The sequence below is a fragment of the Paenibacillus ginsengarvi genome, assembly GCF_003626695.1.
Lineage (GTDB): Bacteria > Bacillota > Bacilli > Paenibacillales > NBRC-103111 > Paenibacillus_AB > Paenibacillus_AB ginsengarvi.
On record NZ_RBAH01000014.1, the window covers coordinates 57,672 to 115,342 of the forward strand.

At 56.0% G+C, this 57,671-nt stretch carries 48 protein-coding genes (2 of these 48 cut by a window edge); 11 read left to right on the forward strand and 37 right to left on the reverse strand.

The features are described from left to right. The 10 genes from D7M11_RS19210 to D7M11_RS19255 form a co-directional block, all read right to left on the reverse strand. Nucleotides 1-548 carry the 5' portion of an acyltransferase gene (locus D7M11_RS19210; protein WP_120748870.1) on the reverse strand. 505 nt of this gene lie to the left of the window's left edge, so only the first 548 of its 1,053 coding nucleotides appear in the window; the start codon lies at nt 546-548; its stop codon lies off the left edge, out of view. Nucleotides 549-695: 147 nt separating this feature from the next. Then, nucleotides 696-1,256, reverse strand: coding sequence for an NUDIX hydrolase (locus D7M11_RS38125; RefSeq protein ID WP_120748997.1), 561 nt, complete (start codon nt 1,254-1,256; stop codon nt 696-698). Continuing rightward, complete coding sequence (locus tag D7M11_RS19220; protein ID WP_120748871.1) at nt 1,231-1,758, reverse strand: NUDIX domain-containing protein; 528 nt, start codon at nt 1,756-1,758, stop codon at nt 1,231-1,233. Before D7M11_RS19220 ends, D7M11_RS38125 begins: the two co-directional genes overlap by 26 nt. 45 nt (nt 1,759-1,803) lie before the next feature. Next, nucleotides 1,804-2,271, reverse strand: coding sequence for a hypothetical protein (locus tag D7M11_RS19225; protein WP_120748872.1), 468 nt, complete (start codon nt 2,269-2,271; stop codon nt 1,804-1,806). After that, complete coding sequence (locus D7M11_RS19230) at nt 2,268-2,579, reverse strand: PadR family transcriptional regulator (RefSeq protein WP_120748873.1); 312 nt, start codon at nt 2,577-2,579, stop codon at nt 2,268-2,270. Before D7M11_RS19230 ends, D7M11_RS19225 begins: the two co-directional genes overlap by 4 nt. Nucleotides 2,580-2,740: 161 nt before the next feature. Then, nucleotides 2,741-3,331, reverse strand: coding sequence for a DUF975 family protein (locus tag D7M11_RS19235; protein ID WP_120748874.1), 591 nt, complete (start codon nt 3,329-3,331; stop codon nt 2,741-2,743). 311 nt (nt 3,332-3,642) lie between these two features. Continuing rightward, on the reverse strand, nt 3,643-4,353 hold the full coding sequence (locus tag D7M11_RS19240; RefSeq protein ID WP_120748875.1) for a PIG-L deacetylase family protein: 711 nt from the start codon (nt 4,351-4,353) through the stop codon (nt 3,643-3,645). A 28-nt stretch (nt 4,354-4,381) separates the two neighbouring features. Beyond that, nucleotides 4,382-5,335 (reverse strand): GNAT family N-acetyltransferase, encoded by a 954-nt coding sequence (locus tag D7M11_RS19245; protein ID WP_120748876.1) that lies wholly within the window; start codon nt 5,333-5,335, stop codon nt 4,382-4,384. Nucleotides 5,336-5,356: 21 nt separating this feature from the next. Next, on the reverse strand, nt 5,357-6,538 hold the full coding sequence (locus D7M11_RS19250) for an exo-beta-N-acetylmuramidase NamZ family protein (RefSeq protein ID WP_120748877.1): 1,182 nt from the start codon (nt 6,536-6,538) through the stop codon (nt 5,357-5,359). A 238-nt stretch (nt 6,539-6,776) separates the two neighbouring features. After that, nucleotides 6,777-8,987, reverse strand: coding sequence for an AraC family transcriptional regulator (locus D7M11_RS19255; protein ID WP_193556232.1), 2,211 nt, complete (start codon nt 8,985-8,987; stop codon nt 6,777-6,779). Between the two features lie 350 nt (nt 8,988-9,337). Between D7M11_RS19255 and D7M11_RS19260 the strand changes: the two genes are divergently transcribed. From D7M11_RS19260 to D7M11_RS19280, 5 genes are all read left to right on the forward strand, one after another. Further along, nucleotides 9,338-10,213, forward strand: coding sequence for an ABC transporter permease (locus D7M11_RS19260; protein ID WP_240041218.1), 876 nt, complete (start codon nt 9,338-9,340; stop codon nt 10,211-10,213). Nucleotides 10,214-10,234: 21 nt separating this feature from the next. Then, on the forward strand, nt 10,235-11,128 hold the full coding sequence (locus tag D7M11_RS19265) for a carbohydrate ABC transporter permease (RefSeq protein WP_120748880.1): 894 nt from the start codon (nt 10,235-10,237) through the stop codon (nt 11,126-11,128). A gap of 82 nt (nt 11,129-11,210) precedes the next feature. Continuing rightward, complete coding sequence (locus D7M11_RS19270) at nt 11,211-12,746, forward strand: extracellular solute-binding protein (RefSeq protein WP_120748881.1); 1,536 nt, start codon at nt 11,211-11,213, stop codon at nt 12,744-12,746. A 75-nt stretch (nt 12,747-12,821) separates the two neighbouring features. Further along, nucleotides 12,822-14,132 (forward strand): ABC transporter substrate-binding protein, encoded by a 1,311-nt coding sequence (locus D7M11_RS19275; protein WP_205127082.1) that lies wholly within the window; start codon nt 12,822-12,824, stop codon nt 14,130-14,132. A 254-nt stretch (nt 14,133-14,386) separates the two neighbouring features. Continuing rightward, on the forward strand, nt 14,387-15,703 hold the full coding sequence (locus tag D7M11_RS19280; RefSeq protein WP_158606723.1) for an ABC transporter substrate-binding protein: 1,317 nt from the start codon (nt 14,387-14,389) through the stop codon (nt 15,701-15,703). Between the two features lie 162 nt (nt 15,704-15,865). Here the strand turns inward: D7M11_RS19280 and D7M11_RS19285 are convergent, their stop codons facing one another. From D7M11_RS19285 to D7M11_RS19345, 13 genes are all read right to left on the reverse strand, one after another. Further along, nucleotides 15,866-17,260, reverse strand: a complete 1,395-nt coding sequence (locus D7M11_RS19285) for a serine hydrolase (protein WP_240041219.1) — start codon at nt 17,258-17,260, stop codon at nt 15,866-15,868. 59 nt (nt 17,261-17,319) lie between these two features. Continuing rightward, nucleotides 17,320-17,853: a histidine phosphatase family protein gene (locus D7M11_RS19290; RefSeq protein WP_120748885.1), complete on the reverse strand. Its 534-nt coding sequence runs from the start codon at nt 17,851-17,853 to the stop codon at nt 17,320-17,322. Nucleotides 17,854-17,909: 56 nt separating this feature from the next. Further along, nucleotides 17,910-18,947, reverse strand: coding sequence for a serine hydrolase domain-containing protein (locus D7M11_RS19295; RefSeq protein WP_120748886.1), 1,038 nt, complete (start codon nt 18,945-18,947; stop codon nt 17,910-17,912). 443 nt (nt 18,948-19,390) lie between these two features. Then, the gene (locus tag D7M11_RS19300; protein ID WP_120748887.1) at nt 19,391-19,858 is read right to left on the reverse strand and encodes an SRPBCC family protein; all 468 of its coding nucleotides are present in this window, start codon (nt 19,856-19,858) and stop codon (nt 19,391-19,393) included. A 113-nt stretch (nt 19,859-19,971) separates the two neighbouring features. Next, nucleotides 19,972-20,430, reverse strand: a complete 459-nt coding sequence (locus D7M11_RS19305) for a DUF3995 domain-containing protein (protein ID WP_120748888.1) — start codon at nt 20,428-20,430, stop codon at nt 19,972-19,974. Nucleotides 20,431-20,536: 106 nt separating this feature from the next. Beyond that, nucleotides 20,537-21,805, reverse strand: coding sequence for an alpha-L-fucosidase (locus tag D7M11_RS19310; protein WP_240041208.1), 1,269 nt, complete (start codon nt 21,803-21,805; stop codon nt 20,537-20,539). A 378-nt stretch (nt 21,806-22,183) separates the two neighbouring features. Further along, complete coding sequence (locus D7M11_RS19315) at nt 22,184-27,586, reverse strand: carboxypeptidase regulatory-like domain-containing protein (RefSeq protein WP_120748890.1); 5,403 nt, start codon at nt 27,584-27,586, stop codon at nt 22,184-22,186. A gap of 98 nt (nt 27,587-27,684) precedes the next feature. Further along, nucleotides 27,685-28,692 (reverse strand): zinc-dependent alcohol dehydrogenase, encoded by a 1,008-nt coding sequence (locus D7M11_RS19320; protein WP_240041209.1) that lies wholly within the window; start codon nt 28,690-28,692, stop codon nt 27,685-27,687. 51 nt (nt 28,693-28,743) lie between these two features. Continuing rightward, entirely contained in the window at nt 28,744-30,075 is a 1,332-nt protein-coding gene (locus tag D7M11_RS19325; protein ID WP_158606725.1) for an ABC transporter substrate-binding protein, read from the reverse strand. Further along, nucleotides 30,059-31,468, reverse strand: coding sequence for an extracellular solute-binding protein (locus D7M11_RS19330; RefSeq protein ID WP_120748892.1), 1,410 nt, complete (start codon nt 31,466-31,468; stop codon nt 30,059-30,061). The genes D7M11_RS19325 and D7M11_RS19330 overlap by 17 nt, the downstream gene beginning before the upstream one ends. A gap of 342 nt (nt 31,469-31,810) precedes the next feature. Beyond that, complete coding sequence (locus D7M11_RS19335; RefSeq protein WP_120748893.1) at nt 31,811-34,114, reverse strand: glycoside hydrolase family 95 protein; 2,304 nt, start codon at nt 34,112-34,114, stop codon at nt 31,811-31,813. A 159-nt stretch (nt 34,115-34,273) separates the two neighbouring features. Beyond that, complete coding sequence (locus tag D7M11_RS19340; protein ID WP_120748894.1) at nt 34,274-34,525, reverse strand: hypothetical protein; 252 nt, start codon at nt 34,523-34,525, stop codon at nt 34,274-34,276. 34 nt (nt 34,526-34,559) lie between these two features. Continuing rightward, nucleotides 34,560-35,750 (reverse strand): NAD(P)/FAD-dependent oxidoreductase, encoded by a 1,191-nt coding sequence (locus D7M11_RS19345; protein WP_120748895.1) that lies wholly within the window; start codon nt 35,748-35,750, stop codon nt 34,560-34,562. Nucleotides 35,751-36,036: 286 nt separating this feature from the next. On the opposite strand from D7M11_RS19345, the gene D7M11_RS19350 reads away from it, so the two are divergent. Then, nucleotides 36,037-37,041, forward strand: a complete 1,005-nt coding sequence (locus D7M11_RS19350; RefSeq protein WP_120748896.1) for an NAD(P)/FAD-dependent oxidoreductase — start codon at nt 36,037-36,039, stop codon at nt 37,039-37,041. 150 nt (nt 37,042-37,191) lie between these two features. Further along, a complete protein-coding gene (locus D7M11_RS19355) occupies nt 37,192-37,443 on the forward strand; it encodes a hypothetical protein (protein WP_120748897.1) in 252 nt (83 codons plus the stop codon). Between the two features lie 15 nt (nt 37,444-37,458). Here D7M11_RS19355 and D7M11_RS19360 read toward each other — a convergent pair whose 3' ends face one another. Genes D7M11_RS19360 through D7M11_RS19380 form a run of 5 tightly spaced genes read right to left on the reverse strand, consistent with a single transcriptional unit; the run spans nt 37,459 to nt 41,526 of the window. Further along, complete coding sequence (locus tag D7M11_RS19360; protein ID WP_120748898.1) at nt 37,459-38,601, reverse strand: ABC transporter permease; 1,143 nt, start codon at nt 38,599-38,601, stop codon at nt 37,459-37,461. A gap of 35 nt (nt 38,602-38,636) precedes the next feature. Further along, nucleotides 38,637-39,602: an ABC transporter ATP-binding protein gene (locus D7M11_RS19365; protein ID WP_240041221.1), complete on the reverse strand. Its 966-nt coding sequence runs from the start codon at nt 39,600-39,602 to the stop codon at nt 38,637-38,639. 33 nt (nt 39,603-39,635) lie between these two features. Then, the gene (locus D7M11_RS19370) at nt 39,636-40,415 is read right to left on the reverse strand and encodes an ABC transporter permease subunit (protein ID WP_120748899.1); all 780 of its coding nucleotides are present in this window, start codon (nt 40,413-40,415) and stop codon (nt 39,636-39,638) included. Further along, nucleotides 40,412-41,125: an ATP-binding cassette domain-containing protein gene (locus D7M11_RS19375; protein ID WP_120748900.1), complete on the reverse strand. Its 714-nt coding sequence runs from the start codon at nt 41,123-41,125 to the stop codon at nt 40,412-40,414. Before D7M11_RS19375 ends, D7M11_RS19370 begins: the two co-directional genes overlap by 4 nt. Continuing rightward, nucleotides 41,122-41,526 carry a GntR family transcriptional regulator gene (locus tag D7M11_RS19380; protein ID WP_120748901.1) on the reverse strand — a complete coding sequence of 135 codons (405 nt, stop codon included), beginning with the start codon at nt 41,524-41,526 and terminating at the stop codon, nt 41,122-41,124. The genes D7M11_RS19375 and D7M11_RS19380 overlap by 4 nt, the downstream gene beginning before the upstream one ends. A gap of 217 nt (nt 41,527-41,743) precedes the next feature. Here D7M11_RS19380 and D7M11_RS19385 point away from each other — a divergent pair, with 217 nt between their 5' ends. Further along, a complete protein-coding gene (locus D7M11_RS19385; protein ID WP_120748902.1) occupies nt 41,744-42,454 on the forward strand; it encodes a queuosine precursor transporter in 711 nt (236 codons plus the stop codon). Nucleotides 42,455-42,532: 78 nt separating this feature from the next. Here D7M11_RS19385 and D7M11_RS19390 read toward each other — a convergent pair whose 3' ends face one another. From D7M11_RS19390 to D7M11_RS19415, 6 genes are all read right to left on the reverse strand, one after another. Then, a complete protein-coding gene (locus D7M11_RS19390; protein ID WP_120748903.1) occupies nt 42,533-43,645 on the reverse strand; it encodes a response regulator in 1,113 nt (370 codons plus the stop codon). 26 nt (nt 43,646-43,671) lie between these two features. Then, nucleotides 43,672-46,743 carry a hybrid sensor histidine kinase/response regulator gene (locus D7M11_RS19395; protein WP_240041210.1) on the reverse strand — a complete coding sequence of 1,024 codons (3,072 nt, stop codon included), beginning with the start codon at nt 46,741-46,743 and terminating at the stop codon, nt 43,672-43,674. A 169-nt stretch (nt 46,744-46,912) separates the two neighbouring features. Then, nucleotides 46,913-47,608, reverse strand: coding sequence for a class I SAM-dependent methyltransferase (locus D7M11_RS19400; RefSeq protein WP_120748905.1), 696 nt, complete (start codon nt 47,606-47,608; stop codon nt 46,913-46,915). A 146-nt stretch (nt 47,609-47,754) separates the two neighbouring features. Next, the gene (locus D7M11_RS19405) at nt 47,755-48,777 is read right to left on the reverse strand and encodes a MerR family transcriptional regulator (RefSeq protein ID WP_120748906.1); all 1,023 of its coding nucleotides are present in this window, start codon (nt 48,775-48,777) and stop codon (nt 47,755-47,757) included. Between the two features lie 68 nt (nt 48,778-48,845). Continuing rightward, the gene (sda, locus tag D7M11_RS19410) at nt 48,846-48,992 is read right to left on the reverse strand and encodes a sporulation histidine kinase inhibitor Sda (protein ID WP_120748907.1); all 147 of its coding nucleotides are present in this window, start codon (nt 48,990-48,992) and stop codon (nt 48,846-48,848) included. Between the two features lie 337 nt (nt 48,993-49,329). Continuing rightward, nucleotides 49,330-49,512 (reverse strand): hypothetical protein, encoded by a 183-nt coding sequence (locus D7M11_RS19415; protein WP_120748908.1) that lies wholly within the window; start codon nt 49,510-49,512, stop codon nt 49,330-49,332. Between the two features lie 114 nt (nt 49,513-49,626). On the opposite strand from D7M11_RS19415, the gene D7M11_RS19420 reads away from it, so the two are divergent. Beyond that, on the forward strand, nt 49,627-50,568 hold the full coding sequence (locus D7M11_RS19420; protein WP_120748909.1) for a dienelactone hydrolase family protein: 942 nt from the start codon (nt 49,627-49,629) through the stop codon (nt 50,566-50,568). 87 nt (nt 50,569-50,655) lie between these two features. Here D7M11_RS19420 and D7M11_RS19425 read toward each other — a convergent pair whose 3' ends face one another. The 3 genes from D7M11_RS19425 to D7M11_RS19435 form a co-directional block, all read right to left on the reverse strand. After that, nucleotides 50,656-51,993, reverse strand: coding sequence for a DUF4179 domain-containing protein (locus D7M11_RS19425; RefSeq protein WP_120748910.1), 1,338 nt, complete (start codon nt 51,991-51,993; stop codon nt 50,656-50,658). Continuing rightward, nucleotides 51,990-52,520, reverse strand: coding sequence for a sigma-70 family RNA polymerase sigma factor (locus tag D7M11_RS19430; RefSeq protein ID WP_120748911.1), 531 nt, complete (start codon nt 52,518-52,520; stop codon nt 51,990-51,992). Before D7M11_RS19430 ends, D7M11_RS19425 begins: the two co-directional genes overlap by 4 nt. A gap of 164 nt (nt 52,521-52,684) precedes the next feature. Then, nucleotides 52,685-53,659: an acetylxylan esterase gene (locus D7M11_RS19435; RefSeq protein WP_240041211.1), complete on the reverse strand. Its 975-nt coding sequence runs from the start codon at nt 53,657-53,659 to the stop codon at nt 52,685-52,687. Between the two features lie 235 nt (nt 53,660-53,894). On the opposite strand from D7M11_RS19435, the gene D7M11_RS19440 reads away from it, so the two are divergent. Together D7M11_RS19440 and D7M11_RS19445 are read left to right on the forward strand one after the other, a co-directional pair. Then, nucleotides 53,895-56,048 carry a YhgE/Pip domain-containing protein gene (locus tag D7M11_RS19440; protein ID WP_120748913.1) on the forward strand — a complete coding sequence of 718 codons (2,154 nt, stop codon included), beginning with the start codon at nt 53,895-53,897 and terminating at the stop codon, nt 56,046-56,048. Nucleotides 56,049-56,868: 820 nt separating this feature from the next. Beyond that, on the forward strand, nt 56,869-57,671 hold the 5' portion of the coding sequence (locus tag D7M11_RS19445; RefSeq protein ID WP_193556234.1) for a hypothetical protein. It continues 154 nt past the right edge of the window; 803 of the gene's 957 nt are visible here — the first part of the coding sequence; the start codon lies at nt 56,869-56,871; its stop codon lies off the right edge, out of view.

Here is a 57,671-nt window from a genome sequence, read left to right on the forward strand (position 1 = left end):
AGCCCGAAGTATGTATCGCTCAAAAAGCTCATGGATGCTTGGACAAGCACAGCAAAGCCCAATACAAACATACTATTTCTCCGGCCGGCACCCGCAACGCTCAGGAGGATCGGTGTAAGCAAGTAATACTGAATGATCAGTACCGCAAAATACAAATGATAGAACGTTTTGCCGAGTGCCAGCTGCTCCATAAGGCCGATAAAGGTAATCGAATTGTAATCCCCGTATACAGCATAATAGAAGAAATAATATATAACGGCCCAAATGATATAAGGGATCAGTACATACTTGGCTCTCCGCAAGTAAAAAGGGAGCCACTGATTTCGTTTCCACCCGTCCGCATACTTATAAAAAAGAACGACTCCGCTGAGAAATAGAAAAGCCGGCACGGAGAAACAAGCCAGTTTGTTTACGAGCAAGAAAATAGGATATAGAGCGGAATGGGATGAAATGTCGACAAGGGAGCTGGAAGTGCTATGAATTAATATGACACAACCCATACATATGCCCCGGCTGAGCTCAATCTCAGTTAATCGGTCTTTGTTCATTCGTTCAGCTCGATTCCTTTTTTTATCCTCTTTTATTTATCCTATTTCGGCTATCGTTCCTTTTATTCTTGATAAAAAAATAGCCAACCGCAGATACCGGTTGGCTTGATGCTTGCGTATGATAAAACTATACAGCCGGCCGGCGGCTCAGCGCTTTTCGGTCCAATAAGGCAGTATGTCCTTGCTATTGATATGCCTCACTTCACTCAGATGCTCTGCTTTCCCATCGCCGATCAACATTTCGTACAAACCGTCCGGGACAAGCCGGCAAGATGCGTTATTTTTAAAATCCCCAAGACGCTTCCAGACCGCCGTAAACGTACGATCTCCTTCTACACCGTATACAATCTCTTGTTCATAGACACTTGCATCCAGCAGGCTTGCTTCATATATAAAATCGAACTCATGACCGATCTGCCCGTCATGCGGAAATATGTTCTCAACGATTCCAAGCAGCCTGACGCCGGTAATCTCCTGATCGATTTCTTCCTTAACTTCGCGAATAACGGCCGATCTGCTGTCCTCGCCGTACTCAATCGTTCCCCCGACCGGCCGAAACGTAGTGACCCCGTTTTCTTCCGCAAATTGTTCCAGCAGGATGGAATCGTCTTTGCGAATGATGCAAAGCGAAGAAGCTCTGTACCTTCGAACCTGAACCTGGCTAATCGGAATCAGTCCTTCCCTACGTAATGATTCGCTTTTCCTTATTACCGCTTACGGCTCTCCTGAGCGCCTCCTCATAGAGCGCCCGATTTTGCCGAATCCAGGAAAGGTCAGCAGCCTCTTCCGGTTTGAACAAGGCTCTGCCTCTCGTTTCTTCCGTACTTTCAAACTCATCCAGCCTAGCTATTCGGGCCGAGTAAAACACCATGTAGCTGTCGGGATACGGATACTTGTAGCGTTCGGGTTTATGGTGCAGCCGGATTAGCTCGTATCCCAGCATCTCTGGCGTTTCGACCGAAGCTCCGGTTTCTTCGCACAGCTCCCTCAGCGCCGCTTCAACCGGCGTTTCCCCGGGCTCCACATGCCCTCCGGGAATATCCCAGCCTCTTTCCTTCAAATCCGTCAGCAGCAGTTCATTACCCCGAAAGGCAAGCACAAAGCAGCCCGTAATCAATTCCTGAGGAGGAAGTTCGCCCGACAAAACCAAGCGCGTTTCGTTAGGCAGCGGCAGACCTCTCACGTTTTTCTCTTCCCTGATGATTTGCATCGCTTCGTTTCTCACCTCCCTTTGATGGTCAGAGGCCATCCGGCCTTACGGAACGATCTTCTCCATCGGATCGAGAACGTTCGGATTGAGGCCCGTTACGAGTATGGCCTCTTCTTTGAGAGCGGTTTTGCATGTTTTGCATATATACAGCTTGGATGGCCCGCTTTTCATTTTGCCGTAGTCGGGGTCTCCGGGCTGTAATACGCTCGTTTTGGTGCATGTCAAACATCGCGCGCTAATGCCGCCGCTTGGGGCGGGAACGGCTGGAGCCGCAGATGGAGCGGCAGCCGGAACAAGGTTCAACTTAGTGGACTGTTTCATACCGGACTGAAGCCGATTGCTGCCGTCCTGTAATTTCATCTGGATATGGGCGTCGACTGCGCCAAGCAGCATATCGAAAACATCCGTCCACCGGTGTCTCGGACACATCTCCAGCATCGCTACGAATTCTTCCTCATATCGCTCGCGCCAGGAACGGGGATAGAGGTGCAGCAGCCATTTGAGCCTATTCATATCGCCCCCAGCCTGTGCAGACCGAGAGTAGCGACTTTATGGATACTGGTGAGGTAATCCCTCAGCGCCATCTCCCCAGCCGAAGTAATGCGGTAGGGGCGGCGCCGGTCGTCCGTCTCCAAGGCCTGGATCAGCCCGCTCTTTTCCAGCCGAGATATGGCGCCGTACAGCGTGCCCGGGCCCAATTTCACACTCGCTATCTCGGCTATATCCTCCATCATCGCGTAGCCGTGCTTCTCTCCGCCCGCGAGGCTCGCGAGTATGAGGATGCTCGGGTCGGAGTAACGCCCGAAAACATCGTTTCCCATCTATTGCTCCTCCTTTACTATTACACTTCACGATATATCGTCACACGTAATAATAATCCAATTCGTGGAAAACGTCAATCGGCACGCAAAAAAAAGCTTGCCCGTCGGAGGGCAAGCGTCAAAAGTTTCGGTATGGAGAGGCCGCGCTGCGAAACCGCCCGTTACGATGCGGAGCCGCTGCGCCCCTTCAGATCCTCATAAAACGCCGCCTGGGTCGTCATGATGTACGGCTGCAGCCAGATGAAGCCCAACCCGAACGGAATGGCCGCAAGAATCGCCCAGCCGATAAAGGTCAAATACAGCACAAACAGCCTGCCTTTGTGCCCGACCATCATTTCCTTGCTCTGCCGGATCGCCTCCATCGGCTCTATATTCGGATTTTCCTGCAAAATGTAAAACGATTGCGAATACCGCAGCGCCGCAATAATGCCCGGCACGATCAGCAGAAGCGACCAAAGGAAGACAAATATTTGCACGAGCAAATAAACGAGAAATGCCGGAGCGAAACGGTCGAACGAGCCGAAGAGCAGCTCTACCCCCGGCTTCCCGCCGCGAACGAGCTTCAAATAGTAGGTGACGAGCCCCAGCGTCAGCGGCCCGCCTACGATAAGCACGGCGATCCCGCCGATGTACGGGATGTACGACAGCACTCCGATGATGATCGCAAACAACAGCGTAATGCCAATCGCGGGCAGCCAATTCCCGCTTAGGCTCTTCCTTGCGGTCGCCCGCAGTTCGCTACTTGTCGGCATCGGTACGATTCCTCCGTTCGGTTATTGTTGCGGCTAGCTTATCCGGCTGCCGGGAGGCGGCCTGGACGTCCCGCAACTTTCAATTGGAGTATATTCGTAACGGCTTGTCCGCTAGACTAAAATAACCCTACAAAGTGGAGCCCCTAAACTTAGAGAAAGGGAAACGCCTTCTCATGGCGTAAAGGCGGCCGCTCCGCTGAATCGTCGCTTTACTCTTATAAGTAAATATCTATCAGCCGCAAAAAGCAAAAAAGGGCCGCCACCTGCGCGCTTGCGCAGATAACGACCCTTGTCTAACAGCCGGAGCCGGCTTACTCGAACCACTGAAGCCGCTTGTTCAGCGCGCCTCTCGGCACCATAAAGCCTTGCGCCCGTTTGAAGTATACCGGAGCGCCGCGGACGACCGTTAACGATTTGTAATAATCGATATACGGGAATCCGTACGTTTCCCCGCGCGCGAACGCATAAACGCTCAGCGCCCGAATCCAGGCGTCGAACGCCTCCTCCGGAATGTCGACGAATACCTCCGGCACGAACTCGTGCATATCCTCCCAGTTTTCGGAGAAATATATTTTTTTCGCGTAATGGGAGGGAAGGTCCCGCTCGATCGTTTTTAATGCCGCGTAGAAATGAGCATCCTCTACAATTGCGTGCGTGTTCGCATGGTCCTTATGAATGCTATGTTTCCAGTGTGTAATAATAATATCCGGCTTCACTTCGCGAATTACATCCGCTACTTCGTACTTGATCTGGTCGTTCACCGGAATTTCCGCATCCTTGTACTGCAAATAACGGACATCGGCGCCGAGAATTTCAGCCGCTTTGTACGATTCTTCGATTTTCTGCTTGGCATAGTCGTCCGGGCTCAGGCGCGGATGGCCTTTCTCGCCCGGGGACAGATGCAGAAAAGTCGCTTTATGCCCGGCCTGCGTATATTTCGCTATCGTAGCTCCGGCCGTAAGCTCCTGATCCCCCGCATGCGCGCTTATCGCCAGGATGTGATGTTTTTGCTGTTCGGACATGGCTGCTGGTTCCCTCCATCACTTGATGTTACAAGCTTTTTTTACATACATGAAATCGTCTGGATACGGCAAAGCCGAGTTTTTTGTACAAATGGCCTGCCGTCGTCGCTTCGCCGGTCCACAGGAACCAGGCGCCGTGCAAGCTTTGCGCCCGCATATTCGCCAAGCAGTCGTGCAGCAAAATTTTGCCGAGCCCTTTGCCCTGCTGAGACGGATCTACGCCGAACGGGCCGAATCGCTCCGCAACGCCCTCGTAGCCGCCATGCATGCAAAAGCCGACTAGCTTGCCGCGTTCGCGCGCCACGTGAATGGCCGTAAGCGGCAAGCCGCGCAAGATGCCTTCGCGGATCGCCCGTCCCCAGTCGGGATTGAATACGTCGCTTGCGAAGCGGATCAGCTCCACCAGATCTTCGTCCGACGCGAGCCGGAACGTGTACCCTTCCTCTTCCCGCACGCGCTTCAGCGCCTTGACGTCATCCGGCATCGAATACCGGACGAGCGAATAATCCATCGCAACGGGCGAATACAGCCGGTCAAAGCCAAGCTTGAGCAAAAACGCATATCCCTCCGGATAGCTGTCCTCGTCTACGCCCGGCATGAAATAATTCGGCGCGTAGGAGGAGAAGAATACATACTTCCGCCCGTGTCCGCTTAAAAAGTCGAACGCGTCTTGCATCAGCCGCGAGCCGACTCCTTGCCGGCGCCATGCCGGATCTACCGCAAAAGCCGTAACCCAGCCGTTCTCCGGCTCCAGCTCCGTTCCGGTCATCGGGAGCAGTCTTCGCAGGCTGTAGACAAATCCGATCAGCTTGCCGCCCGCGAATGCGAGCCTAAGCCCTTGCGGATCGAAGTTTGCGTCGAGCAGTACCAAATTGCGAAACCGCAGCGGCGTAATCGGATCGTGGTGCAGGCAATCGTTCCACAGCTCCACGATCGCGCGCTCGTCGCCCGTTTCATAATGCCGATAAACGATTGCTGTCATCTGTATCTTCCTTCTTTCCGTTTATTCGTACAGCAGGTAAGGCTCGCGCGTCTTCGCCCATTCCGCCGCTTCGAGGTCCCAATCGTCCGCGATCTTTTCGGCCGCTCCCGGCTCGTGCAGCGTTAGCTTGACGCGGTCGCCGCCCGTGAGCAGCTCGATAAACGACTTGGAGCCTTCCTTAAACGGCGGCAGCCAAGCAAAATGCTCCGAATGCGACTGCTGGATATGCTGAAGCAAATACAGACCGGAACGGACGGCGCTGTAAGCCTTCGGATCGGTCACGTACACTTGAACGCCGCCGCACAGCTCGCCCTTATGCTTGGAGTACATCGGGGTAAAATAAGCGGGATGGAACACGACGCCCGGAAGTCCGCGGCGGTTCATCTCCTCGGCAACGCGTTTGCCGTCCAGCCAAGGGGCGCCGATCAGCTCGAAAGGTTTCGTCGTTCCCCGGCCTTCCGACAAGTTCGTCCCTTCGAAGAAACAAGTGCCCGCATACACCCGCACCGTATCCATCGTCGGTATATTGGGGGATGGCATCATCCAAGGCAATCCCGTTTCCGGGTATTCCATACCCCGGCTCCAGCCTTCCAGCGGCACGACTTGCAGCTGGCATTTCGTCTCCGACTGGTCGTTCACGAGTCTCGCGAATTCGCCGATTGTAAGTCCGGTACGGATCGGAATTTTCCAGCCTCCGACCATCGATTGGAAGCCGTCGCGCAAAATGCCGCCTTCGACCGTTAGGCCGCCAAGCGGATTCGGCCGATCCAGCACGATCAGCTCCTTGCCCGCCTTCGCGCAAGCCTGCATCGTATAAATCAAAGTCGTCAAATACGTATAAAACCGGACGCCTAGGTCTTGAAAATCGAATACAATCGCATCTACCGTCTCCAGCATGTCGGGCGTCGGCGCGCGATGTTTGCCATACAGGCTGTAAACCGGTATGCCGAGATCGGGATCGGTCTCATCCTCGAACAAAATGCCCGCCTGTCGCTCCCCGCGAATGCCGTGCTCGCACGCAAATAAGGCGGTGAGTTGTCCCGCCTTCTGATTCGCGCAGACGTCCACCGTGGAACGGAAGTCTCTCGTTACACCTGTCGGATTCGTAAGCACTCCGAAACGTTTGCCTTCCAGAACCTTCGCTGCCGACCGGGCCAACCCGTCGGCTCCGGATAACACAAGCTGCCGATTAGAACTCTCCATGGAGTCTCCTCCCATTCGGTTACAATATTCGCTTTATTGCTCCCCGTTATGAATGGCGCGTCTTGCTTATGTTTTTCCAGTTCCGTTATTCCGTTAAAGCTCCATACAGCCCCATTATAGCATTAAGAAATAATATTTCAATAATAATATATGTATACAAAATTTTATTTTACGAAGCCGTCTCGCAGCAAATAAGCCGTTCTCCGCTTTATGCGGACAACGGCTTTCTCGAAGCTTCTCAGATCGTCTCGGTTCGAGGCACTTGTTTACGGAAATCGCTCGGCGTTACACCGTTGCTTTTCTTAAACATACGATAAAAGTACGAGCTGTTCGTAAATCCGGTCTGTTTAGCAATGTCCGCCACGGAATAATCGGATTCCAGCAACAGTTGCTTGGATTTATTCATGCGCACCTCTTGAATGACGTCCGTCAGCGTGAAAAATGTCAACTGCTTGTACAGGCGGCTTATATATATAGGCGACATGCTCAGCTCGTCCGCAATCGAGTTCAGGCAAAGGTTCGGGTTCGCATATTCCCGCTCGATTATCTCGTTGATGCGTTTCACCAAATCGTTTTGCTTCGAGGTTTTCTTCCCTTCCAGCTGTTTTCTCAATCCATCGAATATCCTGAAAAATGGAGCCGTTATTTCTTCGACAACTTCCACTTGGTCCAACGAGACAAGAGGGGAGTCGAAGTCGGCTTCGTCAACGATAGCGTTATTTTTCCGAATCGTATTCAGGACGTTTATGACGGTGAACGTCAGATGGGCAATCGTCAGTTGGACGACGGTATACGAATATTCCGCCGTAGCGCGGACCATGTCCGAGAAAATGGTCTTGGCTTCTTCGATTTTCCCGGTCATAAGGCAATCGACCAGCTGCTTTTCCCGTTGAACCGGAAACGCATACTCTTTCAGCTTCAGGTTCATGACGTCCTCCGACCATATCAGACAGCCGTGGCCGTAAAACAGCCGATGCAGCGAAGCTTCTTTAACCTGATTATACATCAGGATCCCTTCGTTGAGGGTTGATCTGACCGGGCTTACGGTGATGGAAACCGTTATTTTAAGATGATTCAAAACCGCTTCCTGCATCGATTTCAGTAGACTTAGCAAAGCTTTTCGATCCGAGCTTACGTGAGGATCGTCGCTTGCGAGCAATAGAAGTACCCGATCTTCGCCAATATCGACCCCTTCGGCATAAAACAAGGAGGAGCTTATTTCTCCGCAAATATTCATGATAGCGTACTTTACCAGTTTGAGATGGTCCCGGTACCGATCGGCGCACTCCGCGAAACGATCCATCTTGAGCAAGATGAGTCTGGTTTCGTAATCCGCCCGGATGGTGAAGCCGAATTCAGTTAATTTATCCTGCAGCGTTTCCGAACTATAGGTCTCCCTTCGAAGCACAATATTCCGCAAAAAGTGCTGCTTCACGATATACTGGTTGTTTCTCCGCTCCGTTTCAAGCGATTTCAATCGCTTGAGTACTCTATCGATCGGTCTGTACAGTTTTCGGGTGGCAGCAACGGACAGCAGCAAGCCGAGCAGAAGCACTAAAAGGCTAAAGGTAATCGTTTTCGTTCTCATGCTCGTAATCTCCCGCGTTATTTCCGAGTAAGGCGTCGTCCGTACGTATCTCCAGCCAAGCGAGTCCGGGGCCGTGTAAGAAACGAGCGACTTGACGCCGTCGACTATATCCACGAAATAATCGGAGACGATGCGATTATCCAGAATGTTGCGAATATAACCTTTTCCCGAGTAATCGGATAACATCGGATCGCCGCCGTTACGCGAAAGCAAAATGCCTTGTTCGTTCATAATGAACGTGCTTGCGCTGAAGCCGGCGGTTACGCTGCCGAAATCTTTATTGACCCACGACTCGGCAATATTGAGCACGACGGCGGCGCTCGTATTCTTCTCCAGCATATCGAACGATAAATAAGAGTAGCTGCTTACCTGTTTTTCATCGCCAATTGCATAAATTCTCGGTATCGGATAATACGGCCGATATGCCCGGATGTTATGGAAAATGTCCACAATCCCCCGGTCGTCCAACTCCTTCTCCGTCTGACTTCCGTTTCGGAACGTGTCCGAACTGATGTAGTACATCCCGGAGCTTGCATTGTACACATAAATCGATTCGATAAACGGCATCGATAGCCGGTAGTTGTTTAATTGTTGCATCGCCAGTGTGACATCGTAAATGTCCGGCTTCGGGAAGAAGATCAGCTTGGAGATCGTCAAATCTCCGTATATTTGAAACGAAAGCGTCTTGGCCGTATCCGTCATCTTGGCCACTTCCCGGCTCGTTTGTTTCAGAGAGTTCAGATCGGAACGAGAGACTTGCCGGATGGCGATGCTTTCAAAGTTCATGATGAGCAGCGTGGAAGAGATGAGCAAAGTAAACACGATACTGACCACAAGGCTGATCAAAATGTTTTTGTACAAGTTCCTGTTCTCACTTGGGCTCACCCGACTTCTCATCCCTTCGCAAAATTCATTCCAAAAAAGTATAGCTTACATGACGACTATGTTGCCATAGGGAGAGTGAAAAAGTAGAAAGAACACATGAAAGTACGAATTGTTCACTCCCGGAATAAGCGCCAATACGGCGAAAACTTCATTTCTATGACGCAATGTGGAGTTTATTTGCGCCTGCTTTCTCTGTACGATGGGGTTCGGATGAGCAGGCGCTATCAGACGTTCGATTCGTCTTCCGCCGATCCTATTACAGCCGGGGAGGAACAGGGCTCGTGTCGAGACGGGGATTTTGGAATGAACTGAACAAAAACAAGCTTATGTTTCTGATGTTGCTGCCGACGATTTTGTTTTTTTTCATCAATTCGTATATTCCGATGGTCGGCATCTATTTTGCGTTTACGAGCTTCGATTTTCGCGGCGGGCTGTTCGGAAGCCCTTTTGTCGGACTGGACAATTTTAAATTTTTGTGGAAGTCCGGCAAACTTGCCGAACTCACGCTGAACACGATCGGCTATAACGCGGCTTTTATCGTTTTTAAGAATGTGCTGGCGATCGTGTTAGCGATTTTGCTTAGCGAAATCCACGGGAAGCTGTTCAAAAAAATAACGCAATCGATTTTGTTTTTGCCCTATTTCGTATCGTTTGTGCTATTGAGCGCCATCTCATACAACATGTTCAATTATGAAACCGGCTTTGCCAATACGTTTCTGAAGTCGCTCGGGATGCAGCCGTTCAACTTTTACGGCGCGCCGTGGGTATGGGTCATCCTCCTCGTCGTGTTCTACTTGTGGAAGCATATCGGCTACAGTATGATCATTTATTTGGCGTCCATAACGGGCATCAGCGACGAATACTACGAAGCGGCCCGAATCGACGGAGCCACTTTACGGCAAAGGATTTGGTATATAACCGTCCCGATGCTGAAGCCGACTTTCGTTCTTCTGCTTCTATTTTCCCTTGGCAGCATCATGAAGGGGCAGTTCGATCTGTTTTACCAACTGATCGGAAACAACGGCCTTTTATTCGGCAGCACCGACATAATCGACACGTACGTGTTTCGATCGCTGAAAGAAACGTTCGACATCGGCATGGCGACCGCGGCAGGACTTTACCAATCCGTATTTGGCTTCATTCTGATCGTAAGCGTCAATTATATCATCAAAAAAATCAACGAGGATTACGCCTTGTTCTAATTGGCGAGAGGAGGTTCGATTATGAACGTGAGAGCTTCGGAGAGATCCGTCGTTTTTAGCGTGCTCTCCTACACGGTCGTTGCGGCCGCGGCGATCGTTTGTATATTTCCGTTTTTACTCATTTTGTCGGGGTCTTTGACGCTGAACGAATCGATCATCAGGGACGGATACCGGCTTATTCCGAAACAATTTTCGCTGGAGGCTTACAAAACTATTTTCGCTTCGCCCGGTCCGATCCTGAAAGCGTACGGCGTAACGACTTTCGTGACAGCGGTCGGTACGACGATCGGGCTGTTCATGACGACGATGGCCGGGTACGTTTTGCAGCGGAAAGACTTCAAATACCGCAATAAGATCATGTTCTATATTTATTTCACTACGCTGTTCAGCGGAGGACTCGTACCCTGGTATATCATGATGACCTCGTACCTGCATCTGACGAATACATACACGGCGCTCATTTTTCCCAGCTTGGCTTCGCCGTTTCTGATCATTTTGATGAGAAGCTTCATCAGGTCGACCATTCCCGACGAGGTGATCGAATCCGCGAAAATCGACGGCGCGAACGATTTCGGCATTTATTTCCGCATCGTTCTCCCCCTCGCCATGCCGGGCATAGCGACTGTCGGGCTGTTTATGGCTCTCGGCTATTGGAACAGTTGGTTTTCGTCGTCGCTGTTCATCAACGACCCCAGCAAATACGAGCTTCAGTTTTACTTGTACAACATCATTAATACGATGTCGTTTCTGGCCGATCTAGGGGTAAGCTCCGGGGTCACGCTGTCGGGCGACATTCCGATGGAGTCGACGAAACTGGCCATGTCGCTCATCGTAACAGGGCCCATTCTGCTGCTCTATCCGTTCGTGCAGCGCTATTTCGTTAAAGGCTTGACCATCGGCGCAGTAAAAGGTTAGTCCCGGCGCTTCAACCGTTTTTCCAGCGGCCTGCCGGCTGACATAGTATGATAAACTTTTAGAAAGCAGAGGGAGGCTTCACATGAAAGGAAAGACATTGCTGATGTTTGCGAGACTCGTCGTTTTGGCGCTCGCGGTCGCGCTGTTTGCCGGGTGTACCGGCAAAACGCAGAACGCCGGGGAAACCGCGAATACGGCCGGCTCGGGCAAGGGGCCGGACTTTTCGAAAAGGGTGGAACTGCAGCTTTACATGCTGGGGGATCCGCCGAAAGATTTGCCGGTCGTCGAAGCGAAAATTAACGAGCTGGCTTTGAAAGACCTGAACGCCACGGTAAAATTCAATTACATTTCGTGGACGGACAATACGACCAAATACAAGCTGCTGCTCACGTCCGGTCAGCCCATCGACCTGATCTATACGGCGAACTGGTTCGGCTACCAGCAGTATGCGAAGAAGGGCGCATTCCTGCCTCTGGACGAGCTGCTGCCCAAGTACGCGCCCAACTTGCACGGGTTCGTGCCGCAGGACATGTGGAACACGGCCAAGATCGACGGCAAAATTTACACGGTGCCTTCGACGTACAAAGAGTATACGACCGGAGGCTTCATCTACAGGGAAGACTTGAGGCAGAAGTTCAATCTGCCGAAGCCGGAATCGATCGCCTCGTTCGAAGCTTATTTGGACGGAATCAAGAAAAACGTTCCGGATTTGTTCCCGCTCGCCTCGGGCTTTAATATGCGCAATTACATGGAGCTTACCGTCGATCCCGCCGGATCGTTTCCGTACGGAATGACGGCTTCCTACGGCAAACCCCGCGAGATGACTGCCTATTGGGGTTCGCAGGCCCATCTGGAAGGATTGAAAGTAGCGAAAAAATGGGCCGATAAAGGCTTCTGGTCCAAAAACGTGCTGAACGAAAAAGAGCTGGGCAACAATCTGGTTATCGGCGGCAAATCCGCGGCGCTATTCTCGCACAATCCGTCGATGTTCAACGATATGAACTCGAAGACGCAAGCGGCACATCCGGACTGGAAGCTGGCCTATTCGCCGTTTCCGTTCATCAAAGGATACGCGACGCCGGTTACGCCGATCGGCAACGGTTTCGCCATTCCGAAAAGCAGCCCGAATCCGGAGCGAGCCATCGCCTTCTACGAAAAACTCATGACCGATAAAGAGTATAACCGGCTCACCGAATACGGAATCGAAGGGGTCAATTATACGGTCGATAACGGGTATTACCAAATGATCGGAGACAGCAAATCGAACGGCTTTCCGCGCGAGGCGATGAACGGCTGGTCGTGGCGGAATCCTGAATACATGCTGTTCGACAAAGGGTATGACGGGGTCAAAGAAATTTTTGCGCAGCTGGACAAAATCGCCAAACCGGACATTTATTCCGGCTTCGCCGAAGACTATACGGCTTACCAGGCGGAGAGAGCGGCGCTGGAACAAGTTTCGAAGCAATATCTCGCGCCGCTCGAGATGGGTCTCGTCGAAGATGTGGAGGCCGGCCTGAAGCTATTCATGGAAAAAGCGAAGGCGGCGGGGCTGGAAAAAATCCAATCCGAATATAAAAAGCAGTGGCTTCAATATTTGGACGAAGCCGCAATCAAATGATTGATAAGGACAAATCAGTATTGGCTATATACCCGTTAACGTACAGAGAGGATGAAAAGCTTGGTTAAAACACAGATGTCGATGTTCATAGTGTTGTTGACGGCTGCAGTCAGTCTAGCCGGATGCGGCGGAGGACAAGCTAGCAAATCGGGTCAAGCCGGGGAGTCACTCGCAAAGACTTGGGAGAAACCGAAAGAGCCTGTTACTATTAGCTTCTATTTGCCGTACGCAGGTGATACGGCTACGTTCATGGAGCAGTATGGGAATTCGATCGCCAAGAAATTTCCGCATGTTACTTTAAAAGTCATCAATTCCCCGGATACGAACGTGGCGGGCAATCTGTCCAACTTGCTTGCTTCGCAAGAGCCGATCGACATTTTCCTGAACGGCGATACGAACCATTACCGGTACATTACGCCGTTTAAGTTTGAGTACGACATGACGGACATGATCAAGAGAAGCGGCTATGATCTGAACCGTCTCGAGCCTAGTACACTAGAAGCCGTGAAGGCTCTTTCTCCGAAGGGCGAAATGTATGCTTTGCCTTTGCGAATGAATGTAATGTCCCTACTTTATAATAAAGACATTTTCGATAAATTCGCTGTTCCTTATCCAACGGACGGAATGACTTGGGACGAAGCTTACGAGCTTGCGAAGCGAGTCACTCGAAAAGACGGAGATACGCAATACAGAGGTTTTATTACGCAATCTTACAGCATCGCTTGGCAGAACCAAATGTCCCTCGGGTTCGCCGATCCGAAAACGGATAAGCCGTTATTTTCATCCGACGAGCGCTGGTCGCAGTATGTCAAAAATATAAACCGTTTCTACGAAATTCCAGGCAATGCCTTGTTGGAAGGCAGCTTCGGCGGAATCAACAACCTGTTCTATACTTCAAAAGTGGCGGCTATGTATGCCGCCTCGATTCCCGGTACGCCGCAGCAAGTGAATTGGGATTTGGTCACGTTGCCGGAATTCGCCAATCTTCGCGGTATCGGTTCGCAGGCTTCGCTCAACTTGGCTTACATACCAAGCATCAGTAAACATAAGGAGCAAGCTTTTGAAATCATCGCTTACATGACCAGCGACGAATATCAAACCGAGATGGCCAAAAAAGCGCTTGGACTGCCGGTCATCAAAACGCAATCGGCAAAAGATGCTTTCGGTCAAGACAATCCGAATCTGGCAGGGAAAAACCTGAAGGCGCTGACGAAAAACAAACCGGCGGCTCCATTCCAGCAATCGCCTTATCAAGCGATTACGAACAACCAGCTTGAAAAACTTTGGTACCAGCTTGGCAAAGGCCAGCTTGACATCAATACAACTTTGCGGATGGCTGATGAAAATGCCGTGAAGGAGATTGAAAAGCTGAAATCCGGTCAGTAATTTACGGTACTATGAAAGAGTCGGTGAAGACCCCTCCCAGACTGTCGAGAAAATCTCGACAGTCTTTTGCGTTTTGAGTCCATATGGCTGCTTTACGATATCTTTACACCCCATTCATTCAGCGCTAACATTCGTCGCTACGATTAGGAAAGTAGGATATGCACGGACAGACAGGTCCGGCATCCGGAGCGACACTACATAGCGCGTTCGTTCCACGACACCAAGACTTACCAAAAATCGAATGGGGTGCAAACATGAGTAAACGCTCGAAATGGGTTCCGCTTGTCCTGCTTGTCGCTGCCGTAACAGCCGCAGGCTGTTCCACGGCCAAAAAGGAGGAGCCGGTTCAGGCCGCCGCCGCCAATACCGGGTTTCAAGTATCGAAAGATCCGGTAACGTTGAAATTATACGTCAACGTAGTCCGGCTGTCCGATCTGGAGTATCAGGCTTTTTTCGTAGAACCGCTGAAAAAGAAGTATCCGCATATCACGCTGGAAAAAGTGGACGGCAAGCTGGAGGATTTGATCGCCGCCGGCAATATACCCGACATTATCGTGTCCGACAACGACTGGCATATGCCGCTCAAGCAGCTTGATCTTCCTATGGATTTGACCGAGCTCGTCAAGCTGTCCAAGCTGGACCTGAGCCAGTTGAACCAGGAGGCAGTTAACGCCGTTCGGAATCTCGAGCCCGGACAGCTGCAAGGCATTCCGTTCAGCTTGAACCAAGGCGCGATGTTTTATAACAAAGACCTTTTTGACAAGTTCGGAGTTCCGTATCCGAAGGATGACATGCTGTGGAGCGATGTAATGGATCTGCACCGAAAATTGACCCGTATGGAAGACGGCGTCCAATACATCGGTATCGACCTCCGTTTCCCGGATCATATGGTCAGCCCGTATACGCAAGCGTTCGTCGATCCGAAAACAAACAAAGCGCTCGTCGACATCCCGCTTTACCATCAGGTGCTGGAGATGTTCGATCAGATGTACAAAACCCCCGGCTACATCGGGCCGAAGGACAAGTACGCGTACGGGCCGGCCGGCTTCGTCACGGAAAAAATACAGGCGATGCAGCCCGACTGGGTAACGAAAATCGTCAGCGATCTGCTTCAGGCCGAAGCAGACGGACTGGCGCCGAACTGGGATATGGTCACGAATCCGACGTTCCCGGACAAAAAAGGACAAGGGCGTCACGCTCTCGCGGATATGCTCGTCATCACAAAAGCGAGCAAACATAAGGAGCAGGCGATGCAGGTGATTCAGATGCTCGTCTCCCGCGAGCAGCAAGTCGACATCAGCCGCCATTCGCGGGTTACGGTACTGAACGACGATGAAGTGAAGAAGCAGTTCGGGGCGAACAATCCGTCGCTGAAAGGCAAAAATACGGCCGCCGTCTTCAAAAATCCGTCTACGCCGACGCCGCCTCCGCATATCGCCGATAAAGAGGTGCAGACGATTATCCGCAACATTCGGAAGGAAATGGCGATCAACAAAAAGGATATCAATACCGCTCTCCGCGAGGCGCAGGAGCAGGCCGACAAGAAGGTTGCGGAATTGATGAAAAAATAGGTCGTTTACGGGAACCGGGAGCCTGCAGCTTTAGCCGCAGCTCCCGGTTTTTAAACTTGCCCGCTTAACGGTACAACAAACGAAACCGAAGTACCCGCCCCCGACCTACTCTCGATTCGAAAGCGAAGATAGGTGTTCGGCAGCCCGACACCCGCACGCCGGTTACTGGCCGTACCGCTCCGCCAAAAAGCTTTTCCCTTCCTGGCGGAAGGTAAGCGATACGGGCTCCCCATCGCTTTTTGGCCCAAATGTTATCTCGGCATTTGCCGCTTCCATCCGGAAGCTCGTATCCGATTCGGCTAGTAACCGGACGGGGGCTTGTCCCTGTACTTGCGCCAAAAGCTCGCCTTCCTTCTCCACAATCGACAATTGCAGGCCAGATCTCGTGCGGTACGATCCGGCATAACGGGCCAGCAGCTCATGTGGCAAGCTCACAGCATCGCGGAGCGCAGGGAAGTAATCTGGCCATTCGTATTCGCGGGCTATAGCCCGCTCGATCTCCGAGATCATCGGACTTCCTTCATTGGAATTAATCATAATGGCCGCTCCTAGGCCGAGATGGCGGTATAAAGTCAAACGGGCCGTGAAGCCTTCGTTTGATCCGCCATGTCCGAAGCGCGCGCTCTGCCCTTCGCCATCCACGAAAAAACCAAGCCCCATACGTTCCCAAGCCGGAGGGACGAGCATTTGGGTAAGCGTGCTTGCCGTGAGCGGGAAGTTGGAGCATCGTTTGATAACCATCTGCAGCTCGGTGCCGAGCCGGGCCAGATCGGAAGGCGTCGTCCACAATCCCGCAGCCGCCATTTCCGGATAAACATGCCAGTTGCCGCTAACCGGGCGACCTTTCCAAGGATGCGCGGCAGCCGCTGCGGAATGCAAATGAGGAGGCAAGGGCTGGGCATACGTGCTGTTCGCAAGACCGGCCGGCGCAAGTATAAACTGCTCCATAAGGTCCGGGAACGATTTGCCTTCGCAAAGCTCCTGAACAAGCAGTTGGGCTACGGTCGTGCCTCCTCCGGAATAGCGAAACTGTACCCCGGGAACAAGATTGACACGCACAGGCGGCGTATGCGCCGGTGGCTGTCCATTCAAGATTTGGACGAGGGAAGGAAGCTGCTCCGTTCGCTCGTACCCGGGAAATCCGTGTACGGTAAGTCCGGCCGAATGGCTAAGCAACTGCCGAAGCGTAACTCGGGGCTGCCAGTTTCCGTTCGCCGGTACGTGCCACGTTCGGAGGCGATCGTTAACGTCTTCGTCCAGGCTCACAACACCTTCTTGCACGAGACGCATCGCCGCCAAAGCAAATACGGGCTTGCTGATCGATCCGGCTTGAAAGAGCGTCGTTTCCGTTACCGGATCGGGCTTGCCCGCCTCTCGGACCCCGTATCCTCTCGCCCATTCCACCTTGAAATCGCGTATAACGGCGATGGAAACACCCGGGGTATTGTAATCCTTCATCCGCTTCGCTAGCGATACTTCGCCAGCGTACTGATTTCGCAAGCCACCGTCCGGCAGCAGACCGTTCACGATTCTTTCGATTCTTGCTTCCGTTTGCACAGACAATCGCTCCCCTCTCCTTTACCAACAGATGCGAGATAAACCTGCTCTCTCTTGATTCATCCCAGCTCGTATACCTTGTATTCCCCGTTTCCCAAGGATAGCCGGAGTATGTTACCGTCATCCGGGATTCCTTCGAAATACGCGCCGATACAGCCCGTCGTGCAGCGGTGCCCGGAAATCAAGATGTTGCCGTCACGCCCGCCATAGCTCTTTTCCAGCTCGCGCATGAAGCCGAACACTCTTTTCGTAAAGCTGCCGACCTCTTCCACACCTGCATAAACGTCCGAGTCGGGCACGACCCCGTTCATCTTCACTTCGGCTTTGGGTAGCCCATCCGCCTCTCCCAGATCGAAAACATCCAGCCTTGCGTCGATAGCCGCTTGGCGGCCCGTGGCGATCTCTGCCGTTTGAACGGCTCTTTGCTGCGGAGAGGAAAAGACCTGATCGAACGTGTTGCTCCCGAGCATCTCGCGTAAACGCTCCGCTTGCTTCAAGCCCTGCTCGTTCAAGGGCAAGCCCGCTCTTCCTTGCATTCTTCCTTCCTTGTTCCAATCGGTTTGCCCATGTCTGATGACATAAATCGTCGTCATGTTTGATCCATCCTCCCGGTGTGACATGATTCATGATTCCCAGCATGCCGATGCCTTCAGGTACCGCTTGACTGCATCCGCTGCCATATGGCCTTATCGATTCGAGCCGCCAACGAGCCCGCACCTGTACTCGTATTCGTGATCACATGAGCCTGTATGCCGGATTCGGCGTACACGGACGATTGCATATTTACTCCGGGATCGCCGCCCATGACATAATATTTGAAAATCCCGTCCCCGGGCGTAGAGATCCACACTCCATACCCATAGGAAAGCTCTTCCGAAACGCGCCTATGAGGTAGCAGCATCGTATGTGTGATGCTTGCCGACAAAAGCCGATTGCCGAGCAGCGCTTCCCAAAACGTCGCCAAATCCTGGACGGTTGTATAGGCGCCGCCATCCGGACCGCCGACGACAGGGAGCGAAAAGATGTTCGTTTTCCAGTTATATCCGTCGTTAATATACCCGGTCGCTGTACGTTCAGGCAACCGATCGAGCCAGAAGTAGCCGGAATCGTTCATTCCGCATGCTTGAAAGATGTGAGTTTGTACATATTCCGTAAAACCAATCCCGGCTAGCTGCTCCACGATTAATCCGAGCACGATGAATCCCGCATTGCTGTATGAAAAGCGGCTGCCTGGCGCGAATTTCATCCGTTCATTTTGAAATAAGGGGAGGAAACAGGAAGGCGAGGTCATCGCGTACATAGGCACCGATCGCCAAAGCTCCGCATAGTCGCTCATCGTCTCTTCGTCGAAGTAGTCCGGGATTCCCGAACTGTGCGTAAGCAGTTGATGCACGGTTATATCCGGATCGAAAAACGGGAAACGGATGGGTAAGCACTCGTTCAGCCGCGTGTCGAAAAGCAGCAGCCCCTTCTCTACGAGCTGACCGATAGCAACTGCCGTAAAAATTTTGCAGCCGGATGCGACGCCGAAACGGGTATTCGTTTGGTTTTTCGTCTGTTCGCTGCGATTCGCGTAGCCGTAAGCTTGTTCGAAAATGCCCCCGTCTTCCTCTCTGACATAAACCGCTCCGCTGAACGGAAGCTCTTTTTCACTGTTGTAAGCTTCGATCATGCCCGCCATATCCATATGGATGCTCTCCTTTATTGGGAGGATTAGCTCCATCTTAGCGGATAGCTGCAAAATTTGGAAAATATAATTTCGATCTTAAATAAACTTCCCACTTTCGTAGGTGTAGTGTAGCTGGTCTAAATAGCAGTCTTTGGGGGCCTTTATTTTTGTTGAAAGTTGTTTTTTGGAAAAATATGGCGTTTTTGAGCCTCTTATTTCCGCCGTTATAGCCACGAAGGGAACTTCTAGCTCCCCATAAGAGGCCCAAAAGACCGCTATCCCTATGACGCTCCTAAGTTCGGATGATATAACATGCTCAAAAGACTGCTATTCTATTAATCTAGCGGCCGACATCGCTCGAGGCCAAAAAAGAAAGGCAGCCCAAACCTGTACAGGTTTAGACTGCCGTGTGGCCCCGGCCGTGACAAGACCAAGGTGGTGTATCGTAAGCTCCGATTCGTTTAACGGTTGACGTGGGCATCCGGAGCCTTGTCCGCCACCAGATTCAAGCTGATCCCATGCTCGAGCAGCGCCTTCAGCCCGCAAAGCACCATCGTATATCCTCCCATGGAGTCGATCGCTTGACTAACGACGGCGTCGTCGTTCCCGGTAAAGCCGGAATTTGTAATCGTAACGAACGTTTCAGACTCAGCCCGGGACTCAAACGTCCATTCGACCTCGGTACCGTCCGAAGACTCAATCCGAATCCGCTTGTTCGCCTCGATCGCGTGCACGAAAATATCGTCGAACACGCCGTACATTTCCCACTCCCATCGGATTCGGCGGCCTTCCTGCAAGATCCCGCTGCTTTTGGTAAACCAAAATTTCGTCGTTACAGCCGGATCGACAAAAGCGTCGAACACTTCCCGGACCGGTCTGCGAATGAGCATTTCCGCTTGCACGACCGGCGACCGGCTCAAGCTCGTCATTTCGAACCTCTCCTTTCCTTTGCTGCATCTACATACATTATAACCCGGATTGCCCGCGGTACGAAAATGTTCCTCCAGATACGGTACAGTATATCATGTACGGTTGCTTTACTTTACTGCACCACAGCAATCCCATAAACAATCGACAAAAACGCGCACAGAGGCACATACAGCCACGTATCCATTTTGGAAAATACCGTTTCGCTCTTTTGCTTGAACAGCCCGAAGCGGCGGAAATCGCCGACGACCCGAAGCGCGAATACGGCGGCGCATCCCAAAGCCCCTAGACGGACCAGGGAAGCAGATATAGCCATGCGGACAACGCCTGCTTGAAGAAGGAGGAGGACTCCGGCCAGCAAAACCAGCACGGCCACGGCAAAAGTCGCTCCTGCGCCCGGCGAGAACGCCCGCTTGCCGTTATCCCGGGGAATGGCGGCATCAAGGCCCTTCTTTCCCCCGAGCCCCCAATAAATGTGGAGTACGCCGATCGTAAACAGAATGCATGCAGCTAGTATGGAAAGTGCGTTAACCACCAGGTATTTCTCCCCCCCGCTAAAACTTACTAAGTTCATTATATACGATGCGGATGCGCCTTACCGAATCGTTTTCGGTTATAGTCGCTTACGGCTTTGGAATACAAAAAACGTCCGCCGAAACCGGCAGACGTGACTCGCTCGCCTATGTTCTTAACGTGCCGCTTCCCGCATCGTACATCGATATCGTGCGGATCGCAGGCGTGCCGTCGCTCTCCACAATGTCCAGGAAAACGCCGCGCACTTGGACGGGCGGAATGCGGACAATCGCTTTGTGCCCGATATTCCGCCCTTCGTAGATGCGGAAGGGCCGGCGCGATTTCGCTGTCACAATCGTAAGCGCAAATCGCTGCACGCTTTCCCCGTCGGTCAAATCCTCGCCAAGCACAACATACTCGAGCAAATGCGACTCCTTCGCTTCATAGACCCATCTTCCGTCCTGCTGCCGACAATCGCGAAGCGTCGCGAACGGTTTGCCGAAGCGACGCCGTATTTCCGCGCCAAACGACGCTAGCCGCTCCGCATCGTTATCCGCAAACAAGCCCCGCCGATCCGGCCCGACGTTCAGCAGCAGATTCGCTCCGCGGCCGACGGAATGCTCGTACAGCCCCATCAGCTCCTCGACGCTTTTCAGCGAATCGTCGTTGCTGTCGCTGTAGAACCACGTATTCCGCAGCTGCACGTCGCATTCCGCCGGCAGCCACATCCGCTCCTGCAGCTTGTCCTTATCGTCGGTCATGATCGAGAAGCTGGTCGAATCGACAACGTTCCAGCACGGAACGGGCGCGATGCCGTCCTCGTTGCCGACCCAGCGGAAGTCGGGATCGCCCATATTGAAAATGAGGATGTCCGGGGCAAGACGCCGAATTTCGCCGATAATGCGCGGCCAATCGTATTGATGCTGCTCCGAGCCGCAGCCGTCGAACCATAAAATGTCGATCGTTCCGTATAACGTCAGCAGCTCCGTGATTTGATTGACGAAATAGTCGTCGTACGCCTTCGCGTCCTGGTTGTAAAATTCGGCCGAACCGTCATATGGCGAATAGTACAGCCCCGGCTTCACATCGTATTTGCGGCAAGCCTTGACGAATTCCCGAACCACGTCGCCCTTCCCGTCCTTCCACGGCGTGCCCGCCACCGAAAACGTGGAATAACGCGTCGGCCAATTGGAAAAACCGTCGTGATGCTTTGCGGTCAACACCGCATACTGCATCCCCGCTTCCTTCGCCGTCCGAATCCACGACTCGCAGTCCAGCTCAGCCGGTTGAAACGCAGACAGCTCCATCGGCCGTTTGTCGAAATCCACGTACCCTTCGTAAAACGTACGCAAACCGAAGTGCAGGAACAGCCCGAATTCCCAGCTCTGGTAAGCCGACTGACTCGGAGTCGGCTTGGGACGATTTTGGTTAACCAAATGCATCTGCCTCCTGTTCGGACTACCCGCCGGCCGAAATATGGTGGAGAACTCACGAGCCGAGCGTTTCACGGCTCTCGCGTTTTTCGATTGCCGCGGCGGTGCGGCCACCTACAGTTTACCGCTAACCCCAACGCCGGTAAAGAACATTCCATAAAGCTTCTTGCATACTGGAGCTTGGAGCGAACCGTGTTCCCGGCGCCTTCCGGATTAGTCGAAACCATCATATTGCTTCTTCAAGTATAACGCACCGGCCGATGCGGTTTCAATTTCAATTGGCGCCGCCAAAACGCGGAAAGGGCTGCCCGCCGGGTCTCCGCGCGAGTGGCGAAGACCCGGGATGAGGCAGCCCCGTTTTGGTAAACAATCGGCTAATGACTAATCGGTTATTCTCACCGCATCGATACTAATCCAGGCGGCAGTCGCCCCTGCGGTTTTCTGTCCCTTGGGGACAATGCGAAGAAGATGCAACCCGGGCTGCAGCGTGCCGGAATCGTAGGTCGTATATTGGTAGCGGACCGCCGACGGGCTGTACTGGTCGATCGTCGTTTGCAGGACGCCGTCGAGATACACGTCGGCCAGTCCGCGTGCGGTACCGACCAGACTCCACAACTGCGCGCCGGTTCCGTAGAAGGCGATCTCGGCATAGGAGCCAGCATCGGCCGCTTGCCTCGATGTGCCGCCATACTGGGATGCATGGGTGATGGTCATCCAATTGCCGTTATAACGGATTAGCGGACTCGTATCGTCCAGCACGCCCAGCGGCGCCGCCGTGTTAACGACGGCAAGCGGGGCGGAGCCTCGGGATAATTGTCCGGCGCCATTGATCGCATACAGTCTGTACCAGCCTGAGGACAAGCCAGTCGTATCGATTGCGCCGTACACGCCGGCCTGAACCGTCACCGTTCTGCCCGACGACTGGCCGGCCGCCTGCACCGCGACAGCCGTCTCCTCGGTCCGGTCCGGCACCAGATACAGCTGAGCTTGCTGCGGGCTGGTTCCCTTAACAGACGATCCGGCCGCCACCGGCCCCGCCGTCACCTCTGACAATCCATAGTCGGACGTGACCTCCACCGCGTCGATATTAATAAACGTCCCGGTCGACGACGGTTGTCTTTGACCGGTCACCGCAATCCGAATCTCATGGACGCCGGATTCGAGGACCCCAGTGTCGAAGATGACGTGCTGGTACTTGACGCTTGTGCTGTACGTATCGATCGTTTGACGGAATACGCCGTCCACGTACACCTCCGCCTGCCCGCGCGAACCGCCAACGAGACTTAGCACTTTGGCCCGGCTGCCGTAAAACGGAATCGTAACCGCCGCGCCCGCGGTTCCCGTTTGCCGGGATTTGCCGCCGTACAACTGGGCGTTCTCGATCACCGACCAAGTCCCGGTGTAGGAAAGACGCGCATGATCGTCGTCCATCCGTCCGGCGATCGCCTCCAATACGTAAACAGGTTTGCCGGGCGACACCTGTCCCCAGCGGTCCACCGCATACAGCGTATACCGCCCTTCCTTCATGCCGGAGGTAGCGAGTGCTGCCGGGACGTCCTGCTGCGCTGTCGTTTTCACCCCGTATACGACCCCGTTCACGGTGCTTACCGCCGCTTCCAGCCCGGCCGGGTTAGCCGGCGTTGCGGCAGGCACGAGATAGGCCGCGGCATACACCGAGCTGACGACGGTGACCGGCTCCCCGAGCTGCACCCCGAATGCAGGCGTGCCGCTCAGCACGGGCGGAAGCTTCCGATGGAACGAAATCGGCACGGTTTGCGTCTGGCCTGCGGTTACATAAACGGCGTCGGTCACGACCGGCTGATGCCGCGCGTCGGTCGCCGTGAAGCGCTGCCAGCCTTCCGGTATGCCGGTCAGACTGTAGCCGCCGGAGGCATCGGTTTCCGCCGCCAGCGCCTGATTGCCCGTCACGTTGACGGAAGCTCCCTGCACCGGCAATCCTTCCGAGTCCAGCACCGTACCGTGCACCGAGCCGCTTCGCTCCGGCTCCGGCGCGCCGGCAGGCGGCCAAACGGCGCGTTCGACGTTGGCAATGGCAAACGTCGGGGCTGCCGTCCACGTTCGTTGCGGGAAATAAGTCTGCTCCGCGCTGCCGTCGGGCAAAATCGCGAAGCCCGGATCCTCGTCGTTGAAGACGATCAGCGTTTGGCCGCCATGCTGCCGCACCTCGGCGATCGGGAACCCCTGCCGGCTGCCGTCCGCATGCGTCACCAGCGCATAACGGCCCGCGGCCGACTGCGGCACAGGCGTGCCGGTCAAGATACCATCGTACGCGTCGCCCTTGGCCATGCTGAGCGTGCCCGTAACCGTGCCGCTCACGCTGCCGGCTCCGGTCAGCTGGCGGCTTCCCTTTTGCAGCAGCGTGCCTCCGCTCAGCTTCATTTCGCTCACCTCGCCGTTCACGAGCCGGACAAGTCCCAGTTCGCCGTACAGCGCGATGTCGTCTACAAGCAGCGGCTGCCCGTGTACGGCATAATCCGGGTTGCTGAGCAGCATGTCGGTCGTATCGCCGTAAGCGACCTTAACCGCCACCGCGCCGGCCGGCGCCTGCTGCGGCTGCAAACGGTCAATCGCCTCCACCTTTGGCGCACCGGAAGCGGCGTACGGCTCCAGCAGCGTCACAAACGTGCTTTTCACATTCGTGCCGTCGCGTCTGAGCACCAGCTTGGGCATGGAATAGCGGACCGCTTCGTCGTTATTGTCCTTGGACCGCCCCTCCACCCGAGCAGCGCGAAGCGACGGCGAACGCCCCAAATACAGCTCATTGGACGCGCCTGCTTCGAGCAAGCCGGTGATCCGCATTCGCGAAGCGGCCGCACCGTTATTCTGCGTCACCAGCGTCAACTGGTATTGGTCTCCCGCGAGCTGAGCCTGCTGCACATCGCGCACGTAAATATAGCCGGGGTAGTGGCCTTCCGCGCTGCCGCTGTCGATATTGTCCACCGGCTGTACGACATTCGTTCCGGGCGGCAGCAAGTACGGACCGTAATCGGCAAGCGCCATCTCCGTCTCGAAATACGCATCCCGGTTCGCATCGCCCTGAAGCGTGTACTCATGCCGGCTTCCGCCGGATACGCGGAACAAATCCAGCACATAGCCCTGCTGGCCGTCGCCGCCTGCAAAAGGCACAAACCACGGCTCGCGCCGATACTCGTCCGTCGCCGGATATACGCTCTCGTACGACGCGCGCATCGCCTTGAAGCCGCCTTCCTGCGGCACGAACGCCTCCACATTGCCGCCGTGCAGCGCCGCCCCGCTCGTCACCGCATTTTGGCTGTTAACGACTACCGTATTATGCGACATGGTCGAAAGCGAGAAATACCTGTAAAACGTACTGAATGTATAGCCCAGATCGGGCAGCAGCTCCTGCCGCTCCGCGAACAAACCGAGATGCAGCGGATCGCGATGCACATGGGTCGGATACTTCGCCTGATAGTTCAAGTACACCTGGGTCTGATCCGCACCCGTGCCGCCTGTCAGCCTGCCGATCCCCGCCGCCGGCCACAGCTTGGATACGAGCGGATCGGGGCTGCTCGCTTTTTCGTAGGCCCACGTATCCTGAAGCGGATAAAAACTGCCGTTCGGGTACAGCAGCTGCCTCTCATGGCGCATCGCCCGCCCGATCACCGGGTAATCCTGCTCCAGATTGAGATTGACGAGCCGTTTGCCCGAACGGGGCGACACATAACCGACCGGATCGGTCCAGCCGTTCAGCTTGCCAATTACCTGCTGAATCCCGTTAATCAGCTCCTTGTGGTAGGATAACGTTACTTCCTGCCAGAAGCCGTCGGACAAAAACAGCCGGCCCATCATTTCTTCCATCTGGGCGACGACCATGTGCACATAATCCGGCTCGTTCAGCGCCTTGGCCGCCCCCACCAGTCCGTTCCAATAGCCGTAAGCCAGATTGGACAGCCAGACCGGATGGCTCAGCACGTTGTCGATCGAAGCGCCGAACAGCTTGTCGCGCAGCATCGCCTCCACATCTTCGCCCGCTTCCGCGCTCAACACCGCGAACGCATTCGTCTTCCGGACATTCGCGTACGCATCGAACAACGGCGCGAGATTATCCAGATCGAAGCCGAACCAGCGGTACCACATGCCGCCCCAGTACGAATACGGAGGACCGGACAGCTTGTTTTGCGACTCGTAGTTCCACGGCTGGTCGATGGTCGGGTTATAGCCCTCGTAAGCTTGAGCTATGCCGTACAACAGCCGCGCGGCGCCCAGCGGATCGCTCTGGGAGACGACACGGGTTTGCGCCAGCAGCCGCTGCTTCTGCAAATACCACAAATGGGCGGTGATGAAATACCGCTTGCCCGAGCTGTCCTCGTAGTAAGGAATCCGCACCGTTTCTCCCTTGGCATTATCGGTGACGTACTCTTTGTCTTCCGGATAAGCCGGATTCGGGTATACCGTTCCCGTTCGGGCGGCGGTCATGCTTTTCCCGTCCGCTGAAAGCGTATACAAACTTTGCGGAAACAGCTCCGGCATTTCCGGAAGTCCGACATAAATAAAACCCGGCTGCGGCGGAATCAGCTCCAGCAGCTCCTGCACCTTGGCAGAGGGCGGAGCAGACGGGACCGTCACCGGCTGTACGCCGCTCGTCATGCTCGGCGCAAGCTCCAAACCCGCCGCCACCATATGCTCGCGATCGATCATCAGCGTGGCGGACAACGCCTCCGCGGCTCCTGCGGGCAGCACAGTCAGCCGCAGCTGGTACATGCCGTCCTTGAGCGGCCCCGGATGCGTGAAGCTTATGATCTGCCTTCCGCCCGAGGCGGACAGTGCCGCAGGCGTCAGCCCCTGCCAGGCGCCATCAGGCTCTTTCCACTGCAAGCGGATATCTCCGCTGCCCGTCAATGCCGCATGATGCCATGTAAAGGACAATTCCTTCTCGCCAAATCCCGTATAAATAAGCTCCGTCTGCTGGGGCGTCCAGCTCTTCACCGCCGCAGCGGACCCGCCCGAGGGCGTCAGCGCTGAAGGAAGCGCGCCGAAGAACAGTCCGCCCAGCCTTCCCTGATCGACGACCATGCCGTTCAGCCGGCCGCCGTCGCCATACCGGTCCCAATGATCCGAATGGCGAATCGGCACCCACGAGGTAAGCGGACGCGTCAGCGAACGGTGAACATGAATAACGTTCAGCCGCCATTCGTCCCCCACCGTTACGCCCGCCGGAGCAATCGCCGCAAGCGGGATCGCCGCCTCGACCGTTATACTGCCGCCGGAAGCGCCGAGCTGGTACTGGACACCGCCAAGCATCCTCAAACCGGGATTGGCGCTGTAGCTGTCACGCTGCAAATTCCAGGCGGTCGTCGTAATCGACGTGTCGTTCGGGTCTACCGTGAGCCGGGCCACGTAATGATCGCTCCCGCCAAGCTGCGGACTGAAAACTACCTCGATGTCCGCCAGCGTCTGCGCTTCTTCCTCGTCCATCACCCCGCCGATATACACATACTGGCTGTCATAGGCGATCTTGTATTCGATCGGGGATTCGGGCTCGTATTCGAAATAGGCTGTGCGGAAATGGTCCAGTACAGCGGCCTCTCCCCACAACGCTTCGTCCAGTGCGCCGTCGATCGCCGGCGCCGCGCTCCATAACGGGGCAACCGCCCGCTTGTCGACGTAATGGGCAACCGTTCCCGCAGTCCCGGCCGCGTGCACGTCGACTTTGTCCGCCGGAACCAGTTCAGAGTGGATCATCGTCACCGCCATGCAGCCGGCCAGTCCTGCCCGGACCAGCTTTTGGATTCGTTTTCCCACGAAATATCCCCTTCCGGTTTCGCCTGCACGGCCCTACCGCCGCCCGCTTCCTTCCGGAAAATCCGGCTAATGAACGACTTCTGTTTCCGTTTCCTCGTTCAGTAGCTCAGCACGATGCCAAGCGTCCGCTCCGGCTCCTCCCGGCACAGCCGGTACGCATCGGCAATCTGGTTGAATGCGAATCGGTGCCGAACAAGCGGCTTGATTGAAATTCGTTTATCGGCCAGCAAGCGGACATACTCGCCCACATTGCGGCCTTCGGTCCATCGCACGTACCCGCCGGGATAGTCGTACCCGCCCCGCTCGTACCGTTCGTCGTATCGTCCCGGCCCGCCCGCCCGGCTGATGCGAATTTCCGCTTCCTTGTGAAACAGCGCGTTGCGCGTAAACACCGTGTCCGGCACGCCGACAATGACCACGCTGCCCCGGTCGCGCAGCCAGCCGATCGCCCGGTCCAGCAAGCCGTCACCTTTGCCGCCGCCGCACAGCAGCACGCTGTCCGCCCCCTTCAGGTCAGCAGCGCCCAGCCTTTTCAGCGCAGCGCCAACCTGCTCCGGGACCGAGCATACCGTGATGCCGGGACAGGCCGCCCGCAGCTGCTCGCAGCGCTCCGGCAGCAGATCGCAGCCGATCACCCTGTAAGCGGCGGCATAGGCAATTTGCGCGGTAATTTGACCGAGTATGCCAAGCCCTACGATGACGACGGTTTCGCCGAACTGCAATCTCGCTTGACGCAGCGCGTGAATCGCAATCGCGCCCAGTCCGGCAAACGCCGCCTCCTCGGAATCGACATGGTCCGGGACCGGAACGGCCAGCACCTTCGGCACGAGCCGGTAGTCCGCATGCGCGCCTTCGCCGTAGCAGGCGACGCGCTGGCCGACCTCCAGATGCTCCACGCCCGCACCTTTGGCGACAATGCGCGCCACCGAATTGTATCCGAGCCGCGTGCCGCTCGATCGATTGTTCAGCACCATCGTCTCCGTTCCGTTGCTAATCGCGGAATATTCGGTTTTCACCAGCACCTCGTGTTCGCCGGGAACCGGTTTCTCCTGCTGTTCGATCCGAATTTCACCCTCGCGGGCAATCGTTACGCGTATCCTATCCACAGTTGTTCTCTCCCTCTACCTATCCCGTCTGCCTGCTCTCTTTCCTTGGCTTTACTTGCCTCTTTCCTTTTCGACTGCCTGCTTGAGCAGCTCATCCGCTTCGCGCAGCACCGAATTGACGTCCAGTTGTCCTTGCGCGGCCTTAACGAACGATTGCCAAATAATCGTTTCCTGCGTGCTGCCGGAGACATTCACTTTGCCTGGCGCGCGTTTCGGCGTCGGATCGGTCGGTTCGTACAGCGTTAGCGCTTTCATGTTTTTCGTGCTGTACACCGGATGCCCTTTGCCCAGCGCATCGCGGACGTTCTTGTTCGTGAGCGTTGTCAATATCCCGTTGCGCGAATCCTGCATCTGCACCTCGTCGGACAACATTTCCGCGATGACCTGGAACGCCTCATCCTTATGCTTGCTTTGCTGCGTTATCGACCAGTAGGCCGGCGACCGCTGTCCCATCCGCTTCGGCGCGCCGTCGATCGTCGGCACCGACACGATGTCCCAGTTCACTTCGGGAGGAATGACCAAATAAATGCTGTGCTGGCCCAAATACATCGCCGCTTCGCCTTTGGTGAACAGCGCATTTTCGAGCGCAAACGTATTTTGCACGCCGTTGTTCGGAATATCGTGGAACCGCTTGAAATTGTCGAATATCGTTTTCCACTTCGTCTGGTCGGCCAGACCGTCCTTTTGCGGGTCCAAAATCGGCAGCGAAAACGGATTGTCGCGCAGCTGCGCGATCAGATTCGTGCTGAAGCCGCGGATCACCTTGCCGCCCTCGACCCGGGTCAGCTTCACCACGAGATCGTACACTTCGTTCCAGCTCATGCCGTCCTTCGGATAGGCGACGCCGAACTTGTCGAACAGATCTTTGTTGTAATACAGCACGGATGGAAAATACGGCGGCACCGGCAAGCCGTACAGCGCGCCCGTCTGCCCGGCGTCCACGTTGTCCTGGATAAAAGACGGGACGAACCGGTTCAGGTCGTACTTGTATTTGCCGACCATCTCGCGAAGGTCGTAGCCGAGCTGAAGGTCCAGATAACCGGTCTTCATCGTCGGCGTATCCGTGCGGATAATGTCGGGAATTTCGCCCCGCGCCACCTTCTCCGTAATCGAATTACCCTGATCGCTCGTCTGGTAGTCGAACGTAATATGCGGAAATTTTTTCTCCAGCGCGCCGCGAAAACGGCTGTCGAACTCCTCCTTCTTCACGCCCGCCGCATAAATCGTCATCGTGAACGGGTCCGGCTTCTTCGCCGCCTCGCCGCTTGCTTCCGCACCCTTATCTCGGCTTCCCGGCTTTTCCGCGCCTCCGCAGGCAGGCAATACCGCCAGCAGCGCCGCCAGCGGTACTGCGACCGCCGCTTGCTTATTCCAATTGAACATTGGGACTCCCCCTGTCATGTGTTCCGTGCAGCTCCGCCTCGCGGACAAGAACACCGATCCGGTCGCCCAGTTCCTCCTCCGAAATCATATTGGCCCAAAACGCCTTCATCAAACCCGCCAGCTTGCCCATTGACGTTGGCTGTACCGGTAAATGGCGGTGCGTCCGGCAAGAAAACATCATCTCCCTGTACAACCCGTACCGATCCGGCGGATTCGCCGTCTGGCGGCCCCATCCGGGCTGGCCTGTGCGCTGCATCGCCGGTATGCTGAGCGTATGCTCCCGAATAAGCGCCTGCGCCCGTTCCCCCGCCAAATAATCGATCAACAGCCGGGCTTCCTCCGGATGCGCGGTCGTCCGCGCCACACCTGCCCCGGTCGAGATGTACAGCGTTCTCGGCTCCGTCAGGAACGGAACCGGCGAGATGTCGTATTCCAGCCCGGCATCCTTCCATTCGTTCATCGCCATGTAGCTGGCCAGCACCATCGACAGTCGGCCTTCGAGAAACATCTGTTCGATGTCTCCGTTCGATTCCGACATATACGTCGGAAATACCCTCCGGTTGCCTACGATGCGCTTGCACAGCTTCGCTCCTTCCGTCAGACGCGCCGTCTTGGCTTCGGCGTCCGCTCCGCTGTCTCCCAGGCTTTGCAGCAGGAAGATCGGCCAGCGGTTCACGTCCGGCAGATGGAAGCAGAAGCCGTAACGCTCCCCTTCGGTCAACTGCTCCGCGCAAGCGGTAAGATCGTCCCAGGTCCAGGAGCCGTTCGGCTCGGTCAGCCCCTTTTCGCGAAAATGCCGCTTGTTGTAGCAGAGCACCACAGGCGCGAAAATAAGCGGCCGCAGCCGGCAGACGCCACGGAACGTATAATCCTCGTTCAGAAGCGGAAAAACGCCGGGGTGCGCATCCAGCGGTTCGACAAGCGATTCCTTGCCGAGCTCGCACAGTTGCCGGAACTGCAAGCTGTTCATCGTATAAACGTCGGGCGGATTATCCGTCTTCGCCTCCGCACGGCCGGGCTCCCCGCCGGACGCGTACGTTTTGACTTTGACCTCGATCCAGGGGTACAACCGGCCGAAATCCTCCAGCAGCCGGACCAGCCCCAGATTGCGCATCGTCGTCTCGTTCAGCCCGAGCGTCAGGACGACCCGCTGCCGCCTGCGCAGCACCCGGTTGCCGACATTGGGGATCTTCTCGATCCAGCCTTCCTCGGCAAGCGTAGCGAGTCCTTTGCGAGCGGACAGATTACTCAATCCGAAGCGAAGCGCAAGCGCCTTCTCTGACGGCAGGTCCGCGCCGGGCTCGTATTGTCCTTCCTCGATTTCGGTTTTCAGCGTTTGAACCATATGCTCTAGCAGTTGGCGAAACTGTTCGTTCGTCGGTCTTCCTCTCATCGGGCGGCTCTCTCCTTGCGACTGTGCAATCTTATGTCCTACTTATTCGGGTTCCGCCGGGCAATCCCTCCTTCTTTCATAAGACTTACATTCCGGTTTATATAATTTAGATAATTAATATAAACCGGTTTAAAAATAAATGCATCCCCTTGCTCAAAGCCGATTATATCACAGTATTTTTCGTTTTAAAACCATATATTAGTAAACCGGAATGTTTAATTTTCGAATATTTACAAACCGGATATCTTTAACCAACAAAAAAAGAGCATGGTCCAGGCGAACGTATCCGCCGTGACCATGCCCCGTTGCTCCGTATATAAATGTGATCTTCCTGTCTGCGCATTACGCCAGAACAACCCGATAGCTATGCCCCGGCAAGCAGGTGAAGCCAAGCTGCCCCGCGCCCTTGGCGATGGCGGCTTCAGCCCCGCCTTCTTCGTTCAGGCTTACGACAAGAGGCGCATCGGTGCGAATGACGCATTCGCCGCCGCGGCGGGAGCGGATGATCGCGGCCGCAAGCTGGCCGCCGCTCCACTCGATGTCGACCTCGAAGCCGCCCCGTGCCCGCAGGCCGCGCACACGGCCGCTCGGCCAAGCCTTCGGCAGCGCCGGCAGCAGACGCAGCTCGCCGCCGTGCGATTGCAGAAGCATTTCGGCCATCGCGGCCGCCCCGCCGAAGTTGGCGTCGATCTGAAACGGCGGATGATCGCCGAACAGGTTCGGGTGAACGGCGTGATGCAGCAGCGCGAACAAGTTGTCGTAAGCCAGTTCGGCCTCCTCCAGCCTCGCCCAGAAATTGATGATCCACGCCCGGCTCCAGCCCGTATGTCCGCCGCCGTGCGTTAGCCGCCGCTCCAGCGTAACCCTTGCCGCTTCGGCCAGCTCGGGCGTTCCGTGCGGCGTAATCTGCTCGCCTGGATGGAGCGCGAACAAGTGGGAGATATGCCGGTGGCCCGGCTCCGGCTCGTCGTAATCGACCGCCCACTCCATCAGTTGTCCGTGCTTGCCGATCGTCGGCTTCGGCAGTTTCCCAAGCGCCTCCTCAAGCTCCTTGCGGAACGCTTCGTCCCGTCCGAGTACAGCGGACGCCTCGATGCAGCCGCTGAACAGCTCGTGCAAAATTTGGCTGTCCATCGACGGCCCGACGCACAAGCAGCCCGTATTGCCGTTTGGCAGCCTGTATTTGTTCTCCGGCGACAACGAAGGCGCCGTTACAAGCCTGCCTTCTCCGTCCTCGACCAGAAATTCGAGGAAAAACTCGGCCGCTTCCTTCATGATCGGATAAGCCCGCTGCTCCAGGAACGACTCCGACAAGCCATACCGGTAGTGCTCCCAGGCGTGCAGCGCAAGCCAGGCTCCGCCGGTCGGCCAAAATACGGCCGGCACATAAATCCCCTGGATGGCGGTGTCCGCCCACAGGTCGGAAGCGTGATGCGCAACGAAGCCTCTTTTCGCGCCGTACACGATCCGCGCCGTCTCCCGCCCGTTCTCCCGCAGCCTGTCCAGGAAGTCGAATACGGGCTCGTGGCATTCGGCCAGATTGGCGACCTCCGCCGGCCAGTAATTCATTTGCAAGTTAATATTGATATGGTAGTCCGCCTGCCACGGAGGCGTGAAGCTGTCGCTCCATATCCCCTGCAGGTTGGCGGGAAGCGTCCCCGGTCTCGAGCTGGACAGAAGCAAATAACGGCCGTAGTGGAAAAATAACGCTTCCAGCCCGACATCCCGCTCGCCTCCGCGAACCAGCTTCAAGCGCTCGTCGGTCGGCAGCATCGCTCTGGCCTCTCCGACTGGATCGTCCAGCTCCAAACTGACCCGGCCGAATAAACGGCCGTGCTCCTCCATGTGACGATCCCTAAGCTGCGAATAACCGAGAAGCGCCGCCTCCCTCGCCTGCCGCTCGCAAACCGCGCCGGGATCGGCGTGCCGGAACGTTGTTTGCGCGGTGACGATAAGCGTCACCGAATCGGCGCCTTCCACCGATATATAACCGCCCATGACCCGGACGCTGCCGCCTTCGTGCTCTGCCCTGACGACGGCGCTATACGTCACTCCGCCCTCGCCGCATGTGCCGCCTGTACGAAGCCCGTTCGTCCCGAGCGGTTCAAAAGCGCCTTCGAAGGGACGCCGGTTCAACTGAACGCTAAATGTTAATCCCCCGGGCTTATCCGTTTCTAGCCGCACGACGATCGCTTGATCCGCGGCGCTGGCGAACAAGAAGCGGCGATAAGATGAGCCGCCGCACGTATACCTCACGGATGTGATTCCGGCTGCGAGGTCAAGCTCCCGGACGTAGTCGGAGATCTCCTCCCTCATTCCTTCGAACATCAGCTTCAGATCGCCGAGCGGCTGATACGGGGCGAAATGCTGCGGATTCGAAGTCATGCCGAGCCGCGCCAGCCGTTCCGCCTCCTGCGGCTTCCCTTCGAACAGCAGCCGACGCACCTCATCCAAATGTGTAAACGCTTCCGGATTGTCGCGCCTGCGCGGTCCGCCGTACCAGACGGAATCCTCGTTCATCTGGATCGTTTCCTCGGCGATGCCGCCGAATACCATCCCGCCGAGCCGGCCGTTGCCGATCGGAAGCGCCTGCACCCATTGTTTCGCCGGCTGTTTATACATCAGTCTCGTTGACGTATCTTGCATACACAGAACCTCCTTATGGTAGGGGTTATCGGTAACCTTAATCCCTAATGTAAACGCTCTTGCCACATCTGTCAAACCCGAGAATGGGACTCCTATTCGCCTCTGCTGAGCAAAAAACTCCCGGCAGCCGGGAGTTTCTCGTTTTCTTTCAAGTATTCGTTAATCGTCCTCGTCCTCTTCGCCGGCAAGCCCGCGCAAATACTCCTCGTCGGCCCGGTCGCGGGCGCGGCTTTTTTCCTTCAGCCGTTCGATCGCCGGCATGATGAGCCAATCGACTTCCTTCTGTACCGTGTACGCAAGATCGTGCCTGCTCTGGGATTCCAGAAACGAGCCCACTTCCATCAGCGCATTGTAGCGGTCCAGCTCTTCGCGGGTAAGAAGCCCGCGCACCTGCACGCTGCAGTGTCTCAAAGGGTTGCCGCCTCCTTCTAAAGGTAACCTGATTCTACAATCTCATCTTGCGAAGTACGAGCGGAATGCCCCCTATCGCGTACAAGTAGCGCAGATCGATCAGCTTCTTCATGACGGCGGCCTTACCGCCCTTGTACGTTTTGCCGAGAACGATACCGATCGCCTCGCCTTTGCCGAGCGAAGCGACGACACCCTTGCCCGAAAACTTGAATTCGCGAGGGGCTTCGCCGCGAATCGCCGCTACCAGATTAAATGCGCAAGCCGCTCCCTGCTGGATGGCAAGCTGCGCCGTCGGCGGGTATGGCTTATCCTGCGGCCCCGTTACGAGCGAGCAGTCTCCGACCACATACACATGCTCTTTCTCCTGCGCGCGCAGGAAAGCATCCACCTTGACCCGGCCCCGTACCGTCTCGAACCCTGCCTGCTCGACCAAACGGTTGCCGCGAATGCCGCCTGTCCATATGACCGTAGCCGACTTGACCGTTTCCCCGTCCGCCAAAACGACGCCGTCCGCCCGGCATTCCCGGATCGCCGTACCGATCTTGAAGGTGACGCCCTTGTGTGCGAGCACCTTCATCGCATAATCGGCGAGCTCCGGAGCAAAGCCGGGTAGTGCGGTGGGCCCGGCCTCGATCAGGACAAGCTTGACAAGCTTCGGATCGACGTCGAACTGCTTGCATAACTTCGGAATGCGATCGGCCAGTTCTCCCGCGAATTCGATGCCGGTAAATCCGGCCCCGCCTACGACAAACGTCAAATAATCGCTGCGCTCCGGCTCCAGCTTGTACCTGGCGAACTGATACCGGATATGCTCGCGGATAAAACGCACGCTGTTGATGCTGCGAATGCGGAGCGAATGCTGCTGCAAGCCAGGGATGCCGAACGTCTCCGCTTCTCCGCCGAGCGCCACGACCAAATAATCGAACGACAGGGAGCCGTCTTCCAGTATAATTTTGCGCTCATTCGCTTTGATTTGAACAACCGTCGATTTGACAAAATCGATTTTGAACTCGTCGATCAGCCGGGTTATCGAGACGCGCGCCTGATCGGCGTTGCCCGTCCCTGCAGCCGGCATATGCAGATGGGTGGTCATATAATGATAATCGTGCTTGTTGACGAGCGTCACATTCGCTTCATTATAGCCTAACTCCTTCTGCAGCTTGATGGCGGTCATAATGCCGCCGTAGCCGGCGCCCAGAATGACGATTTTTGGTACAGTAATCATTTTTGAATCCCTTCCGTATCCGCAGTCGGTTTTCGACCCATTCTCTCTCTATGTGAAAAAAAACACAAACTCATTTGCAGCTTTAACATCCAAATAGCGCCATTTATCGACATTTTTTCGTCATGATACGCCGCTTTTTAGTGAAATCATATCGTTTCCATTGTCAAAAAACAAGCCGCAAATTGTCTAAAAATTGTCGTTATTTGTGACAAATTTGCTTTCCATCCCCTAGGCATATGATTATAATAATAGGGTGTGACATTCCAGTTGGAGGTGTATTTCTTTCGTGTCAGCGTCAGTGCATGAAGAGCAAAACTTGACGGATCTTATTATCATCGGCGGCGGCCCCGCCGGGATGTTTGCGGCGTTTTATGCGGGAATGCGCCAGGCTTCCGTAAAAATCATCGAGAGTATGCCGCAACTTGGCGGACAGCTTGCTGCGCTATATCCTGAAAAATATATTTATGATGTAGCCGGTTTTCCGAAAGTAACCGCCCAGGAGCTCGTCAATCGCTTGAACGAGCAAATGAGCCACTTCCCTGTTGACGTGCGCCTGGAAGAAAAAGTGCTGAAAGTAACGAAAAAAGACGAGCGCTTGTTCGAGGTGGAAACCGATCTGGGCGTCCATCAATCGAAGGCGATCATTATTACCGCCGGGGTCGGCGCATTCGAGCCGCGCAGGCTGGAATTGCCGGAAGCGGCGAAATACGAGAAAAAGAACCTGCACTATTTCGTCAGCGATTTGAACAAATTCGCCGGACAAAAAGTGCTGATCAGCGGCGGCGGCGATTCGGCCGTCGACTGGGCGCTCATGCTTGAGCCGATCGCCGAGCAGGTCACGCTGATTCATCGCCGCGACAAGTTCCGCGCGCATGAGCATAGCGTAGAGCTGCTGATGAAATCGAAAGTGAACGTCGTGACGCCGAAGGAAATCGAGAAGCTGAACGGCGCCGACCGGATCGAATCCGTGACGATCAAGGATATCAAATCCGGCGCTATCGAGGACATTCCGGTTGATGCCGTTATCGTCAACTTCGGCTTCGTTTCCTCGATCGGCCCGATTGCCGAATGGGGATTCGAAATCGACAGCGGCTCGATCATCGTCGACACCCGTCAGGAAACGTCGATTCCGGGCATTTTCGCGGCTGGCGACATTACGACCTATCCGGGCAAGCTGAAGCTGATCGCCGTCGGCTTCGGAGAAGCGCCTACCGCCGTCAACAATGCGAAGGTGTACATCGATCCGGCTGCCAAGCTTTCGCCGGGACATAGCAGCAACATGAAGTTTTGATCCAAAAACAAACCAAGGTACTCCGTCTCGTGGGCGGAGTACCTTTTTTTTCGTATGCCGCCCTGCGGCCTCCGCTCCGGCGAATTGCCGCTCGAACCGCAGGGAACGCTAACCGTAAAATTATCTTGAGGAGAGGAGCCCGTACGTGCAATGTCCTACATATGCACCTATTGCAACGGCATGAGTGCGCTTGACCGAAGCTGTCCGAAGTGTGGCGGACGGATGAGCGACGGCGGACGGCTGGAGGACTACACCGGGCCTTATGCCCCGTACGGGCCGATCGAAGCCGGTACGCTGACGAACGGTTATTCGGACTGGGCCGGTCACTCGTGCATCCACCAAGCCTACTGCTCCCGCTGCGGCTATACGGACATGCTGCCGCTTGACGAAATTCGCGCATAACGCCGATCCGCCCGTTCAGCTCGCCGCCGATCGCATGAAGCCGGGCAAACGGAAGAACGCTACGGCAAGGCCGGCAAGGCCGAATGCGAGCAGAACGAGAACGGCTCCGAGCACATCGGCGGTATGGGCGTGATGGGCGATGACGTCGACGAGCGAATGCTGCGCCCAATACTGCGGCGTGAAATGACCGATCGTTTGCACGATCTGGGGCATCAGGTACGACGGCACCCACAAGCCGCCGAGCATCGCTCCGCCCATCGAGATAAGCTGCGTGATTACCATGGCAGCCCCTTCGCCCGGGACGATGAACGACAGCCCGAGGCCGATCCCGGTTCCGGCTATGCTGAGAGCGAGTACGATGAGCGAGAGCGCCGACAGATCGCCAAGGCTCAGATTGTAGACGAAATGGCCGAACGTAAACAGGATGGCGCACTGCGCGATAACCGTCAGCGCGAACGGGACCCACATGCCGACCAGATAGGCCAGCGGTTTAATGTTCGTGCTGCGGATACGCGACAGCAGTCCGGTCTTCTTCTCGTCGAAAAACCGGCGCGACATCGTGATCATGATGAAGAAAACGAACATGACGGTCATACCCGGCACAACCTGGGAAATATAGTCGAAGTGGTCCGAAGACGTCGATACGTTCTCGACGCGAATCGGCGAGGCAAGCGTTTGTTCCGCCTGAGTTTTCGTTTGGCCGATGCCGATCAGCGTGCTTTCCAGCTTTTTCTCGCGGTATTGATTCGAGATGCTGCCTAGAATCGCGCTGATCGGAGCGAGCTGCGCCCCGGCCGCCGGATCTTGATACAGCTTCACATCGGCGGGCTTGCCTTGTTTCATTGCCGTTTCGAACCCGGACGGAATGACGAGCACAGCGGCGAGCTGGCCCCGCTTAATTTTATCGATCTGGCTGTCCAGCTCGACTGCCGGGGACTCTTTGACAGTTAGTATCGTTCCCGCCTGCTTCAGGAAAACTCCCGAAGCTTCCGTTCCGTCCTGATCGACCACTTGCAGCGTTATGCTATCGGAATTGCCCGTATTGCCGAATACGGAGCCGAACATGACGATGAACAAAATCGGCATGAGCAGCAGGAAAAAAAAGCTGCGCTTGTCTTTTCGGATCAGCTTGAGTTCCTTTACGATAATCGCCATCATAGGGTGTACTCCTCCTTGTAATCGTACTGATTCGTCTAATCCCGCAAGGCGGTACCCGTAACGGTCAAAAAGACGTTTTCCAGCGACGGCCGTACCACTTCAAGCTGCTTGACGTCCCAGCGGTGAAGCGAGGCCGCTTGCAGCAATTGCTGCATCACTTCGCCGACCTTTGCTGTTTCGAGCACCCAGCCCGAGCCCTCCTTCGACACTTTGCCGACACCCGGCAAACGAGGCAGCTCGGTCAAGCCTGCAACTTCCACATAAATCGCCTTGCGCCCATACGTCTCCAGCAGCTCGCCCAGAGGCCCCATCGCCTTGACTGACCCCTGGTCCATGATGGCAACCTGATCGCAGAGCACTTCGACCTCCTCCATGTAGTGGGTCGAATAAATGATCGTGACGCCGTCGTCGTTCAGCTCGCGGATCATCTCGAATATATGATTTCTCGACTGCGGATCGATGCCAACGGTCGGTTCGTCCAGAATAAGCAGCTTCGGACGATGCAGCAGCGCCGCGGCGATATTGATTCTGCGCTTCATGCCGCCGGAGAACGTTTCGACCGCATCATTCGCCCGGTCGGTCAGACCGGTTTTCTCCAGTACTTCGCGGATGCGATGCTTCAGGTCGATGCCCCGGACGCCATACGCTTCGCCGAAAAAGACGAGATTATCGTAGGCGCTCAGCTTTTCATACAGCGTAATATCCTGAGGTACGTACCCCACAAAACGGGCTACCGCATCAGTATCGTTCGTAATATCTTGTCCGAACAGCTTCACATGACCGCTGTCGGCCTTGACGATGCCGGTCAATATTTTCATCGTCGTCGACTTGCCCGCCCCGTTTGGCCCGAGAAAGCCGAATGAGGTGCCCGCCTTCAGCGAAAACGTAACGTCCTTCAGCGCTTGCTTTTTGCCGTACAGCTTGCGCAGTCCCGCTACTTCGAGTACCGTTTCTTCCTTGCCGGACATGTCAAGCGGCCGTTTCAATTCCAACGTTTCCATCACACTACCCCTTCCCGTTAAGAAAATGATTGGTTATATGCGCAGCTTCCGTTCCATTAAATAAGCGCACAAGCGGACGATCGCAGCGGCGATCAGCCAGCAGACTATCATGACGGCCGCCATGTTCCATGGGTGGGTGTACAGAAGGCCCATGCTGCCGCTCCAATCGTCATACCACTCCTTCACCCCGACCAGCGTAGGCAGATACGAGAACATACTTCCTCCGCCTACCATGAAAACCACCCAGATAATCGGAGACAGCGGGCTTATGGCCGTATATTTCGCAGTAGCGGTAAACGCCCCGCAGGCGATCAGAAGAGGCGTGATACCGAAAACGATGCCGAACCAGCTGAAACCGGCCACCATGAACGTGCGCACATCTGCAAACGTATAGTGTTCGAGCACAATCGCTATGATGGATGCGTACAAGCCGGCAAACACAAGCACGCACGCCCAGATGACCAGCGCCCGCAGCAAGCCGGCCAGCCATTTGGCTCCAAGCAGCCACGTCCGCGGATAAGGCAGCGTCAGCCACCAGCCGTACGTATCGTTATCCCATTCCTGCCGCACCGAGCCGAAGCCAAGGAAAAAGGCCACATACGGCAAGCCGAACGAAGCGAACCAGATCGACTCCAGACGCAGTGTGTTATTGATGGCGTAATAAGTCGCGAAGGCAATACCGGCAGCCAGCACGAGGGCGCAGTAAACGATACGCCACCATTTGGAAACCGGGGAACGGCCCATTTTCCGCCAATTTCCTTTTCCCTTGAATTCATGTCGCACGAGCGACCAAAACGTCGCGGATGATGTCACCGTGTCCACTCCTTCTTGTACATCGTTCGGAATACGTTGTGCAGCGAACCGTACTCCGCCCTAAGCTGCTCCGTATCCCCAGACCACAGGGCCCGCCCCTGCTTCATCATAACCGTATAGTCGAACAAACCTTCGACCTCTTGAATATCGTGGGTGCTGATCAGCAGCGTCTGAGCGCTATTCTCCATATAGTCGATAATGCCGGAGACGATCGCCTCGCGGGAGATGACATCGATGCCCGCGAACGGTTCGTCCAAAATGACGAGCGGCACATCGCGCGCCATGCACAAAATGAGCATAACCCGCGCTTCCTGGCCCCGGCTCATGCCGGCAACCTTCATCTCCGGATCGATATCCATCCATTCCGCGAACCGGATCGCTTCTTCCTTACAGAAGCCGGGCAGGAACGATTGCCCCCATTCGAAAGCCGTCTGCACCGTCTGGTTCGGATACCAGCGGGCGCGGTCGGGCATGTAGGCGATGCCGCCGTTCGTTTTCCAGCCCGGCTCGCCGCCGAGCACCTCGATCCGGCCTTCCTCCGGCGTAACGAGCCCGGTAATGGCGCGGAACAGGCTCGACTTGCCGCAGCCGTTCGGACCGAGGATGCCGACGATCCGGCCGGACGGGATCACGACGTCGAATTGGTCGAGAGCGTTTTTCTTGCCGTAACGCTTCGTGAGTTTCTCGCATACGACTGCCGGTTGCGTCATGACTGGCTCCCTCCTTCTTTGTCGGTCTTGCCCTGCACATATTGTTCGATATCGTTCCATGACAAGCCGAGGCTTTCCATCTGCGTCAGAAACGCTTCGATATACCGGGAAGCCAGCTCCGTACGAAACGTTTGCACCCGCTCCGGCGACGAAGTGACGTAAGTGCCTTGACCTCGCCTCTTCTCCGTCAGTCCGTCGCGTTCCAGCTCCTGATATGCCCGCATAACCGTATTCGGATTCATCCGCAGCTCCTGCGCAAGTTCCCGCACCGATGGCATTTTGTCCCCCAAACCGATCTCCCCTTTCGCAATAGAACTTCGCACCTGATCTAGTATTTGCTCGTATAGCGGTTGGCTGAAATCGATCTGGAACCGGAGCGAGCCAACCTGCTGCCCTGTCATAGGCGTCCCTCCCGTTTGGCGCTCAGGAGCGCCTGTTACTGTTTCGAATGATCTAAGTGTATTATATCACTTAATACACTTAATGCAAGTGATTTTAGTTTAGTCGCAAATACGTGCGCCGTTTCCGAGAATCTGGTATGATGTCTCAGTCGGGTTTCTCGGATCCGGCCGCGGTTCGAAACCATCCCGCGCTACCAAAACTATGGAGGCTTACAGCATGTTTAACTTCATTTGGGGTATTGGATTTGTAGTTGTAAATTTCGCCTTGTTCCTGCTCTGCTACCGGCTGTTCGGCAAAAAGGGGCTGTTCGCGTGGATCGCCTTCGCTACCGTGCTCGCCAACATTCAGGTGACGAAAACGATCGAGCTGCTCGGTATCGTCATGACGCTCGGCAACACGATTTATACGTCCATCTACATGGCTACCGATCTGCTTAACGAAAAGTACGGGGCCAAGGCGGCGAAGCAGGCGGTCTGGGTCGGCTTTTTCAGCTTATTGGCGGCGACGGTCATGATGCAGATGGCGCTTGTATTCGAGCCGCAAGGCGACGAGCTTGCCCAAGGCACTCAGCAGGCGATGGAAACGATATTCGGGCTTATGCCCCGTCTCGCGGCAGGCAGCTTGTGCGCCTACTTCATCAGCCAATTTTTGGACGTGCGCGTTTACAGCTATTTGCGGACGAAATTTTCGTCGTACGGCCAGTTTTGGATTCGGACGAACGGCAGCACGGCGCTGAGCCAGCTGGTCGATTCGCTCGTTTTCTGCACGATCGCTTTTGCCGGCCTGTTCCCGCTTACGGTGTGGCTGCAAATCTTGTTTACTACGTACGTGTTCAAATTCGTCATTACGGCCGCCTCGACGCCGGTTATGTACATCGCCCGCAGCTTTAAGCCCGACGAGGACGATGCGGCGCGGCCGGGCGCGTAAGACGACACAAAAAAGCAGGGAGATCCGTTCTCCCTGCTTTCTGCTTTCACCATCAATTCCCGATTCCCTTCGCGCCCGTCAGCCTAACCAGGAAGCTACCCGCTCTTTAATCGGCTCTGGCGGCTCCAGTCCAAGCTCCCGCCGATACGAAGCCGCGAACTTTTTATAATGCCTGATGCCCTTCTCCTTCTCCCCGGTGCTCGCGTACAGGTCGATCAGCATCCCGTTCATCTCCTCGTCGAGCGGGTACAGGGACAAATACGCCCCTAACCGCTGCTCGGCCTTGTTCCATTCGCCTTTTGCCATTTCCCGGGACAGAAGCAGGCGCATAAGAAACGTATACTGCTTCCCGTAGGCTTCCTCCAGCGGCACTTTCCACAAATACGGCTTTCCGTTCAGCAGCGGCCCCTTGTACAAAGCGATCAGCCGCTCGCCCAGCTCCGTATCCGGCTGCCCTTCGGCAAAAGCGACCGGATGCTTCTCATAACTCAGCACGTCGTAATCCGTATGGCCCGTATCCAGCATGTAGCCCTCGCTCGACTTGTGGATATCCATGCCGATTCCGTGCTCTTTCAGCATCTTTTTCAGCCGGTAGATCGTATTGTGCAGATTATGCGATATTCGCTCTTCCGTCATATCCGGCCACAGCAGATCGGCCAGCTGCCATTTGCTAATATCCCGCCTCGGATGGCATAGCAAATAGGCGAACAGCTCCTCCGTTTTGCGCGTCGGAAAACGGATCAGCGTCCCTTCCGGGCTTCGAACCTCGAAACCGCCGAAGCATTGGATTTTCGCCCGCTCCGCATTCGGCCCGCCGGAGCCGGACGAGCGATAAGGTTTGGCGAGACGCTCCGCCACCCGCTCGATCGCGGCCGGGGTGACCGGCTTCAAAATGTAATCGAGCGCATACACATCAAACGCCTCGACCGCATAATGCTTGTAGGCGGTCGTAAAGACGATTTTCGTATGCTCCGAGATCGCTATTATTTTTTGCGCCAGCTCGAGTCCGTTCAGCTTCGGCATCTCCACATCCAGAAAGGCGACATCCGGTCTCAGCTCGGACAGCCGCTCCAGCGCCTCCAGCGGATTCGTGTACGCCCCGGCTATGGCGAAATTCGCATTCCGGCCGATAATCACCTTCATCAATTCCAGAATCGGCTTTTCATCCTCGACAATAATGGCCTGGAACATAGCCAGCCTCTCCTTCCCGCTCCCCTTTAACCCGCCGGCAAATACATCGTGACGATCGTGCCGCGTCCCAGCTCGGAGCTGACGCTCAGAGCCGCCCCCGGTATCGTTTCCAGACGTTTGCGGATATTGGAAATGCCGATGCCGCCGCCGTTTTGCCGCTCGCCCGTCGTTAACCGGTACAGCAGATCGTCCGGAATACCAACGCCGTCGTCTTCGATCGTCACCTGAATGTAACGTTCCCCTTCGCGAACGGCCAGCTCGACCCGGCCCCGGCCTTCTTTCTCGAACAGCCCGTGCCGGATCGCGTTCTCGACGAACGGCTGGATGCACAAGGAAGGAATCTCGATATGGTGTACGCTTTCGTCCACCTGACATACGAAATCGAATCGTTCGCCGAAGCGGGCCTTCTCGATCTCGACATACGCCTCGACCAGCTCCAGCTCCCGGTATAAGGGCACGAATAGCGTGGAGCGGTCCATCTCGAGAATGTAACGCAAATATTGACTGAGCATGGCGAGCAAATAAGCCGCCTTCTCGCCGTCCGTATAACAGAAGGAGATGACGCTGCTCAGCGCGTTGTACAAAAAATGCGGCTTGATCTGCGCCTGATGAAACGCGTGCTCGCTGCGGATCGCTTCCCGAATCGACGTTTTCATCGCCAGCAGCGTCTGGATTCGGGCGATCAGCGTCTCTCCGTCGAACGGCTTGGTCACATAATCGTTCGCCCCGGCTCTGAAACCAAGCGCAACGTCCTGGGAAGCCTCCTTCGCCGTCGCCAGCAGGATCGGCAGGTCGAGAATGGAGTAGTGGCTGCGCAGCGATCGGCACAGCTCGATGCCGGATGTTCTCGGCATCATCACGTCAAGAATGACGAGATCGACATTCGGATGCTGCTTCAGCTTCCCCATCGCCTCGTGAGCCGAGAAGGCGACAAGCACATTGTACGGATGCCGCTTCAGCATGTTTAACAAGCTGTGGATATTCGACGCTTCGTCATCGACGATCAGAATCGTATCCCCCTGCTTGTCGACGATATCCTCCAACGCATCCTCGAAAACAGCTCCCTGCCGCTCCTCGGCCGCGGAAGCCGTCTCGCGGTAAACCGGTATCCGGTCGACGGCCGGCAGCGAGAACATCATGCTCGTCCCCTTCCCAGGCTCGGACCAGGCTACCCGGATGTTTCCTCCCATCCGTTCAACCAGCTTGCGGCTGATGTACAGGCCGACTCCCATGCCGGTGTACCCGTCCTGCGGAAGCGGGCCGTCTGTTGGCTCGAAATATTCGAAGATCGACTCGCGCCTGTCTCCCGGGATTCCGGTACCCGTATCTTCGACAACGATGTAGACGATTTGCCCTTCGGCGCCCGCCATCACTTTGATCGTTCCCTGATCCGTATGCTTGATCGCATTGTGAAGGAGATTGTACAGCACCTGGCGCAGCCGGTTTTCATCGGCGAGCACCCATACATCGGATTGTACCTGGTTAACGAGCCGGACCGGCTTGCCCGCAAGCTCGAATTGCAGCACGTCGCATACGATTTGCGCCGCCACCCTCACATCGACGACCGCTTGCGTCAGACGCAGATCGCCGCGCTTCAGGCGGGTGACATCGATGAGATCGCGGATCAGCATCGACAGCTTCGTCGCCGTGTCCTTGACCAGCCACAGATTTTGCTTTTGCTTCGCGGTCAGATTGCCGTCCTCGTCCTCAAGCAAATGCGAGGTCATATTCATAATGCCGTGCAGCGGCGTTTTGATTTCGTGGGACGTGTTCGTCAAAAACTCATCCTTGAGCTGGTTCGAAACCGTCAGCTGGTGCGTCAGCTTCTCCGCGTGCTCGTAAGCGTTCGAGAACCGGACCGCAAGCAAAATATTCATGAAAATGATGAAGCTGATCACCCCGATCTTCCCTACCAGATCGGTCGGCACGATGTTTTCCGCATACAGGCTTCCGTCCACAAGAAACACGAGGAGCGACACGATGCCGCCGATAAACAGCAGTTGCTCCCTGCGCTTAGACGTTTGCCCCCGGCTTTTGGCATACAAATACAGCATCTTGCCGATCATGTAGACGATCGCAACGCCAAGGTACAGAAAAAACAAATATTTGACGCTGATGTGTATCCGGTACGGCATCGTCAGAACGGCGGCGATGTACAGGATCAGCGGGGCCAGCACCCGCTTCATCGTCCGGACCGACATCAGCCTTGCGTCGACGGAGCAGAAAAATATAATAATCAGCACCGCGCTGGAAAATTCGCTAATATCAAGCAGCTTGTAGGCGAGCTCGAACGGGAGATCCGGCAGCATCCGCTGCAAAATTTTCTCGCCGTAAAGCGATTTTTGCACAATAAGGATCAGCAGATAAAGTCCGCTGAGGACGTACGTTTTCTCCCGCCTGCCGATCCAATACAGGCAAAGATGGTAGGAGCCGAACATGCCGAGAACGAGAATCATCGCAATATCGGTACCGAGCTGAATCGCGTTCATCCTCGTCATATCCGAATGTTGTCCGAACGGGATCGAATTGACGATGCCTCCCGTCACGAATACGTGGTTGGCTACCTGGATCACGATATCGATCTCGCGGGTATTCGTATGAAAAAAAGTGATGTACGGCGTATTCCCCGCACGAAACGTCTCCGCGATCGAAGTCGGCCGCCCGCTTTCGCCTTCCGGCTTGCCGTTTATATATAGCCGGTTCGCCATGCGCACGCTTCTCATTTTCAGACCGAACACTTCGTCCGCAGCCGGAACGATGATCTTCAGCCGGTACGTGCCGAAGCCCTTACGGTCCATGCCGCCTCCGGCGATCTTGCCTTTCCAGGTGCCCGGCACCTGAAAGTATGCCGCTTCGCGGCGCATATCTTGGTTAAAATCGGCGGGCTCCAGCAGCTTGCCTTCGTAAAATTCCCACTCCCCGTCCAGCTTCACGAGTCCCTCACGATCAAAATCCCATCCCGACAAATCGAGCACGCCCTTATGGGCAACCGGGCCGTTATTCGGTATCGACTCCGAATAAATCCCATAAAACAGCGCAATGGATATTGCAAAAATCAAGCCGATCCCGATCAGCCTGCGGTAGTGCTCCTTGTTCACACATGCTCCCCTTCCTATGAATCCCGGCGTCTCATCCTTCTACTATAGCATCTTCCCCTCTCAAAAAACTCACAAAAGATTAGCCAAGACCAAGCAAAAAAACCTCCAATCATTGGAGGTGAAAGGCCCGGTCCGGGCAACCGCGTTACCGCATGTCACCGGACCAGCGTTATACGTGCAGCCACCAGATTCCGGCGCATTCGGGCAGCCGCGACCAGCCGTTCGTTCGGACGCGCTCCGCCAGCTCCTCTCCGAAGAAAAAGCCGGCCAGCTCTGCCGCCTGCTCCACGCTGTCAAACTCGTAATCGGTCCGAATCCACGTATGCGAGAACCGGTATTCGTCCGTAAGCCGCGCATAATACGGCAGCAAAAAGCCGGGCGGGTTCGGCACTTCCGTGCCCGTACCCATCGTTTCGAAAATGACGATCGTTCCGCCCGGCCGCAGCACCCGCTTCATCTCGGCGATCATGAGGCCGAGGTTGCGCTTCGCGTCCCGAACGCCGCTGTTCGCCAAATAGCAGAGCGTCCAGCCGGCGACGATCATGTCCGCGCTCCGACCCGCGAGCGGCAAGTTGCGATGATCGGCTACCGCGGTACGCCAGTTAGCCAGGCCGTCGCCGGCGGCAGTCCTCAGCCGCTCGGCCAGCACGTCCAGCATCGCCGGCGACGAGTCGAGGGCGACGACCGATCTCGCCCTTTGCACCATAAGCGCCGCCAGCCTCCCTGTCCCCGCTCCGAGATCGACGACATCGAGGCCGTCATACGGACGGATCGCATCGAGATGAAGCTCCAGAGACTGCTGTCTCGAGATGAGTTGTTCGTAAGTCTCGGCATGTTCCTTGTAAATTCGTTCATGGTTTGGCATAGGTTAGCCTCCTTCGCTTAGGCGGTTTTCCGACATCAAATACCGCTGAACTACAGACGGTAATGTTCGGAAGCGCCTTATTCGTCCCCATCGTAAACGGTGACGCTGCGTGAAGGTCAACCTCTATCTCTGTGATCGTTTCCGCCCTAGCGGATCGGGACTGCGTACACGACGTGCAGCAGCCCGTGAATACGCCTGATTTTGACCACATAGCCTCGCCGCTCGAAATAGCCGGACAGCTCCGCTAAAGCGGCAAGCGGCTTATGCCCGGGGAAAGCTTCCGCCAACTGCTCCCGCACGCGATCGCCGCTTGTCATCAGATCGGCGATGCAGATACGCCCTCGCGGCTTCAGCACGCGTAACATTTCCTCCAGCGCTAGCCGCAGCTGCCCTGCGGACAAATGCTGGAGGGCGAAGCTGGATACGACGAAATCGAATTTTCCGGCGGTATATGGAATCGCGAGCAGATTGCCGACCTTCGTTTCGATCTCGGGAAATTTCGCCCTGCACCGCTGAAGCATCGCAAGAGATTGATCCACTCCCGCCATCTTAGCCCCTTGACGCAGGAGCATGCCCGCCAAATTGCCGGTTCCCGTCCCCAGATCGAGCCCTTCCTCGCCCGGCGCGGCCGCTATCCACGAGACGATCAAGCCGAGCGCCTCGGCGTATGCCGTATATTCTCCCGAGCTTTCGGCCACCCGGTCGTCATGGGTTTCGGCCAGCCCGTCGTAATCCCATACGTCCTGCCACGAGCTCCGCAGCTCGCGAACGTCTCTTGCTTCCTGCGCCAGCCGAAACATCGCGTCCGTCGGCAGCGCCTGCTCGCTCGCGAGCATAGCGAGCATCCCGTCCACCGTTTCGATCATCCGCTTCAGCTCGACCCATGCCGATACCATCTCGGAACGCCTCAGCTCCAGATGGCGGGCCACCTCTCCGGCGGCTCCGCCGTCGTCCTTGCCGCCGGCCGGCAGCGCCTTTTGAATATCGTCGATGCCGAGCCCGGCCTCCCGGAGCGCGACGATCGTTTGCAGCCGCCGCACATCGTCCTCGTCGAACGTGCGGTACTGGCTGCTTCTCTCCTTCGCCGGCGCGATAAGTCCCTTTTCTTCATAGAACCGGATCGCTCTCGGCGATAGGCCCAGCCTGGCTGCCGCTTCTTTGATTCGCATACTCCCAGTGCCTCCCCGTAAACATTGACGCAGCGTCAAATGCCCTCCTTAAGAGCAAACAAAAAAGCTCAGTTGGCCTGAGCTTCATAGTATTTTATGTTTAATTTGCGTCTTTTGATTTCCGCCAGAAGCAGTGTGACAAAATCCCGGTCCAGCTTCAGATCGATCGCCTTGTAGTACGTATCGATGAGCGCCTCGTTACTGAGTGATTTCATCTGCATCACCTTACTTTGTAACTATTTTTCTATATGGTATCATGGCAATCTATGGTGGACAACCGGGCCCTTGTCCACACAATTATGTGGATATCTTGTGGGTACTATGTTGACAACTGTCAAAAGCTGTCTAAGTGTCAGGTCGAATTATGTGAATAAAGTTATACACAGCGCGGACAATCGATAACTCTATAAAAACATTTTATAGAATAAATTTACGTGTAAATTTTTGGTTATTGTTACAAGACGTGTAGGATGCTGTGGCGCAGCTTCATAAAGAGCACCCGCTGCGCTGCGTTTGCACCGACAACCTGCACAAAAAAAGGCGGGGCAGCCGTTATTCCGGCTGCTCCACCTCCCAGGCGATGCTCAGCTTACGGTCGGCCCAGCTGCGCACGACCGCTTCGGCGGCGGCGGCCACCTCTTCCTCGGTCAGCTCCGCCAGCTTGTCGTCTTCGATTTCGACGACATCCTCTTTCATTTCTTGCCCGTCAACGGACAAACAGATTTTGATTCTCAAGAATAGGATCCTCCTGTCCGGTTTCCGCATCGTTTTTCTATCACGTCCCATTATACCTGATTTTTCGCAGAAAAAGACATATGTTACAATAGAGCGTGGAGGGGGGGGAGAACGATGAATACCGATGCACTGGAGCCATTTCTGGAAGATCAGCGGGCATCCCGCAATAAGCTCTATTCGCTGCTGGGCCGACTTCCGGCGCGCAACCGGCCGATTTCGGCGGAAACGGTAAAAACGGAAGACCGGGGAACGTTTATACTCGAGAAGCTGTCGCTCGACCTGAACGGGATCGAACCGGTCCCCGCCTATTTGCTGCTCCCGAAACAGCCGAGAGGCGGACGCAAGCCGCCGCTTATCGTGTACCACCATTCGCACGGCGGGTTTTACGGAGTCGGCAAGGAAGAGCTGCTTAAGCCTGCCCCGTATATGCAGCAGCACGCATATGGGGAAGCGCTGACCGAACGAGGATATGCGGTGCTGGCGATCGACGCTTACGTATTCGGCGAACGAAGCGGTCGAAGCGAATTGTCCGTCTTCAAGGAAATGCTGTGGCAAGGCCGCTCGATGCTCGGCATGATGCTGTACGACGCGATCCGGGCCGTCGATTACGCCTGTACGCGGCCGGAGCTCGATACCGGACGGATCGGCACGGTCGGCATGTCGATGGGCAGCACGATGGCCTGGTGGCTCGGCGCTCTCGATACGCGCATCCGGGCGGTCGCGGACATTTGCTGCTTGACCGATTTTCACACGCTGATGAAGGAAGGCGGTCTCGACCGCCACGGCATTTTTTACTACATACCGGATCTGCTTACCCATTACAGCACGGCGCAAATTAACGCTCTCATCGCACCTCGGCCTCACTTAAGCGTGGCAGGCGTACACGATCCGCTCACACCCGTCTTGGGGCTGGATAAAGTCGAGCAGGAGCTGAATCAGGTGTACCGCTCCATCGGCGCCTCCGACTATTGGAAGCTGCTGCGCTACGATGTGGCGCACGAAGAAACGCCGGAGATGCGCAAGGAAGTGCTGGACTTTTTTGACCGCATGCTGTAACGGGCGGCCATGTGCAAAGGAACGGAAGTGCGGGAGCTTTCCCGCACAAACCGTTTCTTTTTGCTTGCCAGGCAGATGACCGGCGGTTTAGCGAAGCGGGATTTTGACTTCAATCGCAGGATCGGCTGCCGGCGTTGCAACCTCTCTCGCGACATAGGAAACATGCTCGCCCATCGGCGGAAAATCCATCGCGAACAAAAGCTTCCTGCGGTCGATCAATACGGGAGAACCTCTCTGCACAGCGCCGGCATCGTTCTCCAGCCAAAACTCCCATGCCTGCGCAAACGGATGCTCGCCGTGAACATAATAGTACACGGTCGTTTTGTCCTTGGCGAACTCGGTCCACGCGACGGTCACGCTGCCCGCCTTCCCCTGCGATAAAGTAACGGGGAGCTTGGCCGCATCGTGCCTCTGTACAGTAGTCCCGGCTTGACCAGAAGGAGACCCGGCATCGCCGGCATACGAGCGCAAAATCAAAAACGGCGGAATTTCCCCGAGCGGCATCAGGGTAAGCCGCTGCTTCAATTTCGCGCGATCGGGTCCGTCCGTGCCGCGGCCCGATCCCCATATTTGCAACGGCACGCCGCTGTCGTCGAGCACTTCGAATGGCCGGATCAGACCGTAATCGACCGGCCAGATCCCCCAAGTATCAAAATCGATCAGCGTTTCTTCCGAGGTCAGACTTACCTGGTTGACGATCAGCCGCCGTTCCCCGTCGACGGCTTCCGCTCCGTTGATTTCAAAGTGCCGCGCCGCGGTGGCCGTCTTTGTCACGTGAAGGCGGAACGTCCAATTGCCCTTGACCAGCTTGAGCGGCGAGCCTTCACCGCCTCCGGCTCTATCGATCATCGTATCGTACTTGATCGTCAGCCGGAACGAATCGGGAAACGGCTTTTCCGGGAGCAGGTCCATAACGCCGATGACGCTTCCGTCCAGCGTCTCGCTGCGCACGTCCAGCAGGCGGTAGTGCATCTCACTGCCGTTCACGAGCAATGTCGGACGAACGGGCAGCAGATCGCCCCCCGCCTCCAGCGAGTACCCGAACGAAAGTCTGCCTCCGTCGTACAACACTTCCCGAATCGTCAAACGAATCCCCTTATGCTCGGCGGACACGTTCACCATCGACGTCTGTCCCCGCTCGCTCGCCTGGCGGGTCGTTAAGTCCCCCGCATGCTGAAAGATCGAATTCACGAAAGGAAGGCTGCGGAAAGCCTCGGCCAAGCCGGGATGGGCCCAGCCCGCACCGCCGACTCCCGCCACGGCCAATAACGCTGCCGCTACGTAACCGATCGCGCGCCGCCTGCTTCGCTTGCGACGAAGTTCCGACAAGGTTTGTTCCGTTCGCAGGCGAATCCAGCCCGGAACTTCCGCTTTCGAGGCTTTTAATCGATCTTTGACATACGCATCGATCTGGTCGTCGTTCATAGCAGACTCTCCTTTCCATAGGCCGGATCGAGCTCGCGGGCCAGCTTCTCCCGCGCTCTCGCGAGACGGGACTTGACGGTGCCTTCCGGTTGGCCAAGCAGGGCGGCCACATCCTTCAGAGGCAGGTCCTCCACGTAATACAGCTGCACGAGGACGCGAAGCTCCTCATCCAGATGCCGTACCGCTTCGGCCAGCGCGAACGACTCCGCCAGCTCGGGATCGTAGGAGGGCTGCCCGATTTCCGCAACGGGTATGACGCGTTTGCGTAATTGTTTCATTTTCCGGCATTCGTTGATTAAAATCCGGATCAGCCACGTTTTGAAATATTTCGGCTCGTTCAGCGCCCGGATCGATTTGTACGCTTTTGCGATCGCCTCCTGCATGGCGTCCGCGCATTCGTTTTCCGTGCGCATGATCGATTTGGCGACGCGGTACATCGTCCCTTCGCACATGCATATCAGCTGCACGAAATCGTCATGGCTTCCTTTTTGCGCTCGGCGAACGTGCTTTGTCCACTGTTCCTCCACGGCCCGCCCTCGCTTTCTGTTCTTGTTACCCTACACAGATTAGATCGCATAACCTCATATTCGGTTCTCGGTTTTTCTGCGGAACGCCGAAGCGGAGGGGCGTCAAACGCACGAAAAGCCGCGCTTCTCTTGGCGGCCGCGCGGCTCTCGTTTCTCTTTTTACGTCATGCATCCGTATGTACTGCGGCTTCTCCCAGCTTCCGACGCACGAAATCGATCGTTAACCTTACGCGCGAGCCGGCGTGCTCATGCCCCATAAACGGAAACGGATATATTTCTTTGTCGCAAGTCATCCGGTTGTAAGCGGCGTATATCGTTTCCGGCATACACACCGTATCCTTGAGACCTACGGTAACCAAAACCGGGATGCGGATGCGCGGCGCCAGGTTCAGCAGATCGAAATAGCCGAGCGTATGCAGCACGGCATCGAGCTTGTCCGGAAACTCGTTCACAAAATCGGCCAGCTCGGTCAGCGAGCCGGTCGAGTTCAGTATGCCGAAATCCATATGGCATAGGTTCGGTACGCCCGCGACCGCCAGCTTCGGCTTACCGCTAAGCGCAGCCGTCAGCAGGGCAATGCCTCCGCCCTGGCTCGCTCCTTCCACGACGATCCGCCCCGGATCGACTTCCGGCTGCATGGCCGCCCATTCGACCGCTTTGACGCTGTCGATCGCGACGGCCCGGTAATAGCTGCCCGTTTTATCGAGAATGCCTTGGCTGACCCAGCCTTTGGCCATGCCGTGCGGACTTGCCAGCCGGTTGCCTGTATGGCCCTTCTGCCCGCGGACATCAACCGCGAACACGGCATATCCCATCAGCAGCCAATGCGCATACCGCTCAGGGTATCCCCGGCCGCCCGTATAACCGTGATACGTGACGATGCACGGCACCTGACGCCCCCGCTCCATGCGCGGCAGCAAAAACCAGCCCGCGATTGGCGTATCGTCGAAGCCTTCGTACCGGACATCGTATACGTCCATCCACGGAAACAACGGCTCCGCCAGCGTTCTCGTGCCGTTAAGCGGCTTGTCCGCAAATTCGTCAAGCGTATACCGCCAAAACGAATCGAGATCGTCCGGCGCGTACGGCTCGGGCTTGTAAGCATCCAGCGCAGCCAGTCTGCTTTGTATCGCGTTCACTTTATCATCCTCTCCCTTTGTGCAGCTATCTCCCCCATCATACGACAAAACGTTCGTTACGGAAACGAAGATCCGTCCGTTTCTCGGGGGAAATCGCATGAACACCCTCTTCGCGGTTTAGCAGACACGCGGAAGCTTCAACTTTCCGAACGCGGTCGATAATTTGCGCGTATGGCTTTCCCGACTTCCATCCATACTAAAGCGGTAAATACAGGAAAGGCGGATCAAACGACCAATGAAGCCAATCCTTCGCTTATACGCCTCCGACATGCGCGGCCTCTTCCGCAATTGGGCCGCCGCGGTCATCGTGCTCGGACTGGCCGTGCTTCCGTCGCTGTATGCGTGGTTTAATATTGTCGCCTCCTGGGACCCGTACAGCCAGACCGGAGGACTGCCCGTTGCCGTCACGAACCTCGATCAGGGCGCGAGCTTGCGCGGACGAGCGCTTAATCTCGGAGATGAAATCGTTAGCTCGCTAAAGGATAACCGCAACATCGGCTGGACGTTTACGGACAAGGAGGAAGCGATCCGCGGCGTAGAACACGGCGATTACTACGCCTGCATCATCATCCCGGACACATTCTCGGAGCGCATTGCCACCGTCCTGTCGGATGTACCGCAGAAAGCCGAACTCGTCTACTACGTGAACGAAAAAATCAATGCCGTTTCCCCGAAAATAACCGGCAAAGGCGCAAGCGGCATTATCGAGCAGGTGAACCGGAACTTTATTCAGACCGCAAACGGGACGATATTCCGCATCTTTAACGAAATCGGAATCGAGCTGCAAGCCGAGTTGCCGACGCTGCTAACGCTGCGAGATACGGTGTTCAAGCTCGAGACGATGACGCCGGAGATCGAGCAGGCCGCCGCCGTCGCCGCCGGAGACATCCGCAAAGCCGAGCAGATCGTAGCGGGCGTGCAGGCGAGACTTCCCGACGTCATCCGGCTGGCGCAGATGAGCGAGCAGCTTGCGGAGAAGCTGTCGGCGGCGCTGGACAGCGGCTCGAAGGCGATCGAGTCGGCCGGACCGTTCGTCGAGCAAAATTTGCAGCTGCTCAAAACCGCCTCGGACGCAGTCGCCCAGACGACCGGCCTGCTGCGTGACAACAAGATCGATCCCGCTGTCAAAACGGCGGCGCTTGCGCTGCTGTCCCGGCGGCTCAGCGTCGCTTCGGACGTCACCGGCTCGCTTCTCTCCCTGTTCGAGCGGCTCGGCAGCTTCGCCGGCGGAGACAAGCTGAAGCAGGCGGCGGCGAGGCTCGCCCAGCTCCAGACCGGCCTGCAGCGGCAAAAAGCGCTCGTCGATACCGCGCAGCAGGCCGTCGCGGGTGGCGGAGCGCTGTCCGAGCAGATCCTCGCGGAGCTGGAGAAGCTGTCGCTGGAAGCTTCCGGCGTTATAGGCGATCTGCTCGCCCGTTACGCCACGGATATTCAGCCGGCCATCGTTCGCGGGTTCGCCGCTGCCAAGCAAGCCGCCGACACGGCCGCTTCCGTTCTGCGCGACGCGAATCGGAGCATGCCGGACGTGCAGCGCATCGTGAACGATGCGGCGCAAGGGCTCGCCCTCGGCGGCAAGGCGGTCGATGAAGCTACCGCCCGGCTGCCGGACGCGGCGGCGAAGCTGCGGGAGCTGGCCGGCCGGATTCGGGCGCTCGAGCAGGAGGGGAGCCTCGAGGAGCTCATCTCGCTGCTGCGCAAGGACGCCTCCAAGGAGAGCGAATTTTTCGCCGAGCCGGTCGTGCTGACGGAGCACAGGCTGTTCCCGATCCCGAATTACGGGTCGGCGATGTCGCCTTTTTTCAGCACGCTGTCGCTCTGGGTCGGCGCGCTGCTGCTCGTCTCGCTGCTGACGGTCGACGTTCACGGCGGTGACGGAGAGGCGCTCCGCAGCCATCACGTCTATTTCGGCCGGTTCCTGACGTTCTGGTCGATCGCTATGGTGCAGTCGCTGTTCGTGACGATCGGGGATATGGCGCTGCTGCATACGTATGTGGCGAATCCGGGAATGTTCGTTCTGTTCGGCGTGCTGATCAGCTCCTTGTTCATGCTCATCGTGTACACGCTCGTTTCCATATTCGGCAACGTCGGCAAAGCGATGGCGATCGTGCTGCTCGTCCTGCAGTTGTCCGGCTCCGGCGGAACGTTTCCGATTCAGGTCACCCCCGCCTTCTTCCAGGCGATCCATCCGTTTCTGCCCTTCACATATGCGATCAGCATCATGCGCGAAGCCGTCGGGGGCATCGTCCGGGACATCGTCGTTCGCGACGCCTGCATCCTCGGGGTATACGCCGCCCTCGCCCTCGTTCTGGGCGTTACGCTTAAGGAATGGATCAACCGCGTCAGCACGAAGCTCGTGAATAAAGCGAAGGAGAGCAAACTCATCCATTGACGGGTGAGTTTGTTTTTTGCAAAAAAACCGCCCGGGGAAGATGCCCGGACGTTCCTTTGACGTGCCAACCCATGCCTTAGCGCTTAAGAGGGAATGGGTACTCAGCCGCGGCCGCTGTTGAAGTCGTGTTGTCTGGATTAGACTTTCGCGGTAACAATACGACTTCATAGGCAGCCCGTACACTTTCCGCTCCAACCCCCATTCCCTTGCATTCCTTTGCATTTCTTTCATGCTCCCTCTCACTTCCATCTCATCGCCATGCCCCCTTTGTCCTATTCCAGGGATTTCAACATACAAAAAACTGCAGGTCGCATCATTCGTCCACCGCTATTGGCAGGCCGCTTCCAAGTAACGGTCTTTTGGGTCTCTTATTTTTCTTCAAAATAGGCGGTTTGAAAAATAGAGTGTTTTTAAGCCTCTTATTTCCGACACACTCCCCTCCAATCCCGACTTCGGCACCAAATAAGAGTCCCAAAAGACTGCTACGATACCAAATAACCCCAAATCATCTGGATTTAAAGTGCTCCAAAGACTCCTATTTGCAGCAAATTCGCGGCGTCCGGAATATCGACTGCACCCGTGACCCGCTGCTTGTGCCGTTGTTAAGAAAACCTCCGATCGAAGCCATTCGAGTGTTGCGTTTTCGTGTTGTAGCGGTAGCATTGCTTGCAACATCAGAATGCCCCTGCTTCGCTCGAAACTTATACATTCTGATGCAACAAAAAAAGGAAATAAATTTCCATTATAGCGATACTAACGATTTACATGCGAACAAACGTACGGTATAGTAAGAGCATATGTGTCTTTTGGTAATGTTTGTATGAACAAAGGAGCCGTGACCGCTATGGAAAGCGCCATCAGCACCGCTTATCGGGAGGCGTTGCACGCCTTCGTGGAAAGGCTGAAGCAAGACGATCAGATCGTCGCCGCCATTCTGCTAGGCAGTTTGTCGTACGACCAGGTGTGGGAGAAATCGGATATCGATATGAAGCTGATCGTGCACGACCAGAAGCTGATCAAACACAGCATGTGCTTCACCGAAAGCGGCATTCCGATCAACGCCACGATCCAGACGCGAGACGAGTTCAAGCGATGGGTGGAGAAGTCGGTGGCGACGTCGTTTAATCACTCCTACCTGCTGCGCGGGACGCTGCTGTTTACGAGGGATAAGACGCTGGAGGACTATTTCGAGCAGATCCGGTACGTCGGCGAGCGGGACCGGCAGCTCCAACTGCTGCAGCTCGGCTGTCATCTGCTCGGGATGTTGGCGAAGGCGGAGAAGTGGTATTACGTCAAGCACGATGCGGCTTACAGCGCGTTCTGGATCATCAAGATGATCGATGCGCTGGCACAGGTCGAAGTCATTCGCGCCGGCGAGGTGCCGATGCGGGAATGCGTCCAGCAGGCGAAGGTATTGAATCCCGGCTTTTTCAGCGATATTTACGACGGGCTCGTAGGCGGATCGGTAGACCCGGATAAGGTCAAGGCGGCACTTGACCGGATCGTCGGCTTTGTTCAGGAGCGCGAGCTGGACCTGTTCAAGCCGATTCTGGATTACTTGAAGCAAGAGGGGGATGTCCGCGCCCTCTCGGAGATGTCCGACAAGCTCGGGGCAATCGTCAG

What these genes read in the sequence shown, in the direction of transcription:
- D7M11_RS19220 (WP_120748871.1), bottom strand. Translation starts at nt 1,758, where the DNA reads ATGCAAATCATCAGGGAAGAGAAAAACGTGAGAGGTCTGCCGCTGCCT.
- D7M11_RS19225 (WP_120748872.1), bottom strand. Translation starts at nt 2,271, where the DNA reads ATGAATAGGCTCAAATGGCTGCTGCACCTCTATCCCCGTTCCTGGCGC.
- D7M11_RS19230 (WP_120748873.1), bottom strand. Translation starts at nt 2,579, where the DNA reads ATGGGAAACGATGTTTTCGGGCGTTACTCCGACCCGAGCATCCTCATA.
- D7M11_RS19235 (WP_120748874.1), bottom strand. Translation starts at nt 3,331, where the DNA reads ATGCCGACAAGTAGCGAACTGCGGGCGACCGCAAGGAAGAGCCTAAGC.
- D7M11_RS19240 (WP_120748875.1), bottom strand. Translation starts at nt 4,353, where the DNA reads ATGTCCGAACAGCAAAAACATCACATCCTGGCGATAAGCGCGCATGCG.
- D7M11_RS19245 (WP_120748876.1), bottom strand. Translation starts at nt 5,335, where the DNA reads ATGACAGCAATCGTTTATCGGCATTATGAAACGGGCGACGAGCGCGCG.
- D7M11_RS19250 (WP_120748877.1), bottom strand. Translation starts at nt 6,538, where the DNA reads ATGGAGAGTTCTAATCGGCAGCTTGTGTTATCCGGAGCCGACGGGTTG.
- D7M11_RS19260 (WP_240041218.1), top strand. Translation starts at nt 9,338, where the DNA reads ATGTTTCTGATGTTGCTGCCGACGATTTTGTTTTTTTTCATCAATTCG.
- D7M11_RS19265 (WP_120748880.1), top strand. Translation starts at nt 10,235, where the DNA reads ATGAACGTGAGAGCTTCGGAGAGATCCGTCGTTTTTAGCGTGCTCTCC.
- D7M11_RS19270 (WP_120748881.1), top strand. Translation starts at nt 11,211, where the DNA reads ATGAAAGGAAAGACATTGCTGATGTTTGCGAGACTCGTCGTTTTGGCG.
- D7M11_RS19275 (WP_205127082.1), top strand. Translation starts at nt 12,822, where the DNA reads ATGTCGATGTTCATAGTGTTGTTGACGGCTGCAGTCAGTCTAGCCGGA.
- D7M11_RS19280 (WP_158606723.1), top strand. Translation starts at nt 14,387, where the DNA reads ATGAGTAAACGCTCGAAATGGGTTCCGCTTGTCCTGCTTGTCGCTGCC.
- D7M11_RS19290 (WP_120748885.1), bottom strand. Translation starts at nt 17,853, where the DNA reads ATGACGACGATTTATGTCATCAGACATGGGCAAACCGATTGGAACAAG.
- D7M11_RS19295 (WP_120748886.1), bottom strand. Translation starts at nt 18,947, where the DNA reads ATGGATATGGCGGGCATGATCGAAGCTTACAACAGTGAAAAAGAGCTT.
- D7M11_RS19300 (WP_120748887.1), bottom strand. Translation starts at nt 19,858, where the DNA reads ATGACGAGCTTGAGCCGGTCGCCGGTCGTGCAAGCGGAAATGCTCATT.
- D7M11_RS19305 (WP_120748888.1), bottom strand. Translation starts at nt 20,430, where the DNA reads ATGAACTTAGTAAGTTTTAGCGGGGGGGAGAAATACCTGGTGGTTAAC.
- D7M11_RS19325 (WP_158606725.1), bottom strand. Translation starts at nt 30,075, where the DNA reads ATGTTCAATTGGAATAAGCAAGCGGCGGTCGCAGTACCGCTGGCGGCG.
- D7M11_RS19330 (WP_120748892.1), bottom strand. Translation starts at nt 31,468, where the DNA reads ATGAGAGGAAGACCGACGAACGAACAGTTTCGCCAACTGCTAGAGCAT.
- D7M11_RS19335 (WP_120748893.1), bottom strand. Translation starts at nt 34,114, where the DNA reads ATGCAAGATACGTCAACGAGACTGATGTATAAACAGCCGGCGAAACAA.
- D7M11_RS19345 (WP_120748895.1), bottom strand. Translation starts at nt 35,750, where the DNA reads ATGATTACTGTACCAAAAATCGTCATTCTGGGCGCCGGCTACGGCGGC.
- D7M11_RS19355 (WP_120748897.1), top strand. Translation starts at nt 37,192, where the DNA reads ATGTCCTACATATGCACCTATTGCAACGGCATGAGTGCGCTTGACCGA.
- D7M11_RS19360 (WP_120748898.1), bottom strand. Translation starts at nt 38,601, where the DNA reads ATGATGGCGATTATCGTAAAGGAACTCAAGCTGATCCGAAAAGACAAG.
- D7M11_RS19365 (WP_240041221.1), bottom strand. Translation starts at nt 39,602, where the DNA reads ATGGAAACGTTGGAATTGAAACGGCCGCTTGACATGTCCGGCAAGGAA.
- D7M11_RS19375 (WP_120748900.1), bottom strand. Translation starts at nt 41,125, where the DNA reads ATGACGCAACCGGCAGTCGTATGCGAGAAACTCACGAAGCGTTACGGC.
- D7M11_RS19380 (WP_120748901.1), bottom strand. Translation starts at nt 41,526, where the DNA reads ATGACAGGGCAGCAGGTTGGCTCGCTCCGGTTCCAGATCGATTTCAGC.
- D7M11_RS19385 (WP_120748902.1), top strand. Translation starts at nt 41,744, where the DNA reads ATGTTTAACTTCATTTGGGGTATTGGATTTGTAGTTGTAAATTTCGCC.
- D7M11_RS19390 (WP_120748903.1), bottom strand. Translation starts at nt 43,645, where the DNA reads ATGTTCCAGGCCATTATTGTCGAGGATGAAAAGCCGATTCTGGAATTG.
- D7M11_RS19400 (WP_120748905.1), bottom strand. Translation starts at nt 47,608, where the DNA reads ATGCCAAACCATGAACGAATTTACAAGGAACATGCCGAGACTTACGAA.
- D7M11_RS19405 (WP_120748906.1), bottom strand. Translation starts at nt 48,777, where the DNA reads ATGCGAATCAAAGAAGCGGCAGCCAGGCTGGGCCTATCGCCGAGAGCG.
- sda (WP_120748907.1), bottom strand. Translation starts at nt 48,992, where the DNA reads ATGAAATCACTCAGTAACGAGGCGCTCATCGATACGTACTACAAGGCG.
- D7M11_RS19420 (WP_120748909.1), top strand. Translation starts at nt 49,627, where the DNA reads ATGAATACCGATGCACTGGAGCCATTTCTGGAAGATCAGCGGGCATCC.
- D7M11_RS19425 (WP_120748910.1), bottom strand. Translation starts at nt 51,993, where the DNA reads ATGAACGACGACCAGATCGATGCGTATGTCAAAGATCGATTAAAAGCC.
- D7M11_RS19440 (WP_120748913.1), top strand. Translation starts at nt 53,895, where the DNA reads ATGAAGCCAATCCTTCGCTTATACGCCTCCGACATGCGCGGCCTCTTC.